Source organism: Rhodococcus sp. MEB064 (genome assembly GCF_000834565.1).
Lineage (GTDB): Bacteria > Actinomycetota > Actinomycetes > Mycobacteriales > Mycobacteriaceae > Rhodococcoides.
Map to the genome: position 1 here is coordinate 1 of NZ_JXQS01000003.1, position 57,671 is coordinate 57,671.

General features: G+C 67.6%; 48 protein-coding genes and 2 tRNA genes. 34 read left to right on the forward strand and 16 right to left on the reverse strand.

The window, feature by feature from the left end; translation table 11 throughout:
* Window positions 1–146 precede the first annotated feature (146 nt).
* Together RU01_RS01455 and RU01_RS01460 are read left to right on the forward strand one after the other, a co-directional pair.
* Window positions 147–1,250 carry an XdhC family protein gene (locus RU01_RS01455; protein WP_042572862.1) on the forward strand — a complete coding sequence of 368 codons (1,104 nt, stop codon included), beginning with the start codon at window positions 147–149 and terminating at the stop codon, window positions 1,248–1,250.
* A 70-nt stretch (window positions 1,251–1,320) separates the two neighbouring features.
* A complete protein-coding gene (locus tag RU01_RS01460) occupies window positions 1,321–3,342 on the forward strand; it encodes a cytochrome c oxidase assembly protein (RefSeq protein WP_042572743.1) in 2,022 nt (673 codons plus the stop codon).
* Here RU01_RS01460 and RU01_RS01465 read toward each other — a convergent pair.
* Both RU01_RS01465 and RU01_RS01470 read right to left on the reverse strand, forming a co-directional pair.
* Window positions 3,339–3,794: a GtrA family protein gene (locus RU01_RS01465; protein WP_052493065.1), complete on the reverse strand. Its 456-nt coding sequence runs from the start codon at window positions 3,792–3,794 to the stop codon at window positions 3,339–3,341. The genes RU01_RS01460 and RU01_RS01465 overlap by 4 nt on opposite strands.
* A complete protein-coding gene (locus RU01_RS01470) occupies window positions 3,791–4,453 on the reverse strand; it encodes a TetR/AcrR family transcriptional regulator (protein WP_042572744.1) in 663 nt (220 codons plus the stop codon). Before RU01_RS01470 ends, RU01_RS01465 begins: the two co-directional genes overlap by 4 nt.
* Window positions 4,454–4,579: 126 nt before the next feature.
* Between RU01_RS01470 and RU01_RS01475 the strand changes: the two genes are divergently transcribed.
* Window positions 4,580–6,118 (forward strand): MFS transporter, encoded by a 1,539-nt coding sequence (locus RU01_RS01475; protein ID WP_042572745.1) that lies wholly within the window; start codon window positions 4,580–4,582, stop codon window positions 6,116–6,118.
* Between the two features lie 35 nt (window positions 6,119–6,153).
* Here RU01_RS01475 and RU01_RS23445 read toward each other — a convergent pair whose 3' ends face one another.
* Window positions 6,154–6,594, reverse strand: coding sequence for a MarR family winged helix-turn-helix transcriptional regulator (locus RU01_RS23445; RefSeq protein WP_042572746.1), 441 nt, complete (start codon window positions 6,592–6,594; stop codon window positions 6,154–6,156).
* Between the two features lie 73 nt (window positions 6,595–6,667).
* Between RU01_RS23445 and RU01_RS01485 the strand changes: the two genes are divergently transcribed.
* From RU01_RS01485 to RU01_RS01510, 6 genes are all read left to right on the forward strand, one after another.
* The gene (locus RU01_RS01485; RefSeq protein WP_042572747.1) at window positions 6,668–8,467 is read left to right on the forward strand and encodes an ABC transporter ATP-binding protein; all 1,800 of its coding nucleotides are present in this window, start codon (window positions 6,668–6,670) and stop codon (window positions 8,465–8,467) included.
* Window positions 8,468–8,608: 141 nt separating this feature from the next.
* A complete protein-coding gene (ssb, locus tag RU01_RS01490) occupies window positions 8,609–9,079 on the forward strand; it encodes a single-stranded DNA-binding protein (RefSeq protein ID WP_082042802.1) in 471 nt (156 codons plus the stop codon).
* Between the two features lie 118 nt (window positions 9,080–9,197).
* Window positions 9,198–10,877, forward strand: coding sequence for an energy-dependent translational throttle protein EttA (gene ettA / locus RU01_RS01495; protein WP_042572748.1), 1,680 nt, complete (start codon window positions 9,198–9,200; stop codon window positions 10,875–10,877).
* A gap of 154 nt (window positions 10,878–11,031) precedes the next feature.
* A complete protein-coding gene (locus tag RU01_RS01500; RefSeq protein WP_042572749.1) occupies window positions 11,032–15,897 on the forward strand; it encodes an NAD-glutamate dehydrogenase in 4,866 nt (1,621 codons plus the stop codon).
* Window positions 15,898–16,002: 105 nt separating this feature from the next.
* Window positions 16,003–16,434: an acyl-CoA thioesterase gene (locus RU01_RS01505; RefSeq protein WP_042572750.1), complete on the forward strand. Its 432-nt coding sequence runs from the start codon at window positions 16,003–16,005 to the stop codon at window positions 16,432–16,434.
* A complete protein-coding gene (locus RU01_RS01510; RefSeq protein WP_042572751.1) occupies window positions 16,431–17,096 on the forward strand; it encodes a hypothetical protein in 666 nt (221 codons plus the stop codon). The genes RU01_RS01505 and RU01_RS01510 overlap by 4 nt, the downstream gene beginning before the upstream one ends.
* Window position 17,097: 1 nt before the next feature.
* Here RU01_RS01510 and RU01_RS01515 read toward each other — a convergent pair whose 3' ends face one another.
* Window positions 17,098–18,699, reverse strand: a complete 1,602-nt coding sequence (locus RU01_RS01515) for a glycoside hydrolase family 13 protein (RefSeq protein WP_231568557.1) — start codon at window positions 18,697–18,699, stop codon at window positions 17,098–17,100.
* Between the two features lie 192 nt (window positions 18,700–18,891).
* Here RU01_RS01515 and RU01_RS01520 point away from each other — a divergent pair, with 192 nt between their 5' ends.
* On the forward strand, window positions 18,892–19,323 hold the full coding sequence (locus RU01_RS01520) for a cupin domain-containing protein (protein ID WP_042572752.1): 432 nt from the start codon (window positions 18,892–18,894) through the stop codon (window positions 19,321–19,323).
* A 14-nt stretch (window positions 19,324–19,337) separates the two neighbouring features.
* Here RU01_RS01520 and RU01_RS01525 read toward each other — a convergent pair whose 3' ends face one another.
* Together RU01_RS01525 and RU01_RS01530 are read right to left on the reverse strand one after the other, a co-directional pair.
* Window positions 19,338–19,733, reverse strand: coding sequence for a globin domain-containing protein (locus RU01_RS01525; RefSeq protein ID WP_042572753.1), 396 nt, complete (start codon window positions 19,731–19,733; stop codon window positions 19,338–19,340).
* A gap of 50 nt (window positions 19,734–19,783) precedes the next feature.
* Window positions 19,784–20,719, reverse strand: coding sequence for a mechanosensitive ion channel family protein (locus RU01_RS01530; RefSeq protein ID WP_042572754.1), 936 nt, complete (start codon window positions 20,717–20,719; stop codon window positions 19,784–19,786).
* A gap of 353 nt (window positions 20,720–21,072) precedes the next feature.
* On the opposite strand from RU01_RS01530, the gene RU01_RS01535 reads away from it, so the two are divergent.
* Genes RU01_RS01535 through RU01_RS01545 form a run of 3 tightly spaced genes read left to right on the forward strand, consistent with a single transcriptional unit; the run spans window position 21,073 to window position 22,411 of the window.
* A complete protein-coding gene (locus tag RU01_RS01535; protein WP_042572866.1) occupies window positions 21,073–21,642 on the forward strand; it encodes an HNH endonuclease in 570 nt (189 codons plus the stop codon).
* A gap of 24 nt (window positions 21,643–21,666) precedes the next feature.
* Complete coding sequence (gene ctaJ / locus RU01_RS01540; RefSeq protein WP_042572755.1) at window positions 21,667–21,942, forward strand: aa3-type cytochrome oxidase subunit CtaJ; 276 nt, start codon at window positions 21,667–21,669, stop codon at window positions 21,940–21,942.
* Entirely contained in the window at window positions 21,929–22,411 is a 483-nt protein-coding gene (locus RU01_RS01545; RefSeq protein ID WP_042572756.1) for a DUF5130 family protein, read from the forward strand. Before ctaJ ends, RU01_RS01545 begins: the two co-directional genes overlap by 14 nt.
* 72 nt (window positions 22,412–22,483) lie before the next feature.
* Here the strand turns inward: RU01_RS01545 and pepN are convergent, their stop codons facing one another.
* On the reverse strand, window positions 22,484–25,069 hold the full coding sequence (gene pepN / locus RU01_RS01550) for an aminopeptidase N (protein WP_042572757.1): 2,586 nt from the start codon (window positions 25,067–25,069) through the stop codon (window positions 22,484–22,486).
* Window positions 25,070–25,233: 164 nt separating this feature from the next.
* On the opposite strand from pepN, the gene RU01_RS01555 reads away from it, so the two are divergent.
* The gene (locus tag RU01_RS01555) at window positions 25,234–25,845 is read left to right on the forward strand and encodes a mycothiol-dependent nitroreductase Rv2466c family protein (protein WP_042572758.1); all 612 of its coding nucleotides are present in this window, start codon (window positions 25,234–25,236) and stop codon (window positions 25,843–25,845) included.
* Window positions 25,846–25,897: 52 nt separating this feature from the next.
* On the opposite strand, the gene RU01_RS01560 is transcribed toward RU01_RS01555, so the two are convergent.
* Window positions 25,898–26,608 carry a DUF429 domain-containing protein gene (locus RU01_RS01560; protein ID WP_231568558.1) on the reverse strand — a complete coding sequence of 237 codons (711 nt, stop codon included), beginning with the start codon at window positions 26,606–26,608 and terminating at the stop codon, window positions 25,898–25,900.
* A 16-nt stretch (window positions 26,609–26,624) separates the two neighbouring features.
* Between RU01_RS01560 and RU01_RS01565 the strand changes: the two genes are divergently transcribed.
* Window positions 26,625–27,122: a ribose-5-phosphate isomerase gene (locus RU01_RS01565; protein ID WP_042572759.1), complete on the forward strand. Its 498-nt coding sequence runs from the start codon at window positions 26,625–26,627 to the stop codon at window positions 27,120–27,122.
* Window positions 27,123–27,157: 35 nt separating this feature from the next.
* Window positions 27,158–27,955 (forward strand): Fpg/Nei family DNA glycosylase, encoded by a 798-nt coding sequence (locus tag RU01_RS01570; RefSeq protein ID WP_042572760.1) that lies wholly within the window; start codon window positions 27,158–27,160, stop codon window positions 27,953–27,955.
* Between the two features lie 2 nt (window positions 27,956–27,957).
* On the opposite strand, the gene RU01_RS01575 is transcribed toward RU01_RS01570, so the two are convergent.
* The 3 genes from RU01_RS01575 to RU01_RS01585 are packed head-to-tail and all read right to left on the reverse strand — an operon-like array spanning window position 27,958 to window position 31,188.
* Window positions 27,958–28,764, reverse strand: a complete 807-nt coding sequence (locus RU01_RS01575; protein ID WP_042572761.1) for a hypothetical protein — start codon at window positions 28,762–28,764, stop codon at window positions 27,958–27,960.
* 39 nt (window positions 28,765–28,803) lie between these two features.
* A complete protein-coding gene (locus RU01_RS01580) occupies window positions 28,804–29,811 on the reverse strand; it encodes an iron-containing redox enzyme family protein (protein WP_042572868.1) in 1,008 nt (335 codons plus the stop codon).
* A 21-nt stretch (window positions 29,812–29,832) separates the two neighbouring features.
* Entirely contained in the window at window positions 29,833–31,188 is a 1,356-nt protein-coding gene (locus tag RU01_RS01585) for an EAL domain-containing protein (protein WP_052493066.1), read from the reverse strand.
* Between the two features lie 196 nt (window positions 31,189–31,384).
* Between RU01_RS01585 and nhaA the strand changes: the two genes are divergently transcribed.
* Window positions 31,385–32,677 carry a Na+/H+ antiporter NhaA gene (nhaA, locus tag RU01_RS01590; RefSeq protein WP_042572762.1) on the forward strand — a complete coding sequence of 431 codons (1,293 nt, stop codon included), beginning with the start codon at window positions 31,385–31,387 and terminating at the stop codon, window positions 32,675–32,677.
* A 9-nt stretch (window positions 32,678–32,686) separates the two neighbouring features.
* On the opposite strand, the gene RU01_RS01595 is transcribed toward nhaA, so the two are convergent.
* Window positions 32,687–33,529 (reverse strand): universal stress protein, encoded by an 843-nt coding sequence (locus RU01_RS01595; RefSeq protein ID WP_042572763.1) that lies wholly within the window; start codon window positions 33,527–33,529, stop codon window positions 32,687–32,689.
* 287 nt (window positions 33,530–33,816) lie between these two features.
* Here RU01_RS01595 and RU01_RS01605 point away from each other — a divergent pair, with 287 nt between their 5' ends.
* Window positions 33,817–34,242, forward strand: a complete 426-nt coding sequence (locus tag RU01_RS01605; protein WP_052493067.1) for an STAS domain-containing protein — start codon at window positions 33,817–33,819, stop codon at window positions 34,240–34,242.
* 74 nt (window positions 34,243–34,316) lie between these two features.
* On the opposite strand, the gene RU01_RS01610 is transcribed toward RU01_RS01605, so the two are convergent.
* Window positions 34,317–34,390, reverse strand: a tRNA-Gly gene (locus RU01_RS01610).
* Between the two features lie 190 nt (window positions 34,391–34,580).
* On the opposite strand from RU01_RS01610, the gene RU01_RS01615 reads away from it, so the two are divergent.
* The 5 genes from RU01_RS01615 (at window position 34,581) to clpX (ending at window position 39,142) form a co-directional block, all read left to right on the forward strand.
* Window positions 34,581–34,654, forward strand: a tRNA-Pro gene (locus RU01_RS01615).
* A 90-nt stretch (window positions 34,655–34,744) separates the two neighbouring features.
* Window positions 34,745–36,139, forward strand: a complete 1,395-nt coding sequence (gene tig, locus RU01_RS01620; protein ID WP_042572765.1) for a trigger factor — start codon at window positions 34,745–34,747, stop codon at window positions 36,137–36,139.
* 181 nt (window positions 36,140–36,320) lie between these two features.
* Complete coding sequence (locus RU01_RS01625; RefSeq protein ID WP_042572871.1) at window positions 36,321–36,917, forward strand: ATP-dependent Clp protease proteolytic subunit; 597 nt, start codon at window positions 36,321–36,323, stop codon at window positions 36,915–36,917.
* A 53-nt stretch (window positions 36,918–36,970) separates the two neighbouring features.
* Window positions 36,971–37,636 (forward strand): ATP-dependent Clp protease proteolytic subunit, encoded by a 666-nt coding sequence (locus RU01_RS01630; protein ID WP_042572766.1) that lies wholly within the window; start codon window positions 36,971–36,973, stop codon window positions 37,634–37,636.
* Between the two features lie 225 nt (window positions 37,637–37,861).
* Window positions 37,862–39,142, forward strand: a complete 1,281-nt coding sequence (gene clpX, locus RU01_RS01635) for an ATP-dependent Clp protease ATP-binding subunit ClpX (protein WP_042572767.1) — start codon at window positions 37,862–37,864, stop codon at window positions 39,140–39,142.
* An 88-nt stretch (window positions 39,143–39,230) separates the two neighbouring features.
* On the opposite strand, the gene RU01_RS01640 is transcribed toward clpX, so the two are convergent.
* Both RU01_RS01640 and RU01_RS01645 read right to left on the reverse strand, forming a co-directional pair.
* Window positions 39,231–40,439: an acetyl-CoA C-acetyltransferase gene (locus RU01_RS01640; protein WP_042572768.1), complete on the reverse strand. Its 1,209-nt coding sequence runs from the start codon at window positions 40,437–40,439 to the stop codon at window positions 39,231–39,233.
* Window positions 40,432–41,262, reverse strand: a complete 831-nt coding sequence (locus RU01_RS01645) for an IclR family transcriptional regulator domain-containing protein (RefSeq protein WP_042572872.1) — start codon at window positions 41,260–41,262, stop codon at window positions 40,432–40,434. The genes RU01_RS01640 and RU01_RS01645 overlap by 8 nt, the downstream gene beginning before the upstream one ends.
* A 70-nt stretch (window positions 41,263–41,332) precedes the next feature.
* Between RU01_RS01645 and RU01_RS01650 the strand changes: the two genes are divergently transcribed.
* Genes RU01_RS01650 through RU01_RS01660 form a run of 3 tightly spaced genes read left to right on the forward strand, consistent with a single transcriptional unit; the run spans window position 41,333 to window position 44,116 of the window.
* Window positions 41,333–42,079: a CoA transferase subunit A gene (locus RU01_RS01650; protein WP_042572873.1), complete on the forward strand. Its 747-nt coding sequence runs from the start codon at window positions 41,333–41,335 to the stop codon at window positions 42,077–42,079.
* Window positions 42,076–42,720 carry a CoA transferase subunit B gene (locus RU01_RS01655; protein WP_042572769.1) on the forward strand — a complete coding sequence of 215 codons (645 nt, stop codon included), beginning with the start codon at window positions 42,076–42,078 and terminating at the stop codon, window positions 42,718–42,720. The genes RU01_RS01650 and RU01_RS01655 overlap by 4 nt, the downstream gene beginning before the upstream one ends.
* A gap of 19 nt (window positions 42,721–42,739) precedes the next feature.
* Window positions 42,740–44,116, forward strand: a complete 1,377-nt coding sequence (locus tag RU01_RS01660; protein WP_042572874.1) for an amino acid permease — start codon at window positions 42,740–42,742, stop codon at window positions 44,114–44,116.
* Here RU01_RS01660 and fdhD read toward each other — a convergent pair.
* Window positions 44,082–44,933: a formate dehydrogenase accessory sulfurtransferase FdhD gene (gene fdhD, locus RU01_RS01665; RefSeq protein ID WP_042572770.1), complete on the reverse strand. Its 852-nt coding sequence runs from the start codon at window positions 44,931–44,933 to the stop codon at window positions 44,082–44,084. The genes RU01_RS01660 and fdhD overlap by 35 nt on opposite strands.
* Window positions 44,934–45,129: 196 nt before the next feature.
* Between fdhD and RU01_RS01670 the strand changes: the two genes are divergently transcribed.
* The 8 genes from RU01_RS01670 to rplU all read left to right on the forward strand — a co-directional run bounded on the left by RU01_RS01670 (window position 45,130) and on the right by rplU (window position 57,619).
* Complete coding sequence (locus RU01_RS01670) at window positions 45,130–46,122, forward strand: iron-siderophore ABC transporter substrate-binding protein (RefSeq protein ID WP_156148755.1); 993 nt, start codon at window positions 45,130–45,132, stop codon at window positions 46,120–46,122.
* A 125-nt stretch (window positions 46,123–46,247) separates the two neighbouring features.
* Entirely contained in the window at window positions 46,248–48,317 is a 2,070-nt protein-coding gene (locus RU01_RS01675) for a S9 family peptidase (RefSeq protein WP_042572772.1), read from the forward strand.
* A gap of 9 nt (window positions 48,318–48,326) precedes the next feature.
* The gene (locus RU01_RS01680; RefSeq protein WP_042572773.1) at window positions 48,327–50,996 is read left to right on the forward strand and encodes a valine--tRNA ligase; all 2,670 of its coding nucleotides are present in this window, start codon (window positions 48,327–48,329) and stop codon (window positions 50,994–50,996) included.
* Entirely contained in the window at window positions 50,993–52,429 is a 1,437-nt protein-coding gene (gene folC, locus RU01_RS01685) for a bifunctional tetrahydrofolate synthase/dihydrofolate synthase (RefSeq protein WP_042572774.1), read from the forward strand. The genes RU01_RS01680 and folC overlap by 4 nt, the downstream gene beginning before the upstream one ends.
* Complete coding sequence (locus RU01_RS01690) at window positions 52,426–52,824, forward strand: DUF4233 domain-containing protein (RefSeq protein WP_042572775.1); 399 nt, start codon at window positions 52,426–52,428, stop codon at window positions 52,822–52,824. The genes folC and RU01_RS01690 overlap by 4 nt, the downstream gene beginning before the upstream one ends.
* A 45-nt stretch (window positions 52,825–52,869) precedes the next feature.
* Window positions 52,870–53,283, forward strand: coding sequence for a nucleoside-diphosphate kinase (gene ndk / locus RU01_RS01695; RefSeq protein ID WP_042572776.1), 414 nt, complete (start codon window positions 52,870–52,872; stop codon window positions 53,281–53,283).
* 423 nt (window positions 53,284–53,706) lie between these two features.
* The gene (locus tag RU01_RS01700) at window positions 53,707–57,060 is read left to right on the forward strand and encodes a translation initiation factor IF-2 N-terminal domain-containing protein (protein WP_042572875.1); all 3,354 of its coding nucleotides are present in this window, start codon (window positions 53,707–53,709) and stop codon (window positions 57,058–57,060) included.
* A gap of 247 nt (window positions 57,061–57,307) precedes the next feature.
* Window positions 57,308–57,619, forward strand: a complete 312-nt coding sequence (gene rplU, locus RU01_RS01705; RefSeq protein WP_042572777.1) for a 50S ribosomal protein L21 — start codon at window positions 57,308–57,310, stop codon at window positions 57,617–57,619.
* Window positions 57,620–57,671: the final 52 nt, after the last annotated feature.

The following is a 57,671-nucleotide window of genomic DNA, read 5'->3' on the forward strand; positions in this document are numbered from 1 at the left end:
AAGGGATTAGAAGGCCCTTGCTCTATCCCCTGAGCTACGGAGGCGCGCATCGGTGTCCGATGCGCCGTCGAGTGTAGCGAGGCCGCTCACCGCGCCCCGGGTGCAGGTGCGGCTTAGACTCCACGGTTCGAGGGAAGGCTGCGGTGGTGCTGGACGTGATGGATCGAGTGCTCGCCGCCTGGCGTGCGGGCGAGTCGGTCGGCGTTGCCACCGTGGTGCGCACCTTCCGCTCGGCGCCGCGCCCGCCGGGTGCCTCGATGGCGGTACTCGCCGACGGTCGAGTCGTCGGATCGGTATCGGGCGGCTGCGTCGAGGGCGCGGTGTACGACGCCGCGCAGAGCGGTGAGACCGGCCTGCACCGGTACGGGGTCAGCGACGACGATGCTTTCGCGGTGGGTCTGACGTGCGGAGGCATTCTCGACGTCTTCGTCGAGACCATCTCTTGCACAACCTTTCCGGAGCTCGACTCGGTGGCTGCGGCCGTCGAGGAGCACCGACCGGTGGCAGTGGCCACCGTCATCGAGCATACCGACCCCTCCCGTGTGGGCGCTCGGCTCGTCGTGCAGCCGCACACGGCGTCCGGCACGCTCGGATCGGCCCGCGCCGATGCGGCGGTTGTCGACGACGCCCGCGGACTGCTCGAGGCCGGCCGCACCGATGTGCTGCATTACGGTCCGGACGGGCAGCGACGCGGCGAGGGCATGACGGTGTTCGTGAACTCCTTCGCGCCCCGTGCCCGCATGATCGTGTTCGGCGCGATCGACTTCGCGTCGGCGGTGGCGCGTCAGGGCACGCTCCTCGGCTATCGCGTCACGGTGTGCGACGCCCGGCCGGTGTTCACGACCCCCGAGCGTTTTCCGACGGCCGACGAGGTGATCGTCGAGTGGCCGCATCGGTACCTGGAGCGACTGCAGGCCGAGGGTGAGATCGACGAGCGCACCGTGATCTGCGTGCTCACCCACGACCCCAAGTTCGACGTGCCCCTGCTCGAGGTGGCGTTGCGACTCCCGCGCGTGGGGTACATCGGCGCGATGGGGTCACGTCGGACCCACGACGATCGTGTTGTGCGACTGCGCGAGGTGGGGATCGGCGACGACGAACTCGCACGACTCTCGTCTCCCATCGGGCTCGACCTGGGTGCGCGGACACCGGAGGAGACCGCGGTGTCCATCGCGGCGGAGATCGTGGCGCGCCGGTGGGGTGGGGGCGGTAGGCCCCTCGGCGAGCGGGAGGGCCGGATCCACCGGTGATGTCGACTGGTGACGGGAAGTACTACAGCCCGTAGGTGCTGCGACGCCAGTCACCTCCTACCCTGGAGGTATGGCAACAACTGAGGTCGAGCGCACTGCGCCCGCCGCACGCAGCACCGGATCGGGCGGGGTATTCGTGACCGCCGGTCTGATCGCCGCCGTGGTCGCAGGTCTCGTCGTAGCGCTGTCGGCGTCGCAAGCCCTCGTCCTGCTCGGCATTCCCGACCCCGGACCGGTCACCACCTACGGACTTCCCGCTGTTCGTGCTCTGGGTGAGGTCGCCGCTGTCATCGCGGTCGGCTCCCTGCTGCTCGCAGCGTTCCTGGTTCCGCCGCAGAAGTCGGGTGTGCTGGACATCGACGGGTACCGGGCTGTGCGCACCGCGTCGGCGGCCGCCATCGTGTGGGCCGCGTGCTCGATCGTGCTGGTGCCGCTGACGTTGTCGGACACGTCCGGTCAGCCGTTGTCGGAGGCGATGAAGCCGCAGAACCTGTGGTCGGGCATCGAGCAGATCGAACTCGCCCGGGCATGGCAGTGGACGGCGATCATCGCGATCGTGCTGGCGATCGGTTGCCGCGCGGTGCTTCGGTGGTCGTGGACACCGGTGCTGCTGCTAGTAGCGCTGGGCTCGCTGATGCCGCTCGCCCTGTCAGGGCATTCCTCGTCCGGCGGCTCCCACGACGTGGCGACCAACAGCCTGATCCTGCACTTAGTTGCTGCGTCGCTGTGGGCCGGCGGCTTGTTCGCGGTGCTGGCTCACGCCACCCGTCGCGGGGCACACACCGATGTCGCGGCACGACGGTTCTCGCTGCTCGCGACGGTCGCGTTCGTCGTCATGGGCGTCAGCGGCGTCGTCAACGCGCTGGTGCGCGTCGAGCCCGCGGACCTCGTCGACTCCACCTACGGACGACTCGTTCTGGCCAAGGTCGCCGCACTCGTCGTCCTCGGCGTCTTCGGGTACATGCAGCGTCGGCGCGCTCTGCCCGCTCTCGCGGCGGACCCGTCGTCACGCGGGAATCTGGTCCGGTTCGCCGGGGCCGAAGTCCTGGTGTTCGCGGCGACCATCGGTCTGGCCGTCGGGCTCTCACGCACCCCGCCCCCGCTCGGTAGTGCCCGCGAACTGACGATCACCGAGGTGGAACTCGGATACGACCTCACCGCGCCACCCTCGCTCGGACGCTTCCTGTTCGACTGGCGGTTCGACCTGATCTTCGGCACCGCAGCCGTCGTGATGGCCGTCGTCTACTTCCTCGGCGTGCGCCGTCTGCATGCCCGCGGCGACGCGTGGCCGGTGGGCCGCACGATCGCGTGGATGCTGGGGTGCGCGACGCTTCTGTTTGCGACGTCGTCGGGGGTGTACCGCTACTCGATGGCCATGTTCAGCGTGCACATGGGCTCACACATGGTGCTGTCCATGCTGACGCCGGTGCTGCTGGCGCTCGGCGGCGGCGTGACGCTCGCCCTGCGCGTACTGCCGGCCGCGGGGAAGGACGGAATTCCGGGTCCTCGCGAGTGGATCCTGGCCGCCCTGCACAGTCCGTTCTCCCGATTCCTGACGCAACCGATCGTGGCTGCCGTCATCTTCGTCGGCGGCTTCTACGCCCTGTACCTCGGCGGGATCTACGGCGCGTCCGTCGACTCGCACGGCGCCCACCTGCTGATGAACGCGCACTTCCTGCTCAGCGGCTACCTGTTCTACTGGGTCGTCATCGGTATCGACCCGGCCCCGCGTCGGCTGTCGCCGGTGACGAAGCTGGCCATGGTGTTCGGCTCCCTGCCGTTCCACGCGTTCTTCGGTATCGCGCTGATGAGTCAGGACACCGTCATGGGACAGACGTTCTTCCGCGGTCTGTCGCTCCCGTGGAATTCGGACCTGCTGCAGGACCAGCGCCTCGGCGGCGGTATCGCATGGGCGACGGGCGAGGTTCCGCTGATCCTGGTGATGCTCGCTCTGCTCGTCCAGTGGTCCAACACCGACCGCAAGGAAGCGGTGCGCACGGACCGCGCGGCCGATCGTGACGACGGCGCCGACCTGGCCGCGCACAACGCCATGTTCGCCGAACTGGCACGGCGTGAGCGCGAAGGGCGTTAGAAGACCAGCCCTCGCAGGGCGAGGAAGCGGAGGCCACCGACCAGCGCGGTGACCGCGACGAGAATGAGGGCGGACAGCGCTGCACCGGCCTGGGGCAGTGCGACGTCCAGCGCGGTGAGTGCGGCGGTCGAGGCGCCCAGTCCGATGAGAGCGAGCCCGCCGCCCTCCCACTGTGCCGTGAACCAGCCGACGCGATCGGCGGCGTGGAACGTCAGCCGTCGGTGCAGCTCGTTGGCCAGGATCGTGGAGGCGACGGCGCCCACGGCATTGGCGACGATGGATCCCTCGGAGTGCATCGCCACGAACACGGCGACGTACAGGATGTTGCTGAGTCCGCCGACCATGGCGAAACGGAGAAGCTGAGGCCAGGCACCGTCGCCCCGCACGATGCCGAGCAGGCGATGGTGCTCATCGGGGGCGAGCAGCGGGGGAGCAGTCGGGTTGTCGATCACATCCCCCTCCCGTGCAGCTTGTGTTTGACGGCGGTGATCTCGTCGGTCGTCAACGCGCGTCCCGGCAACGGTATCGAGCGATCGGGGTACGCCGCCAGACTGTCGATGACGAGAGCGAAGTAGCGCCGCCAGTTGTCGGGGTCCACCTCGTCCGCGATCTCGGCGCCGGCGACGATCATCTTCACCAGTGTGAAGAGGTCACCGGGTTCGACGTCGGAGCGGAGCTTGCCGGCGGCCTTCGCGCGAGAGATGACGGTGTCGATGGTCGGCTCGAGCTTGCCGCGCACGGCAGCGATGCGGTCCATCCCGTCGTCGCACCCCAGCACGACGTGACCGAGACCACGGTCCGCGGCCAGGTGTCGGCACATGAATTCGAAGAAATCGACCATGGCCTCCCACGGATCGTCGGCGTTCGCGGCAGCTTCCGCGCGGGAGAGAACCTCGACGAGACGCTGTTCAAAGATGCCGTCGATCAGCTCCTGCTTGTTGGCGAAGCGTCGATAGACGGTGCCGACGCCGACGCCGGCCCGCGCCGCGACATCGTCGAGCGTGATGTCGAGTCCTTTGCGCGCCAACAACTCTCGCGCGCAGTCGATGATCTTGAGCTTGTTCCGCTCGGCGTCGGCGCGTAGTGGCTTGGGCGCTGTGGTGGGTTTCACAGTCCGTTTCGTCCTGGTTCTCGGGTTAACCGGAGGCGACACCTCCGCATGGCTGCTATCTTCTTGTTATCCGGAGCCTACGCCTCCGCATAGACCTCACACACGCTGTAACCGAAGCGAGGAACAATGTCTTCCACCACATCCGACGTCGGAAACGTCGACCGGGCAATCCGGTCGAGCGCGCACGACGCCCCCGACCGCACACGCTGGTTCATCCTCGGCGTTCTGGGCCTGGCTCAGCTCATGGTCGTGCTCGACGCGACCGTCGTGAACATCGCGCTTCCCGCCGCTCAGCTCGACCTCGGCTTCGACAACGCGGACCGCTCCTGGGTGGTCACGTCGTACGCGCTCGCGTTCGGCAGCCTGTTGCTGCTCGGTGGCCGACTCAGTGACCTCTTCGGTCGCCGCACCACCTTCCTCGTCGGTCTGGTCGGCTTCGCGGTGATGTCCGCCGTCGGCGGCGCGGCCGTCAATTTCGGAATGCTCGTCGCAGCGCGCGCCGGTCAGGGTGTCTTCGGCGCCCTGCTCGCTCCCGCGGCACTCTCCTTGCTCACCACCACGTTCACCGATCCGAAGGAGCGCGCCAAGGCGTTCGGCATCTTCGGCGCGGTCGCCGGCGCCGGCGGTGCCATCGGCCTGCTGCTCGGCGGCGTGCTCACCGAGTGGGCGAACTGGCGCTGGAGCCTGTACGTCAACCTCATCTTCGCCGGAGTCGCCTTCGTCGGTGGCTTCATGCTGCTGGCCAAGCACCGCGCGACCGAGCGTCCCGTGCTGGACATCCCCGGAACCATCAGCGTGTCCGCGGCCCTGTTCTCCATCGTCTACGGATTCGCACACGCCGAGTCGAGCGGCTGGAGCAACGCCGTGACCATCGGATTCCTCGCCGTCGGCGTCGTCCTACTCGGTGTCTTCGTCTTCCTGCAGACCCGTGCGACGCATCCGTTGCTGCCGCTGCGCATCGTCCTCGACCGCACACGCGGTGGTGCCTACCTGGCCGTGTTCGTCATCGGTGCCGGCATGTTCGCCGTGTTCCTGTTCCTGACCTACTACCTGCAGAGCACCCTCGGCTACACGCCCATCACCACCGGGTTCGCGTTCCTGCCGATGATCGCCACCCTGGTCGTGACGGCGACCGTCGCCACCTCGGTGATCCTGCCGCGCTTCGGACCTCGCGTCCTCATGAGCGCCGGCATGCTCATCGCCTCGGCGGGTATGGCGCTGCTGGCCCAGATCTCCATCGACAGCTCGTACGCAGCCCACATCCTGCCGAGCCTGCTCATCATGGGTGTCGGTATGGGTGCCACCATGGCTCCGGCCATGCAGGGTGCAGTCTCGGGCGTCTCGCCCGACGACGCCGGAGTCGCGTCGGCAACGGTGAACACCATGCAGCAGGTCGGTGGATCCATCGGAACGGCCCTGCTCAGCACCATCGCGGCAACCGCGGCGTCGAACTACGCGACCGACAACCAGGGCGCCGTGGCTCAGGCCGCGGATCCGCAGGCCGCCGCGACGCTGCTGCGGATGAATGCGGAGATCGCCAGCTACACCACCACCTTCTGGTGGGCGTCGGGCATCTTCCTCGCCGGTTCGGTGATGGCAGGCCTGCTGGTGCGCTCGGGCAAGCTGCCTGACGGACCCGAGGGTGCGACTGTCGTCGCTCACTGATCCCCGGGTCACCGAATCCGGTGCAGAAAACGTCGCTATGCGATGTTTCCTGCACCGGATTCGTCGTTGATACGAGTCAACAGCTCCGCCAGGGTGGCGCGGTCCTCGGCGCCCAGGCCGGCGAACATCGCCTCGGAGGCGCTCTTCTGCGCTCGGGCGATGGTGCGGGCCATGTCGCGGCCGTCGTCGGTGAGACGCAGGAGGACCGCACGTCGATCCGTCGCGTCGACGCTGCGTGCCACCCAGCCGGACGATTCCAGCGCATCGACGACGTCGGTCGCCGACCGCGGCGCGATCCGCAGCCGCTCGGCCAGGTCGCCGGGCCGGAGCGCATCGTCCGTGCCCGCCAGGACTCGCAACGCGCGTCCGTGCGAGGGGGACAACCCGAATGGTTCGAGTGCGGCCATGTGTCGGCGTCTCATGGAGCGGGCCACCATCATGACCAGTTCGCCGAGGTCCTTCTCGTGGGAATGCACTCGACGATACTAACGTTGCAGCGGTAGACCTCATAATGAGGTAACCTCAGCTTCAATCCAACCGGGAGGTCATATGCGTTCCTCCACCAGTCCGGCAATTCCGGATGAACACCGTTCCGAACCTGCCCCCCTCGGGCGAGTCGTCTCTCTCTTCCGCCCGTACCGCGGCCGAGTCGCCGCAGTCAGTGCCGTCATCACCCTCAGCGCCATCGTCGCGCTGGGATCTCCCTTGCTGCTGCGCGACATGCTCGACCATGCCATCCCGAACGCCGACGTCGCCCTGGTGACGATCCTGGCCGGGGGCATGATCGCCATCGCCGTCATCACCAGCTGCCTCGGCGTCGCGCAGACCTGGATGTCCAACAGCATCGGCCAGGCGCTGATGCACGGATTGCGGGTGAAGGTCTACACCCACCTGCAGCGACAGTCCCTCGGATTCTTCGCGCGGACGCGCACCGGGGAGGTGCAGTCGCGCATCGCCAACGACATCGGCGGGATGCAGTCCGTCGTCACCAATACCGCGACGTCCATCGCGCAGAACGCCACGACCGTTCTGGCAACCGTCGTCGCGCTGTTCCTTCTCGACTGGAAACTGGCTCTATTCTCCCTGGCGATCCTGCCGGTCTTCGTCCGCATCGCACGACGCGTCGGTGACGAGCGTCGACGTATCTCCGGTGTGCGGCAACGACTTCTGAGCGATCTGTCCGTCCAGGTCGAGGAATCCCTGTCCGTCAGCGGCATCCTCCTGGGCAAGACCACGGGAGCATCGAGCGTCCTGACCGACCGGTTCACCTCACGGTCGTCGGAAGTTGCCGACGTGGAACTGCGCTCGATGATGGCCGGCAAGTGGCGCATGGCCACGATGTCCATCAGCTTCGCCGCGATGCCCGCCCTGGTCTACTGGTTCGCCGGGATCACCATCGGCAACGGCAGCGCGCTGACCGTCGGCACTCTGGTCGCCTTCACCACCTTGCAGACACAACTGTTCCGCCCCACGATGATGCTGCTCAACACCGGTGTCGAGGTGCAGAGTTCGCTCGCCCTGTTCGGCCGCGTGTTCGAGTACCTCGATCTGCCGGTCGACATCGACGAACCGGCGTCGCCGACGACGGTCGACCCCGCGACCCTGCGCGGCGAGGTGCGCTTCCGCCACGTGGGCTTCGAGTATCCCGGCGCCGGGCGACCGACCCTCTCCGACATCGACATCACGGTTCCCGCGGGCAGCACGCTCGCGATCGTCGGAGCCACAGGCGCCGGAAAGACCACGCTCGGCTATCTGACCGCGAGGCTGTACGACCCGACGTCCGGGTCGGTGGAGATCGACGGGGTCGACCTCCGCGACATGGCGCTCGACGCCGTGTCGGCCGCTGTCGGAGTCGTCTCCCAGGAGACCTACCTCTTCCACGACACCATCCGGGAGAACCTGCGGTTCGCCAAGCCCACCGCGACCGATGCCGAGATCGAGGATGCCGCCCGCACGGCGCAGATCCACGACTTCATCGTCTCGCTCGACGACGGGTACGACACCCTGGTCGGCGAGCGTGGCTACCGGTTCTCCGGCGGCGAGAAGCAGCGGCTCGCCATCGCCCGCACGGTGTTGCGGAACCCGCCGGTGCTGGTGCTCGACGAAGCGACCAGTGCGCTGGACACCACGACCGAACGCGCCCTCGCCGGGGCCATCGACCAGCTGGAACACGACCGCACCACCATCGTCGTGGCGCACCGACTGTCCACCGTGCGCACCGCCGATCGGATCGTGGTGCTCGATCACGGTCACATCGTCGAATCGGGATCGCACGACGAATTGGTGGCGCTGCGAGGTGCCTACGCGACCCTGCTCGCCGCGTCGGGCGACGAACTGGTCTCCGCCTGACAATCAGGAAAGTCAAGACCTCCGGGAGCCCTGTGGACCACCGTCCACAGGGCTCCCGCGCATCTGGTTCCGTGCCGCCCGTCGGCGCAGAGTCGGATGTGCGACCGACACCGCGTCGGCCGCGGACGAGGGGGAGACACCATGTACGAGGCGTACCTGACGGTCGTGGGAACGGTCATCACCAACCCGATCAAGCGGACCACACAGTCGGGGGACGAGGTGATGAGCTTCCGTGTCGCCAGCAACTCGCGTCGGATGGATCGCGGTACCGGGGAATGGCAGGACGGTGACACCCTCTACGCCTCGGTGAGCTGCTGGCGCCGACTGGTGTCGGGAGTCGGGGCATCGCTGATGAAGGGCGATTCGGTCATCGTGTTCGGACAGGCCCACACCAACGAGTACACGACGAAGGACGGCGTCGGCCGCGCCGATCTCGAGATCCGGGCGACGGCGGTCGGGCCCGACCTGGCGAGGTGCAGCGTGAAGGTCGATCGCAGTCGGCCCGTCGCCGCCGAGCGACCGGACGACGCGGAGCACTCGGGTCAGGAGCACTCGGGTCAGGACCGTTCGGAGCAGGAGCACGGTGAGCAGGAGGTTGCTGCCGTGGGCTGAGCGCGCGAGCATTTCACGCCACGTGCTGGTCCCGGTAGAGTTTGCCGTCGAGCACATCTCCCAGTCACCGGCACCACGCCCGGCATGAACACGCTGGTGAGCACAACGAGAGGAACTCGTGGCGGAATTCATCTACACCATGAAGAAGGTGCGCAAGGCGCACGGCGACAAGGTCATTCTGGACGACGTGACGATGAGCTTCCTGCCGGGAGCGAAGATCGGCGTCGTCGGACCCAACGGCGCCGGCAAATCGTCCATCCTCAAGATCATGGCCGGGATCGATCAGCCCGGAAACGGTGAGGCGTTCCTCGCACAGGGCGCCACTGTCGGGATCCTGATGCAGGAGCCCGAACTCGACGAGACCAAGACGGTCCGCGAGAACGTCGAGGACGGACTCGGCGAGACGATGGTCCAGCTCAAGCGGTACAACGAGATCGCCGAGCTGATGGCCACCGACTACTCCGACGAGCTCATGGAAGAAATGGGCGAGTTGCAGGAGAAGCTCGATCACGCCGACGCGTGGGAGATCGACTCGCAGCTCGAGCAGGCCATGGACGCGCTTCGCTGCCCGCCGCCGGACGAGGGTGTCACGCACCTCTCCGGTGGTGAGAAGCGCCGCGTCGCGCTGTGCAAGCTGCTGCTGAGCAAGCCGGATCTGCTGCTGCTCGACGAGCCCACCAACCACCTCGACGCCGAGTCGGTCCTGTGGCTCGAGCAGCACCTCGCCGCGTACTCGGGCGCCATCCTGGCCGTGACGCACGACCGGTACTTCCTCGACCACGTCGCGCAGTGGATCTGCGAGGTCGACCGCGGTCGGCTCTACCCGTACGAGGGCAACTACTCCACCTACCTGGAGAAGAAGGCCGACCGTCTCGAGGTCCAGGGCAAGAAGGACCAGAAGCTGCAGAAGCGCCTCAAGGACGAGCTCGCATGGGTCCGTTCCGGTGCCAAGGCACGCCAGGCCAAGAACAAGGCACGTCTCGATCGGTACGACGAGATGGCGGCCGAGGCCGACAAGATGCGCAAGCTCGACTTCGACGAGATCCAGATTCCCAACCCGCCGCGCCTCGGTGACGTCGTCGTGGAGGTCAAGAGCCTGGACAAGGGCTTCGACGGCCGTGTCCTGATCAAGGACCTGTCGTTCACGCTCCCGCGTAACGGCATCGTCGGTGTCATCGGACCCAACGGTGTGGGTAAGACGACGCTCTTCAAGACCATCGTCGGTCTCGAGGAGCCGGACGGCGGCGAGGTGAAGATCGGTCAGACGGTCAAGCTGAGCTACGTCGACCAGAACCGCTCGGGTATCGACCCGGCGAAGACGGTCTGGGAGACGGTGTCGGACGGCCTCGACTTCATCACCATCGGTACGCAGGAGTTCCCGTCGCGTGCGTACATCAGCTCGTTCGGGTTCAAGGGCCATGACCAGCAGAAGGCCGCCGGCGTGCTGTCCGGTGGTGAGCGCAACCGTCTGAACCTGGCGATGACGCTCAAGCAGGGCGGAAACCTGATCCTGCTCGACGAGCCCACCAACGACCTGGACGTCGAGACGCTCGGTTCGCTGGAGAACGCCCTCGAGGAGTTCCCCGGTTGCGCCGTCGTGATCTCGCACGACCGGTGGTTCCTCGATCGGACCTGTACCCACATCCTGGCGTGGGAAGGTGGCTTCGGCGACAACGAGGCAGCCTGGTACTGGTACGAGGGCAACTTCGAAGGCTACGAGGCCAACAAGGTCGAGCGGCTCGGCCCCGACGCGGCGCGTCCGCACCGGGTGACGCACCGCAAGCTCACGCGCGACTGAAATGTACTGGTAAGTAACCTATTTTCATCGCACGCCACGCTGCCGCGGTGTTCGGCTCCCGGCCTCTCGAGGCTAGGGTCGGGAGCCGAACCCCACGGACAACGTCGCCGCGACCGGTGGATCCGCCGATCGTGGTGATCGAAAGGCGACAGCGATGACTTCAACGGGAGGGCACTCCGACTCGGCAACGGCGCCGAGCTCGGTGCTCGAACGGGCGGACGATCTCCGCGCGGTGTACTTCGGACACGTCGATCTCGACGTCCTACGAGCCACCACCGGCGCAGACCCCGCGGAAGTCGTGACTCGTCACCTCGCTCTCGCGCAGGACCGCACGACCGGCGTCGCGAACATCGAACTCCACCGCGGGCCGGACAGCGCCGTCGGCGTCGCCATCCAGATCGTCACCGACGACATGCCGATGCTCGTCGAGTCGGTCACCGCCTGGCTCACCAACCTCGGGATAGCGGTCGTCGAGGTCGTTCATCCCATTCTCCGTGTCGTCCGCGACGACTCCGGTCATCTGCTCTCCATCCGAGGCGGCGCCACCCCTGCCGACGTCGACACCGGCGACGCGGCCGACGGCAGCATCCTCGAGTCCTGGATCCACGTCGCTCTGCACCCCGCAGCCAGCGAGGATTCCTTCGCGTCGCTGGAGTCGTCCCTCGAGGACGTGCTCGGCGACGTCCGCCGGGTCGTCGACGACACCCCGGCGATGCAGCGACGTCAGCTCGAACTCGCCGACCGCCTCGACCGGCCGCGACGCGGTGACGCCGACGATTCGGAATCCGTCACCCCGCAGGCGCGACACGACGCCGGCCGACTGCTGCGCTGGCTGGCGGAGGGCAATTTCCGCGTGCTCGGTAGCCGCCGGTACACCGCAACGGAGTCCGGACTCGAGCCCGTGACGGAATCCGGTCTCGGCATCCTGCGTTCCGACGACGCCGGGGTAGTCGAAGGATTCGACCTGCCGATCGACCGCGTGGTGGCACGCGAGGACCTGTTGGTCCTCACGCGCGCGTCGAGTTCGACGTCGGTCCACCGCGCCGTGCATCCGTACTTCGTCGGTGTCCACGACCTGGACGACGAGGGAAACACGGTGGGGGAAAACCGTTTCACCGGTCTGTTCACCATCGCGGCGTTGCACGGCAACGTTCTCGACATCCCCGTGGTCGGCGACCGCGTGCGCGCGGTGATCGAGAAGGCGGGCCACACGCTGACGTCCTACTCGGGCCAGGCGATGCTCGAGTCCATCCAGTCGTTCCCCCGTACCGAGCTGTTCTCCGCGGATGCTCGCTCGCTCTTCGACACCATCTCCGCCGTCGAGCGCAGCGCGCTCCGCCGCGAGGTACTGCTCTTCCTCCGTCGGGACGGGTACGGCAGGTTCGTCTCCGCGCTGGTGTACCTCCCGCGCGACTCGTACACCACGAGGCTGCGACTCGAGACCCGTCGCATCCTGCTCGAGGAACTCGGCGGAATCGACGTCGAGTACGAGGCCCGCGTAACCGACAGTCCCCTCGCACTGGTGCACTTCACCGTCCGGTTCGACGGTCAGTCGGCCGACGCGGTGGATGTCTCCGATGCCAACCGCGACCGCATCCGCTCGCTCATCGCGGACGCCACGCGCACATGGGACGACGCCCTCCGCGAGGCGGCCGCGTCGGATCCGGCGGTGTCCCCGGACAGCGCCGCTCGATACGCCGTCGCGTTCCCCGAGGCGTACAAGCAGGACTTCGACCCCGCGCGTGCGCTGATCGACATCGGCCGGCTCGACGCTCTCGTCGACGACCGCATCGACATGTGCCTGTACCGCCCGCGGGACGCCGAGCGTGGACAGTGGCGCTTCTCGCTGTACGTCACCGGTCACGAGGTGTCGCTGAGCCAGGTACTGCCCGTGCTGCAGAGCCTGGGCGTCGAGGTGGTCGACGAACGTCCGTACGCCGTGGTCCGTCTCGACGGAACCCGCTGCTGGATCTACGATTTCGGGCTGTCCGCGGAACCCGAGGTCATCGAGGGCGCGACCACGGATGCCGGCGTGGTCGGTCGACGCTTCACCGATTCGTTCGCCGCGGTGTGGAGAGGACACGCGGAAGCGGACCGGTTCAACGAACTGGTGCTGCGCGCGGGCCTCGAGTGGCGGCGCGTCGTGGTGTTGCGCGCCTACGCCAAGTACCTGCGCCAGGCAGCCTTCCCGTACAGCCAGGCCGGGATCGAGAGCGTGCTGTTGGACAACCCGGTCACCGCCTCACTCCTGGCCGACCTGTTCGACGCACAGTTCGACCCCGACTCGTCGTCCGAGGACCGCGCACAGGAGATCGCTGACGAGCTGACCACCGTCATCGACCGCGTCGTCAGCCTCGACGCGGACCGCGTCCTACGTGCGATGTTCACGTTGGTGCGAGCGACGTTGCGTACCAACCACTTCGTCGTCGATGCCGAGGGACGCGGTCGCGATTTCCTGTCGCTGAAGTTCGATCCCCGGAACATCGACGCGCTTCCCAAACCGCGACCACGGTTCGAGATCTTCGTGTACTCGCCCCGGGTCGAAGGAGTTCACCTACGCTTCGGCGCCGTCGCGCGCGGCGGGTTGCGGTGGTCGGACCGACGCGAGGACTTCCGCACCGAGGTGCTCGGACTGGCCAAGGCGCAGGCAGTCAAGAACGCTGTCATCGTTCCCGTCGGCGCCAAGGGCGGCTTCGTCGTCAAGCGGCCGCCCACCCCGACCGGTGACCCGGCGACCGATCGCGCGAACACCGGCGCGGAGGGACGTGCCTGCTACCGCATGTTCATCGCCGGACTTCTCGACGTCACCGACAACCTGAACCGTGCGACGAGGGCGGCGATCCCGCCGGCCCGCGTCGTGCGACGCGACGACGACGACTCCTACCTGGTCGTGGCAGCGGACAAGGGCACCGCGACGTTCTCGGACCTCGCCAACGAGGTGTCGGCGGAGTACCACTTCTGGCTCGGGGACGCATTCGCCTCCGGCGGATCGATCGGCTACGACCACAAGGCGATGGGCATCACCGCCAAGGGAGCGTGGGAGAGCGTCAAGCGGCACTTCCGCGAGTTCGGCATCGACACGCAGCGCGACGAGATCACCGTCGTCGGTATCGGCGACATGAGCGGCGACGTCTTCGGCAACGGAATGCTGCTCAGCGAACACCTGCGCATCGTCGCCGCGTTCGACCACCGGCACATCTTCCTGGACCCGGCGCCGGTGGCCTCGACATCGTTCGCCGAGCGTCGTCGACTGTTCGAGCTGCCCCGGTCGTCCTGGGCGGACTACGACACGTCGCTGATCAGTGACGGCGGCGGAGTGTGGGACCGCACCGTGAAGTCGGTACCGATCAGTGCGCAGGCCCGCTCGGCTCTCGGACTCGCGGACGACGTGACCGCACTCTCGCCTCCGGAACTGATGCGTGCGATCCTCACCGCCCCGGTCGACCTGCTGTGGAACGGCGGGATCGGGACCTACATCAAGTCGCGGACGGAGTCCGACTCGGACGTCGGCGACAAGGCCAACGATCCCGTCCGCATCAACGGCTCGGACATCCGCGCACGGGTGGTCGGGGAGGGCGGAAACCTCGGCGCCACCGCGCTGGGCCGCATCGAGTACAGCGCCGCGGGCGGCAAGATCAACACCGACGCCGTGGACAACTCGGCCGGCGTCGACTGCTCGGACCACGAGGTCAACATCAAGATCCTGCTCGACTCGACGGTGTCGTCGGGCGACCTCCCGGCGCACGAACGCGAAGAGTTGCTGGCGTCCATGACGGACGAGGTGGGACTGCTCGTTCTCGAGGACAACGTCGCGCAGAACGAGGTGCTCGGGGTATCGCGGGCGCATGCGCCGGAACTCCTGGGAGTGCACGCCCGACTCATCGCCGAGCTGGTGGCCTCCGGACGGGTGGACCGCGCGATCGACGCGTTGCCGACGAAGTCGGAGATCGCGCGTCGCGGCAAGGAGGGGCTGGGCCTCACCTCGCCGGAACTCGCGACCCTCATGGCGCATGTCAAGCTGGCGCTGCAGGAAGACCTGCTCGCATCCGACGTTCCCGACAGCGAGGTGTTCGCCCCGCTCGTCACGGAGTACTTCCCGACCCCCCTGCGTGAGCGGTTCGCCGGTGCCATCAAGGCGCACCCGCTGCGCCAGGAGATCGTGGCCACCAGGATCGCCAACGAGACGGTCGACCACGGCGGCATCAGCTACGCGTTCCGGCTGGCGGAGGACTCCGGAGTCGGCAGCACAGATGCCGCCCGTGCCTTCGCTGCGACGAGCGAGATCTTCGGGTTGCACGAGATCTGGTCGATCATCGCGACGACGGACATGCCCACGGCGGCGTCGGACGAACTGGTGCTCGAATCACGCAGGCTGCTCGACCGGGGATCGCGCTGGCTGCTGTCCAACCGCCCTCAGCCCATCGCTGTGGGGGCCGAGATCACCCGGTTCGCTCGCAAGGTACGAGACCTCGAGGCCGAGCTCCCGTCGTGGCTGAAGGGACGTCAGGCGAGCAGCGGCATCGATCGTGCGGCGGTCGCGATCGAAAAGGGCGCCCCGGAAGCGCTCGCGCACAGAGTGTTCCGACTTCTCGATGTGTTCTGCCTCCTCGACGTCATCGAGACGGCGGACATAGCGGACCAGGACGAGGCCGCGATGGCGAGCCTCTACTACGCCCTGAGCGAGCACCTGGGCATCGACTGGCTGCTGTCCGCGGTGTCCACCCTCGAACGCGGTGACCGGTGGCATTCGCTGGCTCGACTCGCGTTGCGCGACGACCTGTACTCGTCGCTGCGAGCACTGACGCTCGACGTCATCGGGGGCGGCGAACCGGGGGAGACGCCGGAGGAGATGATCGCCGAGTGGGAGTCGACCAACGCATCACGGTTGTCTCGCGCACGTGCAGCGCTGACGGAGATCGGCGAGTCGGGAACATTGGATCTGGCGACCCTGTCGGTGGCCGCACGCCAGATCCGCAGCATGGTGCGAGGAGCAGGGGCACGCACCGACCTCTCGCGCTGATCGCCCCTCGCGAGTACGTCGACAGTGTCGCGATCCCGAGGGTCGGGGCGACAGTTCGGACGTACTCGCGAGGGAGGGGTCGGTCGAGAGCGATAGGTTGACGACGTGACAGCGAACGAGCTCATCGGTTTCCACTGCCCGGTCGAGGTGCGGTGGTCGGACATGGACGTCTATCAGCACATCAACCATGCCCGCATGGTCACGCTGCTGGAGGAGGCGCGCATTCCCTGGCTGATGGCGGACGGGTGCCCGACCGCGTCGCTCCGCAACAGCGCCGTGATCGCCGACCTCCACGTGCGGTACCGCGGGCAGCTGCGCCACGAAGACACCCCACTCGACGTGTTCATGTGGACGAAGCAGCTGCGTGCCGTCGACTTCACCGCCGGGTACGAGGTGCGGGCTCACGGCGCGCCGATGAGCAGCCCGCCGGCCATCGTCGCGTCCACGCAGATCGCCGCGTTCGACATCGACACACAGCGACTGCGCAGGCTCACCGACACCGAGCGCGAGTACCTCCAGCGCTGGCAGCGTCCGTGACCGGTGCACTCGCCGAAAGGTCACTGACCGTTCCGGACGCGCGGGACAGGGATGACCTCGCGACCTTCCTCACCCACGCGACGCGTCTCGACGCCGCTGCTGTGGTCCGGATGCGGCGACGCGGTGATCAGCATGTCGTCGCCTGGGTCGAGACCGGCTTCGACGTGCTCGCCTCGCGCACCGTCCGCGCACGGTTGATCCCGTCGGACGTGACGGTCGCCGCCGACGGACTGCTGTCCCTGATGGCCTCGGCCGGAGCCGCACCGTTCGACCCCGGGTTCGGGATGGACTCTGCGTGGCGCGGGCCCGTTCCGCCCGACACGGGCTTTGTCCACGTCGACGACGTACCGGGCCGTGTTCTCGTCGACCTCGCCGAGCGAGGTGTCGCTCTGGCGCGCGAGCACGGCACCGACCACGGACCACCGGTGTCGCTGCTCGATCAGGACGTGGTGACGGTCGACGCCGCCGACGAGGCGGTTCCGGTGTCGATGCGCATGATCTTCGCCCTCAACGCCATGAAGTTCCTTCCCGACGGCGCCGATTCCGGAGATGCCGACGACCGGGTTCGCGTCCGCGTCGCGCGTTCCTGGGTGCGTCTCGACGCCCGATACGGGTCCGTCTTCCGCAGCCGGGGCGCGATCATCCCCCTGCTGGTGACCTGAGTCAGATCAGCCAGGCCGCGGCGTCGGCAGGGAGCATCCCGTCCTCCAGTGGTGTGCTCGCGAGGAGGAGTTCACCCGGGGGCAGTGCGATGGGTGCGTCCGTCGTGTTCAGCGCGCAGATCACCCCGCCGCGGCGTCGGAACGCGAGGCATCCCGGCGGACTGCCGTACCATTCGATGCCGGGCCGAGCGAACTCCGGACGGACGGCGCGGAGGCCCAACGCGGTGCGGTAGAGGCTGAGCATCGAGTCCACGTCCTCGAGCTGAGCTTCCACCGTCAGCGGCGCCCAGCTCGGCGGCATCGGAAGCCACGTGTCGTCGGAGGTGGAGAAGCCGAACGGCGGTTCGGTGCCTTCCCAGGGCAGCGGAACCCGGCACGCGTCGCGGCCACGTTCCGTCCCGCCCGACCGCAGCCATGCGGGATCCTGCAGGGCGGAATCGGGGAGGTCGGCGTTGGGCAGACCCAGTTCGGATCCGTTGTAGACGAACACGACCCCGGGCAGTGCGAGGAGCACCAGCGCCATGGCTCGGGCACGCCTACGTCCGATGTCGCCGTCGCCGTACCGGGTCACCTCGCGGTCGATATCGTGGTTGGACAAGGTCCACGTCGGCACCCCGCCGACCCGGTCCACGGCGTCGAGCGAGTTGTCGATCGCGTCGCGTATGGCCGTCGCGTCGAACGGTGCCTCGGCGAGTCGGAAATTGAAGCCCAGGTTCAGCTCGTCGGGTCGGATGTAGCGGCTGAAGCGCTCGTTGTCCTGGACCCAGACTTCGCCGACGGTCATCGCGCCGTCGTACTCGTCGATCACCCGGCGGATCGCGCGGTGGATCTCGTGGACACCGTCGTCGTCGAAGCGCGGATCGCCGTCCTCGTTGCGCATCAGTTCGTTGACCGAGAGGTCCATGTCCGGCAGGTCCGCCGGCTTCGCCATGCCGTGCGCGACGTCGATGCGGAAGCCGTCGACGCCGCGGTCGAGCCAGAACCGCATCGTCTTCTCGAGGTCGGCGAGGATCTCCGGCTCCGACCAGTTCAGATCGGGCTGTTCGGGGGCGAAGATGTGGAGGTACCACTGACCCGGTGTGCCGTCGGCTTCGGTGACCCGGTGCCAGGCCGGACCACCGAAGATGCTCGGCCAGTTGTTCGGGGGCTCCGAACCGCCCTCACCGGTTCCGTCTCGGAAGATGTAGCGGGCGCGCTCCGGACTACCCGGGGGCGCGGCCAGTGCAGCCCGGAACCACTCGTGCTGGTCACTGGTGTGGTTGGGCACCAGGTCCATCGTCACCTTCATGCCGCGGCCGTGGGCCTCGGTGACCAGCGCGTCCATGGTCACGAGCGAACCGAACAGCGGATCGATGTCCCGAGCGTCGGAGACGTCGTAACCGTGGTCGACCATGGGGGACCGCATGACCGGGCTCAACCACAGAGCGTCGACGCCGACGAGTTCGAGATAGCCCAGCTTGTCGCGGACACCGCCGAGATCTCCGATGCCGTCACCGTCCGAGTCGGCGAAGGACCGCGGATAGATCTGATAGAACACGGCGTCGGACCACCAGGGGGAGTCGTTCGATGAGCTCTGCAGGCCGGTGTCCGTCGTGTTGCTCACAAGAGGCAATAGTGCCAAACCTCGGACGTGCGTGAGACCTCCGCGGCATGTGACGGTCCTCGCCGCGCTCGGTCGGCCCGTGTCCGGGGCCCTTTCGGAACCGACCGACACGGGGATCGGTGTGAAAACTACCCAAAGTTTGTTTCATGGGGTATTTTCAGCGGAACTTCAAGCAACGGTAAAGGAAGAACCATGACGAGTCCCGTGTTCGAGGCTGTCCGTCTCGACGACGTCGAGCTGGCCCCTGCCCCCATCGACCCGTCATGGATCATCGCCGGCGAGCCCGTCGCCCGCAGCGGTCAGTGGTCCTGCAGCCCCGATACGACCACGTCGACCTGGGTGTGGGACTGCACCGCCGGCACCTTCAACTGGTACTTCGAACAGGACGAGACGATCCACGTCATCGAGGGCGAAGTGATGGTCAAGTCCGCCGGTAACGAGCCGCGCGTACTCCGCGCCGGCGACGCCGCCCTGTTCTACGCGGGCACCTGGTCGGAGTGGCACGTGCCCGAGTACGTGCGCAAGCACGCCATCCTCCGTCCGCACATCCCGCGCCCGCTGTGGTTCGCCATGCGCGTCAGCCGCAAGCTCCGCGGCAAGTCGCGCGGACCCGCGCTGGGCTGACAGGCAGCGGCTGCCTAGAGCGGCGAATTCACCATGGAGTTCGCCGCCATCTCGATGTACTCGACGAACTGCTGACGGTGACGGTCGTCCATCGTCTCGGCGTCTATCGACGCGAGAGCGGTATGCATCGCCCGCAGCCAGGCGTCCCGCTCGAAGGGGCCGATGACGAACGGCGCGTGTCGCAGGCGCAGCCGCGGATGCCCCCGCTCGTCGGAATAGGTGCGGGGACCACCCCAGTACTGCTCCAGGAACATCCGCATCCGCCGCTCGGCCGGACCGAGGTCTTCCTCGGGGTAGAGACGCCGCAGGATCTCGTCGCGCTCCACTTCCGCGTAGAAACGAGCAGTCAGTGCGTGGAACGTCTCGGCGCCGCCCACCGCGTCGTAGAAGGTCTCTGCCGGCTCGGTCATGACTCCATTGTTCCCTACGCGTCGGGTGTTCTCCGCAGGCCGCTGCGTCGTCACGAGGTGAGGCTGGCGGTCGGTCCGAACGGCCGACCGTTGGGGTAGGGCGCGGCGATCTCGGCGTCGTCGAACGCCTCGAGGATCTGGCGATGCAGTCGTCGCTGCACAGCCCACTGACGCCCGGGCCGCACCTTGATGGTCAGTCGCAAGGTCACCGTGTCGGAGGTGACCGCGTCGACGCCGAGCATCTGAGGAGCTTCGAGGATGTCCTCGTCGAATTCGCCGCGCGCGATGGACTCCTGCGCGGTGCGCTCGGCGACCTCGCACGCGATGTCGATGTTGGCGGTGTGGCTGACCGGGAGGTCGAGAACGGCGACGGCATGGCCCTGGCTCATGTTGCCGACGCGCAGGACTTCGCCGTTACGCACGTACCAGAGCGTTCCGGAGATGTCGCGCACCGTGGTGACGCGGAGCCCGACGGTCTCGACCGTGCCCGACGCCTCCCCGAGATCGACGATGTCGCCGACGCCGTACTGATCCTCGAGCAACATGAAGATGCCCGACAGGAAGTCCCGGACCAGGTTCTGGGCGCCGAAGCCCAGGGCCACGCCGACGATGCCGGCCGAGGCGATGAACGGTGCGACGTTCACACCGACGATGGACAGGGCGGACAGCACGAACCACACCAGGATGGCGACCGAAACCGCCGATTTCAGGACGGAACCGATGGTCCGGGCCCGCTGATTACGGCGTTCGTTCAGGATCGTCGACTGCACTCCGGCCGGTGCGCGCTCGCGCAGAGGTCGGAGCAGGGTGGGTTTGCCGGTACCGGGTCGAGAGGAGAATCGGTCGATCATCCGGTGGAGTGCGAAACGCAGGAACACGGCCAGAAGCGCGTAACCCACGATCTGAAGTGGTCGTTCGATGAGCCAGTCGCGACCGGTGTCGGAGAGCGAGAGGGCAAGGACGGCGTTCGGGTCGGCGGAATACACCCGAAAAGTCTACGGATCACACGCATCCTCGCCACCGAGAATTCATCCCGCGTGCCGCTTCCGGACCTCGAATGCGCGTGCGAACTGCACCGATTCGTGATGCACTTGTGTTCGTCTTCACGTGTGGCGGTGGCTGTCGCAATCCAGTGACATGTCGCGGTGCACGCAGTGTGCTCACTGGAGGTGGCATGAAGAAGAGTGGGACTGCCGGTCAGGTTCTGGCCGTGCATCGACAACAGACCGACCACCGGACGGAATACCGACAACGGTCGCCCGTCGACGCCGACGCGTCGAGGGCCGACGACCAACCCGGTGGCGTCGCGCTTCGTGCGGTCACCGATCTCCCACACCCCATCGGCGGTGATCTCGATGACGATCATCTCCACGACGATGCCTCCGTGCCCGCCTGGGTCAAGAGACGCGTACTTCTCCTCAACGCCACGTTCGAACCCCTGACCGCGCTGCCCATGCGCCGCGCGGTCGTACTGCTCGTCTGCGAGAAAGCCGTCGTGGTCCACGACGACGACGACGGTCCGGTGGTGAGATCGGCGGATCTCGCGCTGCAGGTCCCGTCGGTGATCCGGCTACGCAACTACGTGCGCGTCCCGTACCGCGCCAGGATCCCGATGACCAGAGCCGCCTTGATGCACCGTGACCGCTTCCGGTGCGCGTACTGCGGGTCCAAGGCCGAGACCATCGACCACGTCGTCCCTCGGAGCAGAGGCGGCGGACATTCGTGGGAGAACTGCGTGGCGTGCTGCGCGTCCTGCAACCACCGCAAAGCGGACAAGATGTTGAGCGAACTGGGATGGACCTTGCGCGCGGCACTGGTTCCGCCCAAGGGTCCGCACTGGAGGTTGCTCGCCAGTATCAAGGAACTCGATCCCACGTGGCTTCCGTACCTGGGTGAGGGTGCGGCGTGATCGTCGTCCATTAAGGTGTGAGGCGTGAGCATCCTCGAAACTGCGCTGATCTTCGGACTGATTCCGCTCGTCCTGTTCCTCGCGCTCTACGTGTTCGCGAAGATCACGTCCACCGATCCCGCACCGCGTCCCGCGCCCTACCGTCTCGGGCAGACGTGGGACCACGCGCCGGTGCTGTGGTCGGCCACGGACGAGGTCACGCCGTACACACATCACTCGGGTGCAGCGCACTCGGGTCACGCCGAGCTCACCGCGGGTTCGGCTTCTCTGATCGGAGGCCGGGCAAGTGGCAAGTGGTGACGTCTCGATCCGACGTGTGTCGGAAGAGAACCTTCCGGTAGGCCATGTGGTCACCGCCAGCGGGCGTGTGTCCGGTGTGCATCAGGTGGGCACCGTCAACCCCGACCTGTCGCCGTTCGCCACCGACGAGCTGATCCAGCTCGACGAGGCGCTCATCGAGGCGACCCGTCGTACCCGGGTTCGGTTCAACGTCCTCGTCGGCGATCTGGGTGCCGATCCCGCTGCCGGCGCCGACGCGGCACTGGTGGCCACGCCCGAGGCGGAGCATTCCGTGCTCATCGCGGTCTCGCCCAACCAGCACGCCATCGAGGTGCGCTACGGACGTGGCGTCGCACACAAGGTCGACGATCGCATCGCGCAGCTCGGGATCACCGCTGCCACAGGATCTTTCCGCGACGGAGACCTCATCGACGGCCTCGTCGCCGCCGTGCGTGTCATGAGCGCGGCCATCACGGGACCCTCGTCCTGAGGTAACGCTCGACAGTAGAGACGACGCAGGGCCCGCCATCGCGAGATGACGGGCCCTGCTCTCGTTACCGGGTCAGGCGCTGTCGGCCGCCCGTGCCGCCAACGACCGGACGACGGACGCACGGCCCTCGACCACGAGGCGCTCGAGCGCCGGCGGATGGTCGCCCGCCAGGAACGCGTCGGCCGCGGCCACCGAATCCTCGCTGATCGACCACGAGGGGTAGAGCCCGACGACGACGGTCTGAGCCACTTCGCTCGACCGCCGCGCCCACACGTCCGAGATCGCCTCGAAGTAGCGGGAGACGAACGGCGCCAACAACTCACCCTGCCCGGTGCCGGGGAACGCTCCGATGATGGCGCGTGCGGTGATGTTGGGCAGCGAGTCGTTCTCGATGACCGTCGTCCAGGCTTCTTCCTTCACCGAAGCCTGCGGACGCGACGCGCGGGCTGCTGCGGCGTTGCGGGCTCCGGCCGCGGTGTTGTCCTTCTGCGCTTCGGCGTCGATGACGGGGGTCTCGTCACCGGTGTCGACCGCACCGCTTCGTGCCAGCGCGGTGACGAGCCGCCACCGTAGATCGGTGTCCACCGTCAGCCCGCTCAGCTGCTGACCGTCGACGTCGCCGTCGAGGAGGCCCTGCAGGACGTCCGTGTGGCGCTCGGCGAGTACCGACGACGCCAGCGCGTTGACGTAGGCCAACTGATGGTCCGATCCACCGTCGGCGCTGCGCGCGAGCTCCAACAGGCGGTCCGCGAACTCCGGCCATCCCGTGCTGTCCGCCCACTGCGGATCGGCGTAGCTGCCCAGGGCCGTCTGCGCCTGCAGCAGAAGACGCTGCACCACACCGACTTCGGTTTCCGACGTGATGCCGCGCTGGACCAGTGCCACGAAGTCACGTGCCTTGAGATCTGCCTGGCGCGTCATCTCCCATGCCGCCGACCACGCCAGCGTGCGGGGGAGCGACTCGGTGATGTCGCCGATGCGCGCGATGAGTGTTTCGAGCGAGGTCGGATCGAGCTGGAGCGAGCAGTAGGTGAGGTCGTCGTCGTTGACCAGGACCAGTCGACCGGCCGGTGTGCCGACCAGGGCGGGAACCTCGGTGCGTTCCTGCGCCTCGACGTCGAGCTCGACGCGCTGTGTGCGCGCGAGCGGGCCGGTGTCGTCACCGTCGTAGACGCCGACGGCCACGCGGTGCACGCGGCGCTCACCCTTGCCGGGCGCCGCGGCACCCTGCACCACGGCGAAGGACGAGTAGTTGCCGTTCTCGTCGATCTCGAATTCCGGTGTGAGCGTGTTGAGTCCGGTGGTGCGCAGCCACTGGTCGCCCCAGTCGGACAGATCGCGACCCGAGGAGGTCTCGAGTGCCGACAGCAGGTCCGAGAAGGTCGCGTTGCCGAATGCGTGATCGCGGAAGTAGCTGCGCAGGCCGGCGAGGAAGTCCTCGAGCCCCACGTACGCGACGAGTTGCTTGAGGACGCTGGCGCCCTTGGCGTAGGTGATGCCGTCGAAGTTCACCTCGACCGCAGCGAGATCGGGGATGTCGGCGGCGATGGGGTGCGTCGACGGCAACTGGTCCTGGCGGTAGGCCCAGGACTTCTCCACGTTGGCGAACGTCGTCCACGCGCTCTTGTACTCGGTGGCCTCGGACTGGCAGAGCACCGACGCGAAGGTGGCGAAGGACTCGTTGAGCCACAGGTCGTCCCACCAGCGCATGGTGACCAGGTCGCCGAACCACATGTGCGCCATCTCGTGCAGCACCGTCTCGGCGCGCCGCTCGTAGGAGTAGCGCGTGACCTTGGAGCGGAAGACGTAGTCCTCGAGGAACGTCACGGCGCCGGCGTTCTCCATGGCGCCGGCATTGAACTCGGGAACGAACAATTGGTCGTATTTGCCGAAGGCGTAGGGAACGCCGAAGTTGCGATGGTAGAACTCGAAGCCCTGCTTGGTCTCGGTGAAGAGACGGTCCGCGTCCATGTAGTCGGACAACGATGCGCGGCAGTAGATTCCGAGCGGGATGGTCCCGTGGTCGTCGGAGTACGAATCGGTCCACTGCGCGTACGGACCGGCGATCAGCGCGACCAGGTAGGTGCTCATCACCGGAGTCGTCTCGAACACGTGCGTGACCGCACCGGACGCGGCGTCCGACGTGCCGGTCGCCGCAGCGTTGGAGATGACGGCCCAGTCCTTCGGCGCGGTGACGGTGACGTCGAACGTGGCCTTGAGGTCGGGCTGGTCGAAGCACGCGAACATGCGCTTGGCATCCGCGGTCTCGAACTGGCTGTAGAGGTACACCGAGCCGTCCGAGGGATCGACGAAGCGGTGCAGGCCTTCACCGGTGTGCGAGTAGACGCAGTCCGCGACCACGGTCAGCTCATTGTGCTCGGCGAGATCGGTCAGCGAGATACCGGTCGACTCGTCGTAGGACGACACGTCCAGCTCGGTTCCGTTCAGCGTCGCGCTGGTCACCGAGGCGGCGACGATGTCGACGACGCTGGACGATCCCGCCGTCGCGTCGAACGTGACTGTCGTCGTCGAGGAGAAGGTCTTCTCTCCCGGGGCACCCGACGAATCCGTCAGGTCGAGCGTGATGGTGTAGTTCTTCACCGAGAGCAGCGAGGACCGTTCCTCGGCCTGGTCCCTGGTCAAATTGGGGGCAACCACGTGCACCCTTCCTGTCGATTTCTCTCGCGACCGCCGAACTGCGGTCGCCGCTGACTCCATCCCATCATGACGCCGACGGCGACGTGGGGGTAGAACAGGTGTGTCGGGAGCGGGCGGCACGACGCGCGCACCCACCGTGACGCATTTTCGACGAAAGGACCGACGTGAGCGATTCCAAGGACGTGGCCGATTTCTGGTTCGACCCCCTCTGCCCGTGGTGCTGGATCACCTCGCGCTGGATTCTCGAGGTGGAGAAGGTCCGCGACATCGAGACCAAGTTCCATGTCATGAGCCTGTCCGTCCTCAACGAGGGACGCGATCTCCCCGACGAGTACGTGGAGATGATGAAGAAGGCGTGGGGCCCGGTGCGGGTCGCCATCGCCGCGGCGGAGGAGAAGGGCGACGAGATCCTCCCGTCGCTCTACACCGAGATGGGCACGCGGATCCACAACGAGGGCAACAAGGACTTCACCGACGTCATCGAGAAGTCGTTGGCAGCCCTCGATCTCCCTGCGTCCCTCGCCGACGCCGCACTCTCCACCGATCACGACGCAGCCCTGCGCAAGAGCCACCACGAGGGAATGGACAAGGTGGGCAAGGACGTCGGCACCCCGACGATCCACATCAACGGCGTCGCATTCTTCGGGCCCGTGCTCTCCCGCATCCCCCGAGGCGAGGAAGCCGGAAAGCTGTGGGACGCATCGGTGATCTTCGCGTCGTACCCGCACTTCTTCGAGCTCAAGAGGTCCCGCGACGAGGATCCTCAGTTCGACTGATCCCTCACGCCACCCCCGTCGGGACTCCCCGGCGGGGGTGAGTCGTCTCTTCTCAGACGACGATGCGATCGGGGCGGCCGCCGGCATCGACCGATCCGTCACCGAACACGACGGCCTCGCCGGTGAGCCAGCGCCGTGCCGACCACGCTGCGGCGACCGCGTCGAGAACGTCGTCCATCGCCGGGCCGTCGGCCAGTGAGCGCACGCTGTCGAGCAACTCCACCGTGCCGACGACCGCCGACAGCGCCGCGATGCGCTGGGCGACGCCGCGGGCGCGCTTCTTCGACGTGAACGTGACCGTCGGTGCCAGCGCTCGGAACGACGACTCGGGGTGCACTTCGACCACCCGGCTCGGATCGGGTGCGGCGTCCTCCCACGCGCGGATGTAGGCGGTGAGAAACCACGACTGCTTGCTGATCGCCTTGCCGGTGCGCACACGGGCGATCACGCACGCCTCTTCCCACGACGGCGCATACACCGCGTCACGGACCGGGGTGGGGAAGAGTGACGACCGCGCCGGGCCGAGGAACGTGCGCACCGCCGTCTCGCTCGCGCGGACGCCGGCGTCGGGAATCGCGAGAGGCATGTCGACGCCGACAGCCGCGCAGTCGGCGGTCAGAACCAGGACGTCCGACACGGTGTCCACCAGCGTCGTCGACAGGTGGGTGCCGTCGAGAACGGCCACGACCCAACGGCCGGCGGCGCCGTCGACACCGGCGACCGGCCCCACCTCGCACGCTGACGTCGAGTCGGGGGAGGACACCTGTCAAACTCTAGCCATGCGCGTATACCTGGGTGCCGATCACGCCGGCTTCGAATTCAAGAATCAGATCATCGACCACCTGCGGGAAACAGGTCACGAGCCGATCGACTGCGGCGCGTACACCTACGACGCCGTCGACGACTACCCCGCGTTCTGCATCGAGGCCGCCCGCCGCACCGTCGCCGACCCCGAGAGCCTGGGCCTGGTGCTCGGAGGATCCGGTAACGGCGAGCAGATCGCCGCGAACAAGGTGCCCGGCGCTCGGTGCGCTCTCGCGTGGAGCGTCGAGACCGCCCAGTTGGCGCGTCAGCACAACAAGGCCCAGCTCATCGGTATCGGTGGCCGCATGCACACTCTTCCGGAGGCTCTGGCCATCGTCGACGCGTTCCTTGCGACCGAATGGTCGAACGAAGAGCGCCACCAGCGCCGCATCGACATCCTGTCCGAGTACGAGCGCACCGGTGACGCACCGGCCGTGCCCGGTGCGCCCGAGGCCGGTGCCGGCTCCGAATAAGGCAGTCAGGTCGGCTCGACAGTCAGGGACAACCCATGCCCGAGGGGCACACTCTTCATCGTCTGGCGCGCTTGCACCAGAAGCGCTTCGGCGGACAGGCCATCGAGGTCTCCAGTCCGCAGGGCCGTTTCGTGGACGGCTCCGAGTGGGTCTCCGGGCATGTCCTGAAGCGGGCGGACGCGTGGGGAAAGCATCTGCTCCACCGATACGACAACGGTGCGATCGTCCACGTGCACCTGGGCCTGTACGGGAAGTTCGGGGAGCAGTCGGTGCCGATGAACGAGCCGGTCGGTCAGGTCCGTATGCGGATGGTCGGTGAGGAGTACGGCACCGACCTCCGCGGGCCGACGCGATGTGAGATCTTCGACGACACACAGGTCGACGCTCTGATCGCCCGCCTGGGCCCGGACCCGCTGCGCAAGGAGTCTGATCCGGACAAGGCGTTCCACCGAATCCACAAGTCGGCCATGGCCGTCGGCGCCTTGTTGATGGAACAGGACGTCATCGCCGGAATCGGCAACGTCTACCGCGCCGAACTGTTGTTCCGTCACCGCATCGACCCCTTCCGCCCCGGCAAGAAGCTGGACCGTGAGGAGTGGGAACCGATGTGGTCGGACCTGGTGGAGCTGATGAAGGTCGGTGTCCGCCGCGGCCGGATCATCACGCTGGACAAGGAGCACGACTCCGGGGCCGGCTCACGCGGTCCCGGCCGGCCGCGCTCCTACGTCTACAAGCGCAACGGCCAGGCGTGCCTGATCTGCGGAACCACGATCCTCACTGCGGACATGAAGGGCCGCAACCTCTTCTGGTGCCCGACCTGCCAGGCGAGCTAGGGCTAGAACCCGCCGCCGAAGTCGCCGCCGCCGAAGTCACTACCGCCGAAGTCACTACCGCCGAAGTCGCTACCGCCGCCGTCGCTGTAATCGCCACCGCCGTCGCCCATGTCGCCGGAATCGCCACCACCGTCGCCGTAGTCGCCACCACCGTCGGAGCCGTCACCCTCGCCGCTGGCGAAGTTGTTCTCGTCGTATCCCACGCCGGACATGCCGGAGAACATCGCCGAGAACAGGAACATCGACCCCATTCCCCACGCGCCGGCGACGAGCGCGGGCTTCCACCACGGCTCGGAATACCAGCCGGCAGGGACGGGACGACCGGCGACGCGGCCACCCGGGTAGTAGTTGGGGGTGCGATCGGACGGGCCGGGGCTGGCCGTCACCGGGCGCCCCTCGAAGTCGACGGTGCGTTCCTCGGTCACCTCGCCCGCCGACTTCTGGCCGTCGATGGTGGGAACCTCGGGGCCGGGATCCATGCCCATGGCCAGCCGCGCGGCACGGATGTAGTAAAGACCCTCCAGCGCCGTCTGTTTCGCGAGCCGGGCCTGGGTAGGGGACTGCGCCTGATCGATCTGCGAGCCGGCTGCGGTGTACCGCTCGGACGCGTCGGCCAGCGCTTGCTTCGACGCGGAATCGGACCCGACCAGGTTGTAGACCTGCCCGCCCAGGCGTTCGATGGCCTGCCGGGCATCGGCTTTCGCGTCGTCGAGTGACGCCACCTCACGCTGACCGGACTTGCGCTGGGTGACGACGACGATGCCGACCACCAGTGCGATGACCACGACGACCAACAGCAGGGGTTCCATGGTGTCAGTGTACGGAGTGTCCGCCGAGCGGCCGAGTGCTCAGCGCGCCGGGCGAAGAGTGCTGCGGCCGTCCTGCCACGCCGACATGAGGTGGTCCGCGAGCACGTTCTCGACGTAGTCGAGGGCCCTCATGCCGAACACCACGTCGGCTTCGAGATGCGGCTCACGGGCGACGAGGTCGCCCACGACGTCGTGTCGCATGACCTGTTCGTGTACGGCGTCCGCTTCGACGTGTTCGGCGTAGAACGCAATGCACTCGCTCGGGAAGTCGAGGCGCTGAAGCGCTTTGACCAGCCGCTGCGAACCCGGCGACGACGTGATCTCGGTGGAGGCCAGATGGCCCACCGACGCGCCGCGCAGGGAACGGTGCAGACCGAACATCGACATCAGGTTCACCGGCGCCAGCGTCGGGGCGCCCACGCGATCGAGGTAGCCGAGGTACGAGTCGTCGAGACCCGCGGCGGCCATCAGCCCCTGGAAGAGGCGCTGATGCATCCGCTGACCCCGGCCGCCGCCGAACTCGTCGAACTCCACCGCCACGTAGGACGCCTTGGCCTGCCCCTGCAGGCGGGGAATGGTCCACGCGTGCGGGTCGGCCTCCTTCAAGTGGTACAGCGAGCGGTGGGCGAGGTACTCCTGCATCTGCTCGCGGGTGCCGACGTCGCGGAGGTGGTACGACGGCCCGGAGCCGTCGACGTGCTCGGTCGAGAGTGTGTCCATCTCGGCCTCGACGGATCCGTCGGACTCGACGTGCGCACGAACGTGGTCGAGGAACACACGTTCCATCTCGGCGCGGACTCGCAGGAGTTCCGGGTTCCATTCCCATGCGTCGTCGACACCGGGGAGGCCGCGGTAGTGCAGCTCGTAGCAGAGGTACAGCGCCAGGTGCAGGTCGTCGCTGTAGGCGTCCGTGTCGGTCACCGACACCGAGATCGACGTCGTCGCCGACGGGGGAGTCACCAGGACCGACAGGATTGCCGACGACAGGGGGCCGCGGGGCGTCGGGAGCCCGGACAGATCGTGAGCGGACAGATCGGAGTCGGTCATCGTTGCAGTCACAGCAGAGGACTACCCGCTATGACGCGAACCGAACACGGGCAGCGGTCCGGACCCCGGCTCGGTCGGAATGGGCGTCGTCCGCCGGAGGAGCAGGGTCGCCGCGTCGAGGACGAGATTCCTGTCGTAGGTGAGGCGGTAGTCGAACAGCGGGTCGTCGGCATCGGCATCCCCGGCATCGTCGAGGGGCACCTGCACACTGATCACCGCCGCGGTGAAGTGTGGACTGACGACGATGACGGACAGTTCCTTGGACAGCGGGTCGGACTCGTCGACGCTCATCCCGTGCAGCCCGGGGACCCCCAGTGCCGTGGTCACGTTGCCGTCGCGACCGAACAGGGCGACCAACGCGCCGGACGACGCGAGCGTCACCGCTCGGTCCATCTGGTCCTGGTCCACCTCGTACAGGTGCGGAACCGTGGCCAGCACGATCGTCGACGGACCGGTGGCGGTCGCATCGAGAGCGAACTGTTCGATCATCGTGCCGATCAGCGACACCCGTCCGCGCCGTGTGCCGCCCCCGGCGGCGACCAGTCCGAACGGGGTTGTCGCCAGGGGCATCCGGTGGGTGACGCCGACTGCCAGAGGTGAATCGACCGCCGGTGGTGCCGCGGCGGAGGACGGCTCGTAGAGCGGAAGCTCTGCCGGTGCGCCGAAGAGCCATCCCTGTCCGAGCGCTGCCCCCATCTCGCGGGCGAGCAGCAGGTGGGCCTCGGTCTCGATTCCCTCTGCCAGGACGACCGCGCCGGTGCGGTCGGATTCGGCCGCGACCGCGGCCAGCACGCGAGCGGTGTCCTGCGTCGCTCGTTGCTGGGTGAAGGACATGTCGAGCTTGATGATGTCGGGCCGGATGAACGGCAGCAGGGCGAGGCTGGCCGTCTCGGCTCCGACGTCGTCCACGGCGATCAGCCATCGGCGGTCTCGGACCCGTTCGACGGCGTCGAGAAGCGCGGCGGGGTCGGTGAGCAGATCGCGTTCGGTGATCTCGACGACGATCGACAGTCGGGACGCGGCGGCGAGGACGTCGGCACCTCCCGGGGGAACCGCGATGTTCATCGCGCTGGGCTCCATGTTGACGAACAATTGGAGGCTGGGCGGAAGCCGCGCCTCGAGGGCGCCGCGGAGTGCGCTGATGCGGCACATCCAGTCGAGCTGGCCGACCGTTCCGTAGGCCCGCGCCGATTCGAACAGCCGCGCCGGCGACTCCCACTCCGTGCCCGCCGGTCCGCGTGCGAGCGCTTCGTAGCCGACGAGTGCGCGGGTGGAGAGGTCGACGACGGGTTGGTAGACCGATCGCACGGTGAGCCCAGCCGGTATCTCGGCGATGCCGCGGCCTCTCTCGGGCGGGGATGCGTGACCCGTGGTCACGATCTCTGCCGCCCTCGACGCACGGTTGCCCCTTCCGGTCCCGAGATCCGCTCCGACGCGCGATCCCGACGTGCAGCTTAGGCCGTCCGCGAGCGACGGGTAGGGTGATCGCCGGTGCGCCGGGAAGTCTGGTCGGCAGTGGATTCGACGTGCCCGAGCCCGGTCACGTCCTCGATCGACACGAAGGACGCCGCCGATGACCGACTCCCGTACCTCACTTTTCTCCCGCGGATCGTGGCGAGAGACCTCGCGCGTCTCCGACATCCTGCGCAAGGAGACGGTCGGCGGAGCGCTGCTTCTCCTGGCGACGGCCATCGCGTTGGTGTGGTCCAATTCCGCGTGGTCCGCCGGCTACGACACCCTGAAGAACACGACTGTCGGGCCGTCCGCCCTGCACCTCGATCTGACGCTCGGCACCTGGGCCGCCGACGGGTTGCTCGCCATCTTCTTCTTCGTCGTGGGGCTCGAGCTCAAGCGTGAATTCGTCGCGGGTGATCTGAGGGACCCTCGTCGCGCAGCGCTCCCCATCGCCGCGGCCGTCGGCGGAATGGCTGTTCCCGCACTGATATTCGTCCTCGTGAATGCGAACACCGGCGACGGGGCTCTGTCGGGATGGGCCATCCCGACGGCCACCGACATCGCGTTCGCGGTCGCCGTGCTCGCCGTCATCAGCACGCACCTTCCGGCGGCGCTGCGGACCTTCCTGCTCACCCTCGCCGTCGTGGACGACCTGTTGGCCGTCACCGTCATCGCCGTGTTCTACACCGACGACATCAACGTCGCCGCACTGCTCGGCGCAGCGGTCCCGCTGGCGCTCTTCGGCGTCTGTGTCCAGCGACGCATCCGCTCGTGGTGGGTGTTGCTGCCACTGGCTGCCGTGACCTGGGTCCTGATGCACGAATCCGGCATCCATGCCACCGTCGCCGGCGTCCTCCTCGGCTTCACGGTGCCGGTCCTGCGAAGCGCGGCCGCCGGGGGCCCGGATGCCGGGCCGGGTCTGGCCGAGCACTTCGAGCACCGGATCCGTCCGGTGTCGGCCGGTGTGGCCGTGCCTCTGTTCGCGTTCTTCGCCGCAGGCGTGACCGTCGGTGGGTTCAGCGGTTTCGTCGACGCGCTGTCCGATCCGGTCGCTGTCGGCATCGTCCTGGCGCTGGTGGTCGGGAAGACCATCGGCATCTTCGGCACGACGGCCATGCTGTCCCGCTTCACCAAGGCGCGCCTCGACTCGGACCTGTCGTGGCTCGACGTCCTGGGCGTGTCGATGCTGGCCGGCATCGGGTTCACCGTCTCGTTGCTGATCGGGGACCTGGCGTACGGGGAGGGTTCCCTACGCGAAGACCACGTCAAGGTCGGCGTTCTGACCGGGTCCGTGATCGCGGCGGCCCTGGCCTCTGTCGTCCTCCGACGACGCAACCGTGTCTATCGCGCCATCGAGCAGAAGGAACGACTCGACGCCGACGGCGACGGCATTCCCGACGTCTACCAGTGACCGGAAGCGTCAGGAGGGTGACGGCACCACGGTCACCGGAACGTCGACGGAGTGCAGGAGCGCTCTGCTGGTCGATCCCAGCAGCAGCGACCTGAATCCTCCGCGGCCGCGGCGTCCGACCACGACGAGGCTCGCATCGGCTGCACGGGACACCAGCTCGCGGACCGGCCGGTCCTGGACGACGACGCGTTGCACCTCGACATCGGGATAGTCGTCGGCCCATCCGGCGAGTGTCTCGGCCAGCGCTGCCGACTCGTTCGCGGACGTGTGCGTCCACGCGTCGTGGTGCTCGCCGGGGATGTCCACGTCGCTCCAGGCGTGCACCGCCACCAACCCCACCCCGCGTGACGACGCGATGTCGTACGCGAATCGCACGGCCGGAACGCTGTTGTCGGTCCCGTCCACACCGACCACCACGGGTCCCGAGGTGTTCGACGTCGTCGTCGGCACGACCGTGACGGCGCAGTCCGCGTGAGTCGCGACGGCAGTGCTGACCGATCCGGAGAGTCCGCCGGTGAACTCACCGAGACCTCGCGTGCCCACGACGATCAGCGAGGCGTCCGCCGAGCGTTCGACCAGAACTCCGGCCGGAGTGCCGTGGTGAGATTCCGACGACACCGTCAGCGGACGATCGCCGGCGGCGTCCCGAGCGACGGACGTCGCGTCGTCGAGAATTCGCTGCACGGCATCGCTCGTGGTGTCGTCCACATCGGCGAACGCGGACGCCGAGACGGCCGAGGTGAGTACCAGCGGTGCACCACGGTCGACGGCGACACGTACCGCCCACCGCACCGCGTCGAGAGCCGCGGTCGAACCGTCGATGCCCACCAGGACGGGACGGGACTCGTGCATGACAAACCTCCGCAAGATGTCGAGGGCGGTGACGCGGGTGCGACACCGTCCGACCGCAGTGTTCCCGTTCCGGACGCGTCGGCGGCACGTTTCGGTCGGCATGTTCGCGATCGGTGGAACGGTGTCGAGCCGGCCGCGACACCGAATCCGCGAGACGTTACCGAGCGGTGTCGAATCCGTTATCGGATCGTGATGCTCTGCTCGCAGCCTCGACACTCTGGCGGGCGAATCTACTGAGGACGCCGGAGGACGCAACGGACCGGCACACACGAACGGGAGAGCACCACATGAACGCACTCGGAACCGACACCCACGACTCGTTCGACGATGCCGATCTGTCCGTCCTGGAGTACCGGCGGGGCGACGTCGCCGTCGTGTCCATCGCCGGCGAGATCGACATGAGCACCACGCCGGAGCTGCGCGACGTCCTCGCTCGGGTGGCATCGCGCGGCCACGACGACGTCGTGCTGGACCTGTCCGATGTCACGTTCCTCGGCAGCGCGGCGGCCGTGCTGCTGCTCGGCGCCGCATCGTCGCTGGCGAGCCGTCCGATGGTGCTCGTCGCCACCGATCCCGCGGTTCGTCGCCCGCTCGAACTGCTGGGTGTCTGCTCACCCATCGTGGTGCGGAGCTCGATCATCGAGGCGGTGTCGTTGGTGGCGGCACAGCGCGAATCGTCTGCGCTCGACAGTGCGCTCTCGCACGTCGGCTGACAGCGACCGCGGACGAACCCCCGACACGAAAAAGCCCCCCGGAGAAGGATCTCCGGGGGGCTTCGTCGTATCCGTGGAGCGGGCGACGGGAATCGAACCCGCGTAATCAGTTTGGAAGACTGAGGCTCTACCATTGAGCTACGCCCGCATGCATGCGGCGGCGCTGGGATCGCCAGCCCCTGCCGCCTGCGTTGAGGAACTGTACCGAACCCAGCGGCCGATTCGGAAATCGGCCCGCCGTCGTGCGCGGTGCGGCGTCGCCGTAGGATCGTCGTCGCACGTCCATCCGCTGTGTCGCGAGTCGGCGACTTCGCGTACGGGCGTGGTGGGAAGAAAAACGGGATGTGGCGCAGCTTGGTAGCGCATCCGCTTTGGGAGCGGAGGGTCGCAGGTTCGAATCCTGTCATCCCGACACATGACGGCGTCACAGAGTCCGACGTCATGCACAGTCGGATCATTCGTACAGATGTAATTGCAGTCGAACAGATGAAGGAGCACGTCCGTGAAGAGCACCGTCGAGCAACTGAGCCCGACGCGAGTCCGTATCAACGTTGAGGTGCCCTTCGAGGAGCTCAAGCCTGATTTCGACCGCGCCTACAAGACGCTCGCACAGCAGATCCGTCTCCCCGGGTTCCGTCCCGGCAAGGCGCCGGCGAAGCTTCTCGAGGCTCGGGTCGGACGCGCGAACGTCCTCAACCAGGTGGTCAACGACGCGTTGCCGGCCAAGTACAACGACGCGCTGAGCTCCACAGAGCTCAAGCCGCTCGGTCAGCCGGACATCGAGATCACCAAGCTCGAGGACGGCGAAGAAATCGTCTTCACCGCCGAGGTCGACGTCCGCCCCGAGATCACGCTCCCGGACTTCTCGTCCCTGACCGTGACCGTCGACCCGGTCGAGATCACCGACGACGCCGTCGACGAGCAGCTGCTGTCGCTGCGTCAGCGTTTCGGCACCCTCACCGGCGTCGAGCGCGCCGCGCAGACCGGTGACTTCGTGTCCATCGACCTGTCCGCGACCGTCGACGGGAACGACGTTCCCGAGGCGTCGACCGAGGGCCTGTCGCACGAGGTCGGATCCGGCCAGCTCATCGAGGGCCTCGACGACGCCATCGTCGGACTGTCGACGGGGGAGTCGAAGGAGTTCACCACCACACTCCTCGCGGGCGATCATGCCGGCCAGGAGTCGCTGGTCACCGTCACCGTCAAGTCGGTCAAGGAGCGCGAGCTCCCCGAGCCCGACGACGAGTTCGCGCAGCTCGCCAGCCAGTTCGACACGTTCGACGAGCTGATGGCCGACCTCCGTGAGCGCGTCGCACGCGTCAAGAAGGTCGAGCAGGCCGGACAGATCCGCGACAAGGTGCTCGAGGCTCTCCTCGAGACCGTCGAGGTTCCCGTGCCCGAGGCTTTCGTCAAGGCGGAGATCGACTCGGCCGTGCACGACGCCATCCATCCTCTCGATCACGACGAGGACAAGCTGGCGCAGCAACTCGAGGCAGCCGGCTCCTCCCGCGAGGAGTTCGACACGAACGCCCGTGAGAGCGCCGAGAAGTCGGTCCGCACGCAGCTCCTGCTCGACACGATCGCCGACGCCGAGTCGGTCCAGGTCGGACAGGAAGAGCTGACCCAGAACATCGTCTTCCAGGCGCAGCGCTACGGCATCGCACCGGAGGAGTTCATCCAGCAGGTGCAGCAGGCCAACCAGCTGCCGGCCCTGTTCGCCGACATCCGTCGCAGCAAGGCCCTCGCCGCCGTCGTCGACCGGGTGTCGGTCACCGACACCTCCGGCGCCGGCGTCGACACGAAGGAACTGTTCGGCGATCCGGACGACGACGCCGCCGAGGCGTCCGACGAGATCACCGCGGCCGACGATTCGGCTGCGGGCGAACAGCAGACGTAACGCTCACAGCGAACGACGGCGGTTCCGGGACTCCGGGGCCGCCGTCCTTCGTTAGTGTCGATGACAGAGAACTCGAGCGTTCGAGCGAGACATAACCGAGAACGAGAAGGCAGGTACCGTGACCACCACGAACCCGGTGACCAACCCGAATACGGCAGGGTCGAGTGTGACCGCTCCGGTCATGACGTCCGCGACCGCCGGACTCAACCTCAGCGACTCCGTCTACGAGCGACTGCTCCGTGAGCGCATCATCTTCCTCGGCACGCAGGTCGACGACGACATCGCCAACAAGCTGTGCGCGCAGATCCTGCTGCTCTCCGCCGAGGATCCCACCCGCGACATCGCGCTCTACATCAACTCGCCCGGTGGTTCCGTGTCCGCCGGTATGGCCATCTACGACACGATGAACTTCGCCGAGTGCGACGTCGCCACCTACGCGATGGGCCTCGCGGCCTCGATGGGTCAGTTCCTGCTCACCGCGGGCACCAAGGGCAAGCGCTACGCCCTGCCGCACGCGCGCATCATGATGCACCAGCCGTCCGCCGGAATCGGCGGCAGCGCAGCGGACATCGCGATCATGGCGCAGCAGTTCGCACTCACCAAGCGTGAGATGGCCGAACTCATCGCCCAGCACACCGGACAGACGTTCGATCAGGTCACCGAGGACTCGGACCGCGACCGGTGGTTCACGGCGCAGCAGGCACTCGAGTACGGGATGGTCGACCACGTCATCTCCCGCGCCACGCAGGCCGGCGGCACCAGCGGAGCCGACAACTGATCGGAGATGGTCTCGCGCCGCCCGATCACTTCACCCTCACACCTGGAGTACTGATGTCACAGCTCTTCGATCCCCGTTCGCTTCCCGGTTCCAGCTCGCCTGCCGGCCCTGATTCCCGCTACATCCTCCCGTCGTTCGTCGAGCACTCGAGCTACGGCGTCAAGGAGTCCAACCCGTACAACAAGCTGTTCGAGGAGCGCATCATCTTCCTCGGCGTCCAGGTCGACGACGCGTCGGCCAACGATGTGATGGCTCAGCTCCTTGTCCTCGAGGGTCTGGACCCCGACCGCGACATCACGATGTACATCAACTCGCCCGGTGGCTCGTTCACCTCGCTGATGGCTATCTACGACACGATGCAGTACGTCCGCGCCGACGTGGCGACGGTCTGCCTCGGCCAGGCCGCGTCGGCCGCCGCGGTCCTGCTCGCTGCCGGTGCACCCGGCAAGCGTGCGGCACTGCCGAACGCCCGCGTCCTGATTCACCAGCCGTCCACCGGCGGCGTGCAGGGCCAGGTGTCGGACCTCGAGATCCAGGCCGCGGAGATCGAGCGGATGCGTCGCCTGATGGAGACCACCCTCGGTCGCCACACCGGCAAGGACCCCGATGTCGTCCGCAAGGACACCGACCGCGACAAGATCCTCACCGCGGAAGAGGCCAAGGAATACGGCATCATCGATACCGTCTTCGAGTACCGGAAGCTTTCCGCTCGTAAGTGATGCGCTTTGCGCCGGAGCCGCCGCGACACGCCCGACCATTCCGGGTCGGTCGCGGCGGCTCAGCCGGTTCTGCGCCACCTGAACTGCATCGATTCACCCACGTCGGGGGCGTGCGACGCCCGTCGACATGGGCCTGTCTGGATGCGCCAGAAGTCGACCTCCCGCTCCGAAGGCGGGTACGGTCGCAGCAGAGATTTCACGATCCACAAGTGAGGACTAACGCACATGGCACGCATCGGTGACGGTGGCGACTTGCTCAAGTGCTCTTTCTGCGGAAAGAGTCAGAAGCAGGTCAAGAAGCTCATTGCCGGACCAGGCGTCTACATCTGTGACGAATGCATCGATCTGTGCAACGAGATCATCGAGGAAGAACTGGCCGAGTCGAGCGAGGTGAAGCTCGACGAGCTTCCCAAGCCCGCCGAGATCCGGGACTTCCTCGAGAACTACGTCATCGGTCAGGACACGGCGAAGCGTCGTCTGGCCGTCGCGGTCTACAACCACTACAAGCGGATCCAGGCCGGCGACAAGGCGCGGGACTCACGTGGTGAGACCGTCGAGCTCGCGAAGTCGAACATCCTCATGCTCGGACCCACCGGCTGCGGCAAGACCTACCTCGCGCAGACCCTGGCCAAGATGCTGAACGTGCCGTTCGCCATTGCCGACGCCACCGCGCTGACCGAGGCCGGCTACGTCGGTGAGGACGTCGAGAACATCCTCCTCAAGCTCATCCAGGCCGCGGACTACGACGTCAAGCGTGCCGAGACCGGCATCATCTACATCGACGAGGTCGACAAGATCGCCCGCAAGAGCGAGAACCCGTCGATCACCCGCGATGTGTCGGGCGAAGGTGTGCAGCAGGCGCTGCTGAAGATCCTCGAGGGGACGCAGGCCAGCGTTCCTCCGCAGGGCGGCCGCAAGCACCCGCACCAGGAGTTCATCCAGATCGACACCACCAACGTGCTCTTCATCGTCGCCGGCGCGTTCGCCGGTCTCGAGAAGATCGTGTCGGATCGCATCGGCAAGCGCGGCCTCGGCTTCGGTGCCGAGGTGCGGTCCAAGGCCGAGATCGACACGCAGGATCACTTCGCGGACGTCATGCCCGAGGATCTGATCAAGTTCGGTCTGATCCCGGAGTTCATCGGACGCCTCCCCGTCGTCGCGTCGGTGACGCACCTGGACAAGGAATCCTTGGTCACCATCCTGTCCGAGCCGAAGAACGCGCTGGTCAAGCAGTACACGCGTCTGTTCGACATGGACGGTGTGGAGCTCGAGTTCACCCCCGACGCCCTCGATGCGATGGCCGAGCAGGCCATCCACCGCGGCACCGGTGCCCGTGGACTGCGCGCCATCATGGAAGAAGTGCTCAACCCGGTCATGTTCGACATCCCCAGCCGGGACGACGTGGCGAAGGTCGTGGTGACCGCCGAGACCGTCGTCGACAACGTTCTCCCGACCATCGTGCCGCGCAAGCCCGACCGTCCGGAGCGTCGCGACAAGAGCGCGTAACCCGACAGACGAGCAATGGACGTCCACCCCCGATCACCGGGGGTGGACGTCCATTGTCGTCTCCAGGAGGGTCGTCCGCAGGGTCGAGTCAGACTCGTTCGAATACCGCGGCCAGGCCCTGACCGCCCCCGATGCACATCGTCTCGAGGCCGTACCGCGCGTCACGACGCACCATCTCCCGCGTGAGCGTCGTCAGGATGCGGGCGCCGGTCGCTCCCACAGGGTGCCCCAGGGAGATTCCCGAGCCGTGCGGGTTCAGCCGGTCGTCTGTCGGGTCCATCTTCCACTCGGTCAGGACCGACAGCACCTGCGCGGCGAACGCCTCGTTCAGTTCGACGATGTCCATCTGCCCCAACGTCAGTCCGAGACGTCCGAGGACCTTCTCGACCGCCGGAACCGGACCGATACCCATCGTCTTCGGTGCGACACCCGCGGCGGCCCATCCTGCGAGCCGAACGAGGGGGCGCAGACCCAGAGCGGCAGCCTTGTCCGCAGTGGTCACGATGCACAGCGCGGCGCCGTCATTCTGGCCGCTCGCATTGCCGGCGGTGACGGTGGACGCCGGATCGATCGCGCCGCGAATGGCGCGCAACCTGCCCAGGGACTCGACGCTGGTGTCCGCACGAGGGTGCTCGTCGTCCGTGACGACGAGCGCGTCGCCTTTCCGCTGGGGCACGGTGACGGGGACTATCTCCTCGCCGAACACTCCGCTGCGCTGAGCGGCCACGGCACGCCGGTGGGACTGCACCGCGTACGCATCCTGGTCGGCACGCGATATGCCGTACTGCTCACGGAGGTTCTCCGCGGTCTCGATCATCCCGCCGGGAACGGGGAAGTTCCTGCCGCCCGCGGTGACCCGGGCGCGCGCGAGTCTGTCGTTCAGGGCGACCGACTCACCGGCGACCCCCCAGCGCATTCCGTCGCTGTAGAACTCTGTGGAGCTCATGGACTCCACGCCTCCCGCGAGCACGACGTCGCTCATGCCGGTGGACACCTGCATGCAGGCATCGAGGACGGCTTGCAGACCCGAGCCGCACCGCCGATCGACCTGCCGCCCGGGAACGCCGATCCCCAGTCCCGCGTCGAGTGCGGCGACCCGACCGATGGCCGGCGCCTCACCGTTCGGTGACCCTTGTCCGAGGATGACGTCGTCGATGTCGGAACCGGACAGACCTGTGCGGGAGAGTATTTCGATGATGACGGCGGACGTCAGGTCGGTGGGCGGGACGGTCTTCAGTACTCCACCGAAGCGGCCTACCGGGGTGCGGAGGGGTTCACAGATGACGGCGTCAGGCATGGTGGCTCCCTCGATCGGGGGTGGTGGAACCGACACGTGAGACGTCGGTATCGATAGCGGCGGCCGCACGCAGGAGAGCGGGCAGCAGGGTGGAGGTCAGGTCGTCGAGCGAATACCTCGCCGCCGGCGTGCTGATGTTGACGGCCGCGTCCACGGAACCGTCGGGGCCGTGCAGGGGGGCGGCGAGTGAACGGAGGCCCACCTCGAGTTCCTGATCGACGATGCAGAAGCCCTGCTCGCGAACTCTGTCGAGTTCGGCGCGCAGGCTGCTCTCGGTGTGCGCGGTACGACCGGTCAGGTCGACGAGGTCCGCGCGGTCGAAGTACGCATCGAGGTACGCCTCGTCCGCGCCCGCGAGCAGGACTCGCCCCATCGACGTGGCGTACGCCGGGAATCGAGTGCCGATGGTGATGGACACGGTCATGATGCGGCTCACCGGAACTCGCGCGACGTAGACGACGTCGTCACCGTCGAGGATGGAGACGGACGAGGATTCGTGAACCGTCTCGGTCAACGCCTCGAGGTGTGGCCCGGCGATCTCCGGTAGCGACAGCGACGACAGGTAGGAGTATCCGAGTTCCAGCACTCGGGGAGTCAGGGCGAAGGTCGACCCGTCGGTGCGGACGTATCCGAGGTCGACGAGTGTCAGCAGGAATCGGCGCGCGGTAGCCCTCGTCAGGTCCGTCGCCCGCGCGACGTCGGACAACGTGCGCCGGGGATGCTCGGCGTCGAAGGCGCGGATCACGGACAGTCCGCGTCCCAGGGACTGCACGTAGTCCGTCGAGGCACCCCGCATGTCCGTCGGTGGTTCCGGCTCTCCCATGACGTGCTCCTGTTCGCATGACGAATAGATGTTCATACTACGCACAGCGTGCGCTATCGTGGGCCGCATGATGGACAAGGTGATGGCGTCGGCGGGCGAGGCGGTGGCCGACATCGAGAGCGGTGCGTCGATCGCCGTCGGTGGATTCGGGCTCGTCGGCGTACCCGAGGTGCTGATCGCGGCGCTGCTCGAGCAGGGTGCGAGCGATCTCGAGACGATCAGCAACAACTGCGGCACCGACGGGTTCGGGCTGGGAATCCTGCTCGAGCAACGCCGTATCCGTCGGACGATCAGCTCCTACGTGGGATCGAACAAGGAGTTCGCGCGGCAGTACCTCGGCGGCGAACTCGAGGTGGAGCTGACCCCGCAGGGCACGCTCGCCGAACGGCTCCGGGCCGGCGGGGCGGGTATCCCCGCGTTCTTCACCCCCGCCGGCGTCGGCACGCAGGTGGCCGACGGCGGTCTGCCGCAGCGGTACGACTCGTCCGGTGGCGTCGCTCTGGCGTCGTCACCCAAGGAGACCCGCGAGTTCGACGGCATCGCCTACGTCCTCGAACGCGGGATCGCTGCCGACTACGCCCTGGTGCACGCGTGGAAGGGCGACCGATTCGGCAACCTCGTCTACCGGGCCAGCGCCCGGAACTTCAATCCTCCCGCCGCGGAGTCGGGCCGGATCACCATCGCCCAGGTCGAACACCTCGTGGAGCCGGGCGAGCTGAACCCCGAGGACGTGCACACCCCGGGAATCCATGTGAACCGCGTCGTGGTGGTCGGACCCGTCACGGTCGGCGTCGAGCAGAGGACGGTGCGGTCATGACCTCGAGGAAACTCACCCGCGACCAGATGGCGGCCCGCGTCGCCGCGGAACTCCAGGACGGCCAGTACGTCAATCTCGGCATCGGAATGCCGACGTTGATCCCGAGCCACATCCCTGCCACGACGACGGTGATCCTGCACTCGGAGAACGGTGTTCTCGGTGTCGGCCCGTATCCCACCGAGGAGGAACTGGACCCGGAGTTGATCAACGCCGGCAAGGAGACGATCACGGTGATGCCGGGGGCGTCCTTCTTCGACTCGGCGCAGTCCTTCGGCATGATCCGCGGCGGCGCCGTCGACGTGGCGGTCCTCGGTGCGATGCAGGTGGATCGCAACGGCGCCCTCGCCAACTGGATGATCCCCGGACACATGGTCAAGGGCATGGGTGGCGCGATGGACCTCGTCCACGGTGCGCGTCGGGTGATCGTGATGATGGAGCACGTCTCGAAGAGCGGCGAGCCGAAGATCGTGGAGACCTGCACCCTGCCGCTCACGGGCAAGGGGTGCGTGCAGCGCATCGTCACCGACATGGCGGTCATCGACGTCACCCCGGACGGTCTGGACCTGGTGGAGACCGCACCAGGGCTGTCGGTCGACGAGGTCGTCGCCGCGACGGGTGCTGCTCTGCGCGTCCGCGTGTAGCGATACCGTTGTTCACCTCATGCGCGACATCGACGAGGTAGACGAGCTCACCAACGGACTCAAGGTCCGCCACCTGACGATGATGGGCCTCGGCTCAGCGATCGGCGCCGGCCTGTTCCTCGGAACGGGAGCCGGCATCGTCGCCGCCGGACCCGCCGTTCTTCTGTCCTACGCGATCGCCGGGTTCCTGGTGGTCCTCATCATGCGGATGCTCGGCGAGATGGCCGCCGCCTCACCGTCGTCGGGATCCTTCTCGACGTACGCCGAGATGGCTTTCGGGCGACTCGCCGGCTTCGCGACGGGCTGGCTGTACTGGTTCACGCTCGTCATGGTCATGGGGGCCGAGATGACCGGCGCCGCAGCCTTCATGGGCTCCTGGTTCGGCGTCGACCCGTGGATTCCGGCCCTGGTCGCGATGGTCGTCTTCACGGTCGTCAACCTGGCGAAGGTCTCGAACTTCGGCGAGTTCGAGTTCTGGTTCGCGGCCATCAAGATCACGGTCATCACCGGCTTCCTCGTCATCGGCGCTCTGCTCGTCTTCGGTGTCCTGCCGGGTTCCGACGCCGTGGGACTGGCCAACCTCACCGGCCTCGGCGGATTCGCGCCCAACGGGATCTCGGGGATCGCTGCGGGACTTCTGGTCGTGGCCTTCGCCTTCGGCGGCATCGAGATCGTCACCATCGCCGCCGCGGAGTCCGAGGATCCCGCGCGGTCCGTCGGACGCGCCGTGCGCAGCGTCGTGTGGCGCATCAGCGTCTTCTACCTCGGTTCCATCCTGGTGATCACGCTGCTGCTGCCGTGGAACCAGCTCGGCGACGCGGACTCGGCGGCGCAGAGCCCGTTCACGCTGGTGCTGCAGCAGGCGAACATCTCCGGAGTCGTCGGGTTCATGGAAGTGATCATCGTGCTGTCGTTGCTCAGTGCGTTCAACGCGCAGATCTACGCCACCAGTCGCATGGTCTACTCGCTGGCGCTGAGAGGGGACGGGCCGTCGGTGTTGGCGCGGGTCGACCATGCCGGCGTCCCCCGGCCCGCTCTGTTGGTCTCGGTGTTCTTCGGCTTCGTGGCGGTGCTGCTCAACTACCTCGACGTCGAGGGTCTGTTGACGTTCCTGCTCAACGCGGTCGGGGCATCCCTGCTCGCCATCTGGGCAGTCACCGCAGCATCCCAGTTGCGGCTGCGTCGCCGACTCGAAACAGCCGGTCCACTCCCGGTGCGGATGTGGGCGTTCCCCTACCTCAGTTGGTTCGCGCTGATCCTGCTGGCCGGACTGACCGTCCTGATGCTGACCGACGAGTCGTCGCGTCGACAGGTGATCGCTACGGCAGTGGTGGTCGCGGGACTCGTGGTGATCGGCTGGATCACCGGTCGGCGGTCGCCGGCACGTCGGCGCTGACCACGCGATCGGCGTGCGTATAGACGTTCATCCCGTCACCGCGGAGGAATCCGACCACCGTCAGACCGGCCTCGTCCGCGAGGTCGACCGCCAGTGACGACGGTGCCGACACCGCTGCCAGGATCGGGATCCCGGCCATGACGGCCTTCTGAGCCAGCTCGAACGACGCGCGGCCACTGACCATGAGGACTGTGCCCGTCAACGGAAGCAGTCCTTCGACGACCGCCCATCCGATCACCTTGTCGACGGCATTGTGACGTCCGACGTCCTCGCGCACGGCGAGTAGCGTTCCGGCAGTGTCGAACAGCGCGGCCGCATGCAGACCGCCCGTCGTGGAGAAGATGCGCTGATGCTCCCGGAGAGTGTCCGGAAGAGTAGTCAGCACCGCCGTCGTGACGGAGGCGCCGTCGGATGCGGGGGAGTAGCGCGTGATCGATCGCACCGCGTCGAGGGACGCCTTGCCGCACACGCCGCAGGAGGACGTGGTGTAGAAGTTGCGCTCCACGCTGGGATCCGGCGCGGGGACGTGGGACGCGAGTGCGAGGTCCAACACGTTGTAGGTGTTCATCCCCTCGTCGTCGACGCCGTCGCAGTAGCGCGCCGCCAGGATGTCGTCCCGACCACCGATCACGCCCTCGGTGGTGAGGAATCCGTGGGCGAGTTCGACGTCGTGGCCCGGAGTGCGCATCGTGACGGCGAGAGCGCGTCCCCCGACGCGCAACTCCAACGGTTCCTCGGCCACGACGGTGTCGGGTCGCGACGATCGGTGCGGACCTCTGATGCGGACGACAGGGCGACGGACGGTGGCCCGCCCCATCAGGCGGCCATCCGTGCGGAAAAGACTTCGGGCGCGGGACATGCGGACATCACTCCATGATGGACCCGATCGACGTGGAGCCGGAGGAGGACCCACCTCACCGCTGCCGGGCATAAGTTAGCCTTACCTTCACACCAGGGGGGCTCGGTTCGACGACGGGCGCCCGTCACCCGTCGAAGGGACCATCCCGATGGCCATGTCCGCCGGCATCTCGCGCCGCAGTTTCCTCCTCGGTGCCTCCGGTGCCCTCATCGCTGTCGCCGCAGCATGCAGCACATCCGACGGCGGCGGCTCGGAAGGCTCGGGACCGACCGTCGCCACCAAGTACGGAGACGTCGACGTCCCCTCGAACCCGCAGCGCGTCGTCAGCGTCGGCTACAACGATCAGGACACTTTGCTGGCCCTGGGCACCGTGCCGGTCGGGGTGTTCGATTGGTACGGGGACTACCCGTCAGCGACCTGGCCGTGGGCGCAGTCGGCGCTGGGCGGCGCCACACCGCAGATCGTCGGCTCGGCGTCGGAAGGCATCGACGTCGAGAAGGTCGCGTCCGCCACGCCGGACCTGATCGTGGGGACCTACGCAGGTATCACGCAGTCCGAGTTCGACTCGCTGTCCCAGCTCGCTCCCACCGTCACCCAGCCGGCCGGATTCGCCGACTACGGCATCCCGTGGCGTGATCAGACGACCCTCCTCGGCGAGGCCCTGGGCAAACCGGATCAGGCTGCGTCGCTGATCTCGGATCTCGAGGGCACCTTCGCCGACGTCGCCGCCGCCAACCCGTCCTTCGCCGGCAAGACCGTGCTGGTGGGTGCGCTGCAAGGTCCCGGCCAGTTCGGCGTGTACGGCGCCCAGGATCCCAAGGTCCGATTCCTCAACGACCTGGGCTTCGTCAACCCTCCGGTCGCCGACGAGGTCGGTGAGCGCAACTTCGCCACGATCAGCACCGAGCAGCTCTCCCTGGCCGACGTCGACGTCCTGGTCTGGTACGCGGGCGGTGGCTTCGGGGACAAGCTGCGCGCAGAACTCGCCGCGACACCGGTCTACCAGCAGCTCGCCGCGGTCCGTGACGGCCGCGTCATTATCCTCGAGGACGAGGCCGCCGAGGCCATGGCGTGGAGCACCGTGCTGAGCCTGCCGTTCGCGCTGGAGCAGATCCCGTCCCGTCTGGCGCCGCTCGTCCGCCAGTAGGGGGCTCGGCACCGTCGATGACAGCGCACACCCACTGCGTCATCCGCACAGCCTCTCCAGCCGGCGGTAGAGGGTGTGCGCCTCACCGTCAGGGTGTGTACACCCGCCCCCGGTAGGTTCGGCTCATGAGCACTTCTCCCGACCCGAGCGGTACTCCCTTCCGGTCGCCCTCGAGCTATCTCGACATCCGAAGGATGGCCGGTCTCGCGCTCTCTCCCGACGGGTCCTCGCTGGTCGTCACCGTCTCCGAGCTGAACCCCGCTCGCACGAAGTACGTGTCGTCGCTGTGGGCGATCGATCCGGCGGGCGTCACCGCGCCGCGCAGGCTGACACGGGCCGGCACGGGTGACTCCTCTCCGACGTTCGCGGCCGACGGGGACCTGCTGTTCCGCCGCGCCGCCTCGGCGGAGGAGGGCGCGCCCTCCGCGGTGTGGGCGCTGTCGTCCCGGGGTGGAGAACCGCGACGCCTCGTCCACCGCGGCGGGGGAGTGTCCTCCGTCGTCGCGGCGTCCGGCGCACCGACGGTCCTGGTCACGGGCTCGGTGCTCGGGGACGTCGACCGCGACGAGTTCCTGCGGACGCTGCGCAAGGACTCGGCCGTGACAGCCGTCCTGCACAGCGGGTATCCCGTGCGGTACTGGGACGCGGACCTCGGCCCGGAGCGCACCCACCTGTTCGTCGGATCCGTCGACGGTCCCGACGCAACCGATGTCCCCCTCACCTCGCTGACTCCCGCACCGGGTGGATCGGCGGGCGGCGGTGAGTACCGCGACACCGGTGCCGACGTGGCGCCGGACGGTTCGTTCGTGGTGGCCACACGCAAGGTGTCGGGAGCCGACGCGAGCACCCGGCAAGTGCTGGTCCGGCTCGACACGGCGGGCGGCGCAGCGACGGTGCTCGTCGACGACGAGGAGGCGGACGTCGCGTCGCCGGTCGTCTCACGGGACGGCACCCGCGTGGCGTATCTCCGCGAGAGCCGTCCCTCACCCGACACCGCCCCGCGGGTGGACTTGTTCGTCCTCGATCTCGCGACGGGAACGACCGAGCAGTGGGCGCCGGGGTGGGACAGGTGGCCGACATCGGCGACGTGGACCGCGGACTCGACGGCCCTGCTCGTGACGGCGGACGACGGCGGCCGAGCACCGATCTTCGTCGTCACACCCGACTCCGCGACGATCCTGACGCCGGGAGAGCACGCCTACACCGATGTGCGCGCGGCACCCGACGGTGACGTCGCGTACGCGATGCAGGCCTCGTATCGCGTTCCGCCGCATCCTGTTCGGATCGATCTCTCCACAGGCGAGGTCGCGGCGCTCCCCGCCCCGGTGGACCTACCGGAGCTACCGGGCACACTCGAGGACGTCTCGACGGTGACGGACGACGGGACCACCGTCCGGGCGTGGCTCGCGCTGCCCGAGGGCACGTCGGCGGACTGGCCGGCGCCGTTGGTGCTGTGGGCGCACGGAGGTCCCCTCGGATCGTGGAACACGTGGTCGTGGCGGTGGAACCCCTGGATGCTGGTCGCGCAGGGGTACGCGGTCCTGATGCCGGACCCCGCGCTGTCCACCGGGTACGGACAGGACTTCGTGCAGCGCGGATGGGGAAGGTGGGGCAAGGAGCCGTACACCGACCTGATGGCCGTGACCGATGCCGTCGAGGCGCGGGACGACATCGACTCCACCCGCACCGCGATGATGGGCGGCTCCTTCGGCGGGTACATGGCCAACTGGATCGCCGGTCACACCGACCGTTTCCGAGCGATCGTCTCGCATGCCGGTCTCTGGGCGCTGGACCAGTTCGGACCCACCACCGACGACGCGTCCTACTGGGCGCAGGAGATGACGCCCGAGATGGCGTTCGAGAACTCGCCGCATCTCTACGTCGCGGACATCTCGACTCCGATGCTCGTCATCCACGGCGACAAGGACTATCGCGTCCCGGTCGGTGAGGCCCTGCGGTTGTGGTGGGAGTTGCTCTCCGAGTCCGCGACTGCGACCGATGCCGACGGTGAGACCGTCCATCGCTTCCTGTACTTCCCCGACGAGAACCACTGGATCCTCTCGCCGCAGCACACCGCGGCCTGGTACGGCGCCGTGCACGCGTTCCTCTCCGAGCACGTGCTGGGCCAGCCCGCACCGATGCCCGAGATCCTCGCGGCGCGACCGGGGAAACTCACCGATCCAGAGGAGAACTAGAATCACCCGGTGACCAGATCGACGACTGTCCCCGACGACAATCCCGCAGACCGCCTCCCGAAGTCCTGGAACCCCGGCGAGGTCGAAGCAGAGCTCTACCAGGGATGGGTCGACGCAGGCTACTTCGTCGCCGATCGGGAGAGCGCGAAGCCCGGCTACTCCATCGTGCTGCCCCCGCCGAACGTGACCGGCAGCCTGCACATGGGCCACGCGTTGGACCACACGTTGATGGACGTGCTGTCCCGCCGCAAGCGCATGCAGGGCTACGAGGTGCTGTGGCTCCCCGGCATGGACCACGCCGGTATCGCCACGCAGTCGCTCGTCGAGAAGAAGCTCGTGGCCGAGGGAACGTCGAAGGACGATCTCGGACGCGAGAAGTTCATCGAGAAGGTCTGGGAATGGAAGCGCGAATCCGGCGGGACCATCGGCGAGCAGATGCGCCGCATCGGCGACGGTGTCGACTGGAGCCGTGAACGCTTCACCATGGACGAGGGTCTGTCACGCGCCGTGCAGACCATCTTCAAGATGCTGCACGATCGCGGGTTGATCTACCGCGCCGAGCGACTCGTCAACTGGTCGCCCGTGCTGAAGACGGCGATCTCGGACATCGAGGTCAAGTACGAGGACGTCGAGGGCGAGCTGGTCTCGCTGCGGTACGGCTCGCTGAACGACGACGAACCCCACGTCGTCGTCGCCACCACCCGCGTCGAGACGATGCTGGGCGACACCGCCGTGGCGGTTCACCCCGACGACGAGCGCTACACCCACCTCGTGGGCACGACGCTGCCGCACCCGTTCCTCGATCGCGAGATCCCGATCATCGCCGACGATTACGTCGATCCCGAGTTCGGTACCGGCGCAGTCAAGATCACGCCCGCACACGACCCCAACGACTTCGAGATGGGTATGCGGCACTCGCTGCCGATGCCGTCGATCATGGACACGTCCGGACGCATCGTCGACACGGGAACGCAGTTCGACGGCATGGATCGCTTCGAGGCACGCGTCGCCGTGCGCGAGGCGTTGGCCGAGCAGGGGCGCGTCGTCGCCGAGAAGCGGCCGTACGTCCACAGCGTCGGACACTCCGAGCGCAGCGGTGAGCCCATCGAACCTCGACTGTCCCTGCAGTGGTGGGTGAACGTCTCCACCCTGGCGCAGTCCGCCGGTGACGCCGTGCGCGACGGGCGCACCGTCGTCCACCCGAAGAGCCAGGAACCGCGCTGGTTCGAATGGGTCGACGACATGCACGACTGGTGCATCTCTCGTCAGCTGTGGTGGGGCCACCGCATCCCCATCTGGTACGGCCCCGACGGCGAGACCGTGTGCCTCGGGCCGGACGAGACCCCGCCCGAGGGTTGGGTCCAGGATCCGGACGTGCTGGACACCTGGTTCTCCTCGGGCCTGTGGCCGTTCTCGACGATGGGGTGGCCCGACCGCACTCCCGACCTCGAGAAGTTCTATCCCACCAGCGTTCTCGTCACCGGCTACGACATCCTGTTCTTCTGGGTGGCCCGGATGATGATGTTCGGCACCACGATCGGTGACCAGTTGCCCGGTCCCGTCCCGTTCCGCGACGTGTTCCTGCACGGCCTGGTGCGCGACGAGTTCGGCCGCAAGATGTCGAAGTCCAAGGGCAACGGCATCGATCCGCTCGACTGGGTCGACCGCTTCGGTGCCGACGCGTTGCGCTTCACTCTCGCTCGCGGAGCGCACCCCGGCGGCGACCTGTCGGTGGGTGAGGACAACGCGCAGAGTTCCCGCAACTTCGCCACCAAGCTGTTCAACGCCACGAAGTTCGCGTTGATGAACGGCGCAGTGGTGCAGGAACTTCCGGCTCGGTCGGACCTGACCGACGCCGACCGGTGGATCCTCGATCGGCTCGCTCTCGTGCGCGCCGAGGTCGACGACGCGTTGGACCGCTACGAATTCGGCAAAGCCTGCGAATCGCTGTACCACTTCGCGTGGGACGAGGTGTGCGACTGGTACCTCGAACTCGCGAAGGTGCAGTTCGCGTCCGAGACACACGCCGACAACACCCGCGCCGTTCTCGGCGTCGTGCTCGATTCCATCCTGCGTCTGCTGCACCCGGTGATCCCGTTCGTGACCGAGACGCTGTGGAAGGCGCTCACCGGCGGTGCCAGCGTCGTCGTGGCCGACTGGCCCCGCGAGACCGGTGTCGGCGCCGATCCCGTTGCCCAGCAACGTGTCACCGACATGCAGAAGCTCATCACCGAGATCCGACGGTTCCGCAGCGACCAGGGAGTCAAGCCCAAGCAGAAGGTCCCGGCGCGCCTTGTCGGCATCGACGAGGCCGACATCGCGTCGCTCGTCCCCGCGACTCGCGCACTGTCCTTCCTCGTGGAGCCCGAGGACGACTTCGCCGAGACCGCGTCGATCGAGGTCCGACTCTCCCTCGGAACCGTGACCGTCTCCGTCGACACCTCGGGAACCGTCGACATCGAGGCCGAGCGCAAGCGCTGCGAGAAGGACCTCGCCGCGGCAGTCAAGGAACTCGAGGCCACCACCGCCAAGCTGGGCAACGAGGCCTTCGTCGGCAAGGCGCCGGAAGCCGTCGTCGACAAGATCAAGGGGCGTCAGCAGATCGCCCGCGAGGAGGTCGAGCGGCTCACGCGTCGACTGGGCGAACTCACGAGCCAGGGAAAGTCGGGCACGGCATGACCTTCCCCGGAACCTCCGGCCCCGACGGAGTGGTGGGGCCCTCGCCGGTGGACCTGGCCGAGTTCGCACTCGTCGAGGCCGAGCTCGATCGGCGTTGGGGTGAGACCACCATCGAGCCGTCGCTGACCCGCATCAGCGCGTTGATGGACCTGCTCGGTTCACCGCAGGCGAGCTACCCGTCGATCCACGTCGCGGGCACCAACGGCAAGACTTCCGTGACCAGGATGATCGAGGCTCTGCTGCGGGCCTTCCATCGTCGGACCGGCCGGACGACCAGCCCGCATCTGCAGATCGCCACCGAACGCATCGCCGTCGACGGACTGCCGTTGACGCCGCGGCAGTACGTGGACACGTACCGCGAGATCCTCCCGTACGTCGAGATGATCGACGCGCAGTCCGAGGCCGCCGGGGGACCGGCGATGAGCAAGTTCGAGGTCGTCACCGCGATGGCGTTCGCCGCGTTCGCCGAGGCGCCCGTGGACGTGGCCGTCGTCGAGGTCGGTCTCGGCGGTCGTTGGGACGCGACGAACGTGGTGGATGCGCAGGTATCGGTGATCACGCCGATCGGGATCGACCACATCGAGTACCTGGGGACCGATCTCGCGGGCATCGCGGCCGAGAAGGCCGGCATCATCAAGAAGGCGCCCGAGCGACTCGATCCGATCGACACGGTCGCGGTCCTGGACGAGCAGCAACCCGAGGTCACCGACGTGCTGTTGCGTCGCGCCGTCGAGATGGACGCCGCCGTGGCCCGCGCGGGTTCCGAGTTCGTCGTGCTCGCTCGTCGCGTCGCGGTCGGTGGACAACAGCTCGAACTCCGCGGACTCGGCGGGATCTACGACGACATCTTCCTGCCGCTGCACGGCGAACACCAGGCACGCAACGCGTCACTGGCGCTCGCTGCCGTCGAGGCGTTCTTCGGAGCGGGAGCGGACCGCGGCCTCGACATCGAGACCGTCCGCGAAGGGTTCGCCTCGGTGGTCAATCCGGGACGCCTCGAACGCGTCCGTAACGCGCCCACCGTGTTCATCGACGCCGCGCACAACCCGCACGGAGCGTCGGCGCTCGCCGCCACGCTGACCGCGGAGTTCGACTTCCGCAAACTCGTCGGTGTCGTCGCCGTCATGAAGGACAAGGACGTCGACGGCATCCTCCAGGCACTCGAACCCGTTCTGGACGAGGTGGTGGTCACGCACAACGGATCCCCCCGCGGACTCGAGATCGACGCACTCGCCGACGCCGCCGTCGCCAAGTTCGGCGACGAGCGGGTGGTGGTCGCGGAGACGCTGCCCGATGCGCTCGAGATCGCCATCGGTATCGCCGAGGACGTCGCCGACGAGGGCGAAGCAGTCTCCGGGGCCGGCGTCGTCGTCACCGGATCGGTGATGACCGCGGGCGCGGCCCGCACCCTCTTCGGGAAGGACCCGGTATGACCACCGCCGAGACAGGGCAGTTCCCGCCGCCCGCACGTGACCCGTGGAAGGGATTCCGCGGTGTCTGCGCCGGCACCCTGGTTCTCGAGGCGATCGTGGTGCTGCTCGCGCTGCCGGTCGTCGGAACCGTCGGCGGAGGCGTCACCTGGATCAGCGGCACGTACCTCGTCGGCCTCGGGGTCCTGATGATCCTCGGCGCCGGCCTGCAGGGGCGCTCGTGGGCTCTGTCCTTCGATCTCGGACTCCAGGTGCTGGTCATCCTCGGTTTCCTCGCCCACCCGTCGATCGCCGTCGTCGGGGTGCTGTTCCTCGCCGTGTGGCTGTATCTGCTCTACCTCCGACGCGACCTCCGTCGGAGGATCGCCGAGGGCCGGTTGCCGTCCCAGCGTGAGTGACGGGGTGCGCGAGCGCGCCTACCCCGTCCTCTAGGCTCTGCGATCGTGACCGAACGCACTCTCGTCCTGATCAAGCCCGATGGCGTCGCTCGTCGATTCGTCGGGGAAATCCTCGGCCGTGTCGAGCGCAAAGGCCTCGACCTCGTCGCGCTCGACCTGCGCACCGTGTCCCGTGACGTGGCGGAGCAGCACTACGCCGAGCACGCCGAGCGCCCGTTCTTCCCCGACCTGATCGACTTCATCACCTCCGGTCCCCTCGTGGCCGCGGTGCTCGAAGGTCCCCGAGCGATCGAGGCGTTCCGCCAGCTCGCCGGTGGCACCGACCCCGTCGCCAAGGCCACGCCCGGCACCATCCGCGCCGACCTCGCACTCGACGGTCAGAAGAACCTCGTCCACGGCTCGGATTCGACCGAGTCCGCCGCTCGCGAGATCGCTCTCTGGTTCCCTGAGCTGGGCTGATGTCCGCCCCGCGCCGCGTGCCGTGCCACTCGAGCGGCAATGGCACGCGGCGGTCGGGGAGTGTGGGATAGTGGAAGAGGTTGCGGCGCGCACCACGCGAACGTGACCGGATGACATCCACGGACCCGATGCCCGTCATCGCGGACATGCGCCGACACGGGTGCGAAGCTTCTATTCGCACCGTTGGCGCGTCACGCTGAAGATCAGGCGCTCGGACCGGCCATCCGCCCAGGCATTGCGGCGATCTCCGCCGACCGTTCCCGGTCGACGACCCGTCGTTCTGCGAACCCGCTTAGTCGACGGGATCTCCCGATCCCGCGAACGAACCATGACTCTCGTGTGGCCGCGTGCCATCCGACGGACGACGCCCGATCGGGCACTGTCGACCGTGGATGCTCGCGCCCGGGAGCCCGAGGAGAACACGTGGCCGACAACGTGCCGCCCCAGACATCCCAGGACCCGAACACCGAAGCGCAGGCGTTCCCCGAACGCATTCGCGTGCACGCTCTGGCCAAGCTGCTGGGCGTGACCAGCAAGCAGGTCGTGGCGCAGCTCGCCGAGATGGGCGTCGACGTCCGCAGCGTGCAGTCGAGCGTCGTCCGCGCCGACGCCGAGACCGTCGCCTCCGCTCTCGGTGGCTCCGTCGTCACTCAGAGCGTGACGCCCGAAGCCGAAGCAGAAGCAGTGGTCGAGGCAGAGCCCGCCCCCGCAGCGGCGCGTGTGGAGCCGGACCTCTTCACCAACATCGAGACCACCGAAGCCACGGCACCGTCGACTGCCGGCCCGGCATCGGTGCCGGTCTTCCTGCAGCCCGAGGCCGCCCCCGAGGCACCGAAGGCTCGCCGTCGGGCTCGCAGCCCGAAGAAGGTCGAGACGCCTGCAACCGAGACACCTGGAACCGAGACACCTGCAGGCGAGACACCCGCAACCGAGACACCTGCAGCCGAGACGCCCGTTGTGGAGGCGCCTGCCGCCGAGACGCCGTCGCCCGAGGTTCCGACTCTCGAGGTTCCGGCCGACGCGTCGGACGAGGCCGCGAACGATCAGGACACCGCCGAATCCGCCGAGCAGGAGTCGAACGACCAGGACGGTCAGTCCGGTCCTCGTCGCCGCCGTCGCGGACGCCGTGGTCGTGGCCGCGGTCGTGGCGACGCGCAGACGGACGATCAGGACGACTCCGACGACGACTCCGACGAGTCGTCGACCGATGCCGTCGCGTCGGACCAGCCGACCGACGAGACGAGCACCTCCGACGAGACGTCCACCGATTCCGAGGCGACTCCGGACGCGGACGCCTCCGAGTCGCAGGACGACGACACCGAGGACGCAGCCGAGGCATCGCCGCGCAGGTCGTCGAACCGGCGTTCGCGCAGTCGCCGATCCGCGAGGTCGGAGTCGAGCGCGACCGACGAGTCGACGCCCGGCGATGCGCCCGAGTCGGATACGTCCGACGATGCGGACTCCGCCGAGTCCGCCGAGGGTGACGACGACGAAAGCACGGCCGACAGCGCGAGCCGCCGTCGCCGGCGTCGACGCCGTCGCAAGAGCGGCGCCGACAGCGCCGACGGGGATGCCACCACTGAGGACGACCCGCCCAACACGGTCGTCCACGAGCGTGAGCCGCGGCAGCGCAAGGCCAAGGACGAGGTCCAGGGCATCACCGGGTCCACCCGGCTCGAGGCGAAGCGTCAGCGTCGCCGCGACGGGCGTGACGCCGGTCGTCGCCGTCCCCCGATCCTCACCGAATCCGAGTTCCTCGCACGCCGTGAGTCCGTGGACCGCACCATGGTCGTGCGGGAGAAGGCACTGGCCGGTCAGCCCGATCTGACGCAGGTCGCGGTGCTCGAGGACGGTGTCCTGGTCGAGCACTTCGTCACCAGCACCGCATCGGGATCGATCGTCGGCAACGTGTACCTCGGTCGCGTGCAGAACGTGCTGCCCAGCATGGAAGCTGCATTCATCGACATCGGCAAGGGCCGCAACGGTGTGCTCTACGCCGGTGAGGTCGACTGGGACGCAGCGGGTCTGGGCGGTAACAGCCGCAAGATCGAGCAGGCGCTCAAGCCGGGCGATCAGGTTCTGGTGCAGGTCAGCAAGGATCCGGTGGGCCACAAGGGTGCCCGCTTGACGACGCAGATCTCCCTGGCCGGACGATTCCTGGTGTACGTGCCGGGTGGTTCGTCCACCGGCATCAGCCGCAAGCTTCCCGACAACGAGCGCAAGCGTCTGAAGGACATCCTGCGCGACATCGTGCCCGCCGAGGCAGGCGTCATCATCCGCACCGCGTCGGAAGGCGTCAGCGCGGAGGAACTCGCTCGCGACGTCACCCGTCTGCAGGCGCAGTGGGCCATGGTCTCCGAGCGATCCACCGGTGCCGAGTCGGCCAAGGGTTCGGCGCCCGTCACCCTGTACGAAGAGCCCGATCTGTTGGTCAAGGTCGTCCGCGACCTGTTCAACGAGGACTTCTCCAAGCTGGTCATCGAGGGTGATCGTGCGTGGTCGACGGTGCAGAGCTACATCGAGACCGTGGCTCCCGACATGCTCTCACGGGTCGAGCGGTACACGTCGTCGTCGAAGGACGTCGACGTCTTCGCGGCCTACCGCATCGACGAGCAGCTGGCGAAGGCGCTGGACCGCAAGGTGTGGCTGCCGTCGGGCGGCACGCTGGTCATCGACCGCACCGAGGCCATGACCGTGGTGGACGTCAACACCGGCAAGTTCACCGGTGAAGGCGGCAACCTCGAGGAGACCGTCACCCGCAACAACCTGGAGGCGGCCGAAGAGGTCGTCCGCCAGATGCGACTGCGCGACATCGGCGGCATGATCGTCGTCGACTTCATCGACATGGTCCTCGAGTCGAACCGTGACCTGGTCCTGCGCCGTCTGACCGAGGCTCTCGGCCGCGACCGCACGAGGCACCAGGTGTCGGAGGTGACGTCGCTCGGACTGGTCCAGATGACGCGTAAGCGTATGGGTACCGGCCTGATCGAGGCGTTCTCCACCACCTGCGAGCACTGCCACGGCCGTGGACTGATGATGCATCAGTTCCCCGTCGAGGCTGCCAAGGACGACGGCGGACGCGGAAACTCGCGCTCGGACAACTCCCGGTCGGACAACAATCAGCGCTCGGACAACTCGCGCTCGGACAACAACCAGCGCTCCGAGGGCGGCTCGCGTCGCCGCCGTGGGGGCAAGGATCGGTCGGACTCCCGTCCGCAGGACGCGGTCGACACGGGCGCGTCGGAGGACGACACGACCGACACGACGGTCGACCCGTCTATCCGCCGCGCACACCCCGTGGCACTGGCCATGGCTGCGCATCTGCACCCGGACGACGTGGCCGACTCGGGCTCGGATCCGATCGACGAGGCCGCCGCGGCGGTCGCCGCGGTTCGGGACGCGCGGACTGCGCCCGACGAGAGTCCGGCCACCGATGTGTCCTCGGACACCGCACCTGTCGACGTACCGGACGAGACCGTCGTCGAACCGGACGCCGCCGCGGCTCCCGCGACACGGCCACGGCGCAGCCGACGAGTCTCCCGTGCGGCGTCCGCGCCGGCCGGCGACTCGGCCGGCACGGTCATCGTGGTACCGAGTACTCCCGTGAACGGCTCCGCCGCAGCAGTATCCGAGGATTCCGCACCCGCGGTGGTCGAGGAGCCCGCCGCCGTGACAGTCGGCGGCGGTGCGTCGGTGGCCGCTGCCGCACCGGCCCGACGTCCGCGTCGCCGGGCGGCGGGACGTCCGGCGGGACCGCCGCCCGGCGACGAGTCCTGAGGTGCGGCGGAGGGTCCGGTCGAGCGGTTTGACCGGGCCACGGACTCTGCCGTAATCTTTGACAGTCGCTGTCGGCGACGCGGCTCTGTCCTGTCCGCCGTGAGGTGGCAGGGAGAGACGCCCGAACTTCGGTTCGCCGGCGCAAGAACACCGCACGAGCACGGGCTGCAGTCCTGCAGCCATGAGACCAGTCGCGTCCCTCACGGGGCCGCGAGAACGCATCAAAGAAGCAAGGGGTAGCCCTCCGATGGCAACGTACGCGATCGTCAAGACCGGCGGAAAGCAGTACAAGGTCGCAGTAGGTGACCTCGTCAAGGTCGAGAAGATCGAGGGAGCGCCCGGAACGGCTGTCTCGCTTGCTCCAGTTCTCGTCGTCGACGGGTCGGACCTGACCACCGATGCATCCAAGCTGGCCGACATGTCTGTCGCCGGTGAGATCGTCGAGCACACCAAGGGCCCGAAGATCCGCATCCACAAGTTCAAGAACAAGACCGGCTACCACAAGCGTCAGGGACACCGGCAGAAGCTGACCGTCCTGAAGGTCACCGGCATCAAGTAAGTCCTCGATACCGGTACCATCCGGCGTCACCACAGCACTGGCTCCACCAACC

What these genes read in the sequence shown, in the direction of transcription:
- RU01_RS01460 (WP_042572743.1), top strand. Translation starts at nt 1,321, where the DNA reads ATGGCAACAACTGAGGTCGAGCGCACTGCGCCCGCCGCACGCAGCACC.
- RU01_RS01475 (WP_042572745.1), top strand. Translation starts at nt 4,580, where the DNA reads ATGTCTTCCACCACATCCGACGTCGGAAACGTCGACCGGGCAATCCGG.
- RU01_RS01485 (WP_042572747.1), top strand. Translation starts at nt 6,668, where the DNA reads ATGCGTTCCTCCACCAGTCCGGCAATTCCGGATGAACACCGTTCCGAA.
- ssb (WP_082042802.1), top strand. Translation starts at nt 8,609, where the DNA reads ATGTACGAGGCGTACCTGACGGTCGTGGGAACGGTCATCACCAACCCG.
- RU01_RS01500 (WP_042572749.1), top strand. Translation starts at nt 11,032, where the DNA reads ATGACTTCAACGGGAGGGCACTCCGACTCGGCAACGGCGCCGAGCTCG.
- RU01_RS01520 (WP_042572752.1), top strand. Translation starts at nt 18,892, where the DNA reads ATGACGAGTCCCGTGTTCGAGGCTGTCCGTCTCGACGACGTCGAGCTG.
- RU01_RS01525 (WP_042572753.1), bottom strand. Translation starts at nt 19,733, where the DNA reads ATGACCGAGCCGGCAGAGACCTTCTACGACGCGGTGGGCGGCGCCGAG.
- RU01_RS01565 (WP_042572759.1), top strand. Translation starts at nt 26,625, where the DNA reads ATGCGCGTATACCTGGGTGCCGATCACGCCGGCTTCGAATTCAAGAAT.
- RU01_RS01570 (WP_042572760.1), top strand. Translation starts at nt 27,158, where the DNA reads ATGCCCGAGGGGCACACTCTTCATCGTCTGGCGCGCTTGCACCAGAAG.
- RU01_RS01575 (WP_042572761.1), bottom strand. Translation starts at nt 28,764, where the DNA reads ATGGAACCCCTGCTGTTGGTCGTCGTGGTCATCGCACTGGTGGTCGGC.
- RU01_RS01580 (WP_042572868.1), bottom strand. Translation starts at nt 29,811, where the DNA reads ATGACCGACTCCGATCTGTCCGCTCACGATCTGTCCGGGCTCCCGACG.
- nhaA (WP_042572762.1), top strand. Translation starts at nt 31,385, where the DNA reads ATGACCGACTCCCGTACCTCACTTTTCTCCCGCGGATCGTGGCGAGAG.
- RU01_RS01595 (WP_042572763.1), bottom strand. Translation starts at nt 33,529, where the DNA reads ATGCACGAGTCCCGTCCCGTCCTGGTGGGCATCGACGGTTCGACCGCG.
- RU01_RS01605 (WP_052493067.1), top strand. Translation starts at nt 33,817, where the DNA reads ATGAACGCACTCGGAACCGACACCCACGACTCGTTCGACGATGCCGAT.
- RU01_RS01625 (WP_042572871.1), top strand. Translation starts at nt 36,321, where the DNA reads ATGACGTCCGCGACCGCCGGACTCAACCTCAGCGACTCCGTCTACGAG.
- RU01_RS01630 (WP_042572766.1), top strand. Translation starts at nt 36,971, where the DNA reads ATGTCACAGCTCTTCGATCCCCGTTCGCTTCCCGGTTCCAGCTCGCCT.
- clpX (WP_042572767.1), top strand. Translation starts at nt 37,862, where the DNA reads ATGGCACGCATCGGTGACGGTGGCGACTTGCTCAAGTGCTCTTTCTGC.
- RU01_RS01640 (WP_042572768.1), bottom strand. Translation starts at nt 40,439, where the DNA reads ATGCCTGACGCCGTCATCTGTGAACCCCTCCGCACCCCGGTAGGCCGC.
- RU01_RS01645 (WP_042572872.1), bottom strand. Translation starts at nt 41,262, where the DNA reads ATGGGAGAGCCGGAACCACCGACGGACATGCGGGGTGCCTCGACGGAC.
- RU01_RS01650 (WP_042572873.1), top strand. Translation starts at nt 41,333, where the DNA reads ATGGACAAGGTGATGGCGTCGGCGGGCGAGGCGGTGGCCGACATCGAG.
- RU01_RS01655 (WP_042572769.1), top strand. Translation starts at nt 42,076, where the DNA reads ATGACCTCGAGGAAACTCACCCGCGACCAGATGGCGGCCCGCGTCGCC.
- RU01_RS01660 (WP_042572874.1), top strand. Translation starts at nt 42,740, where the DNA reads ATGCGCGACATCGACGAGGTAGACGAGCTCACCAACGGACTCAAGGTC.
- fdhD (WP_042572770.1), bottom strand. Translation starts at nt 44,933, where the DNA reads ATGGGGCGGGCCACCGTCCGTCGCCCTGTCGTCCGCATCAGAGGTCCG.
- RU01_RS01670 (WP_156148755.1), top strand. Translation starts at nt 45,130, where the DNA reads ATGTCCGCCGGCATCTCGCGCCGCAGTTTCCTCCTCGGTGCCTCCGGT.
- RU01_RS01675 (WP_042572772.1), top strand. Translation starts at nt 46,248, where the DNA reads ATGAGCACTTCTCCCGACCCGAGCGGTACTCCCTTCCGGTCGCCCTCG.
- folC (WP_042572774.1), top strand. Translation starts at nt 50,993, where the DNA reads ATGACCTTCCCCGGAACCTCCGGCCCCGACGGAGTGGTGGGGCCCTCG.
- RU01_RS01690 (WP_042572775.1), top strand. Translation starts at nt 52,426, where the DNA reads ATGACCACCGCCGAGACAGGGCAGTTCCCGCCGCCCGCACGTGACCCG.
- rplU (WP_042572777.1), top strand. Translation starts at nt 57,308, where the DNA reads ATGGCAACGTACGCGATCGTCAAGACCGGCGGAAAGCAGTACAAGGTC.